Origin of the sequence: Pseudoalteromonas sp. NEC-BIFX-2020_015 (assembly GCF_012952265.1) — a bacterium.
Lineage (GTDB): Bacteria > Pseudomonadota > Gammaproteobacteria > Enterobacterales > Alteromonadaceae > Pseudoalteromonas > Pseudoalteromonas neustonica.
In genome coordinates this window covers 1-55,300 of the sequence record NZ_JABCJL010000032.1, presented here as the reverse complement: position 1 = coordinate 55,300, position 55,300 = coordinate 1, and the positions used below count along the sequence as shown (strand labels likewise).

Annotated in this window: 51 protein-coding genes and 1 tRNA gene; 19 read left to right on the top strand and 33 right to left on the bottom strand. The window is 40.4% G+C overall.

The genetic code is table 11. The features are described 5' to 3' along the window. Positions 1 to 269: 269 nt before the first annotated feature. Together pyrE and rph are read right to left on the bottom strand one after the other, a co-directional pair. Entirely contained in the window at positions 270 to 914 is a 645-nt protein-coding gene (gene pyrE, locus HH219_RS18995) for an orotate phosphoribosyltransferase (protein ID WP_054206701.1), read from the bottom strand. A 20-nt stretch (positions 915 to 934) separates the two neighbouring features. Continuing rightward, positions 935 to 1,648, bottom strand: a complete 714-nt coding sequence (gene rph / locus HH219_RS18990; RefSeq protein ID WP_054206700.1) for a ribonuclease PH — start codon at positions 1,646 to 1,648, stop codon at positions 935 to 937. A 178-nt stretch (positions 1,649 to 1,826) separates the two neighbouring features. Here rph and HH219_RS18985 point away from each other — a divergent pair, with 178 nt between their 5' ends. The 7 genes from HH219_RS18985 (at position 1,827) to HH219_RS18955 (ending at position 10,439) form a co-directional block, all read left to right on the top strand. Beyond that, entirely contained in the window at positions 1,827 to 2,687 is an 861-nt protein-coding gene (locus tag HH219_RS18985) for a YicC/YloC family endoribonuclease (protein WP_054206699.1), read from the top strand. Positions 2,688 to 2,935: 248 nt separating this feature from the next. Further along, positions 2,936 to 4,945 (top strand): HAMP domain-containing methyl-accepting chemotaxis protein, encoded by a 2,010-nt coding sequence (locus HH219_RS18980; protein ID WP_169328338.1) that lies wholly within the window; start codon positions 2,936 to 2,938, stop codon positions 4,943 to 4,945. Between the two features lie 102 nt (positions 4,946 to 5,047). Then, the gene (gene gmk, locus HH219_RS18975; protein ID WP_169328337.1) at positions 5,048 to 5,668 is read left to right on the top strand and encodes a guanylate kinase; all 621 of its coding nucleotides are present in this window, start codon (positions 5,048 to 5,050) and stop codon (positions 5,666 to 5,668) included. Between the two features lie 118 nt (positions 5,669 to 5,786). After that, a complete protein-coding gene (rpoZ, locus tag HH219_RS18970) occupies positions 5,787 to 6,062 on the top strand; it encodes a DNA-directed RNA polymerase subunit omega (protein ID WP_054206696.1) in 276 nt (91 codons plus the stop codon). Between the two features lie 128 nt (positions 6,063 to 6,190). Next, positions 6,191 to 8,290, top strand: a complete 2,100-nt coding sequence (gene spoT / locus HH219_RS18965) for a bifunctional GTP diphosphokinase/guanosine-3',5'-bis pyrophosphate 3'-pyrophosphohydrolase (protein ID WP_169328336.1) — start codon at positions 6,191 to 6,193, stop codon at positions 8,288 to 8,290. Positions 8,291 to 8,302: 12 nt separating this feature from the next. Then, positions 8,303 to 8,695 carry a RidA family protein gene (locus tag HH219_RS18960; protein WP_054206694.1) on the top strand — a complete coding sequence of 131 codons (393 nt, stop codon included), beginning with the start codon at positions 8,303 to 8,305 and terminating at the stop codon, positions 8,693 to 8,695. 139 nt (positions 8,696 to 8,834) lie between these two features. Further along, positions 8,835 to 10,439, top strand: coding sequence for a FapA family protein (locus HH219_RS18955; protein WP_169328335.1), 1,605 nt, complete (start codon positions 8,835 to 8,837; stop codon positions 10,437 to 10,439). 58 nt (positions 10,440 to 10,497) lie between these two features. Here the strand turns inward: HH219_RS18955 and asnA are convergent, their stop codons facing one another. Beyond that, positions 10,498 to 11,493 carry an aspartate--ammonia ligase gene (gene asnA, locus HH219_RS18950; protein ID WP_169328334.1) on the bottom strand — a complete coding sequence of 332 codons (996 nt, stop codon included), beginning with the start codon at positions 11,491 to 11,493 and terminating at the stop codon, positions 10,498 to 10,500. Positions 11,494 to 11,683: 190 nt separating this feature from the next. On the opposite strand from asnA, the gene asnC reads away from it, so the two are divergent. The 3 genes from asnC to recG are packed head-to-tail and all read left to right on the top strand — an operon-like array spanning position 11,684 to position 15,012. Then, the gene (gene asnC, locus HH219_RS18945) at positions 11,684 to 12,142 is read left to right on the top strand and encodes a transcriptional regulator AsnC (protein ID WP_054206691.1); all 459 of its coding nucleotides are present in this window, start codon (positions 11,684 to 11,686) and stop codon (positions 12,140 to 12,142) included. 41 nt (positions 12,143 to 12,183) lie between these two features. Then, entirely contained in the window at positions 12,184 to 12,870 is a 687-nt protein-coding gene (gene trmH, locus HH219_RS18940; RefSeq protein ID WP_054206690.1) for a tRNA (guanosine(18)-2'-O)-methyltransferase TrmH, read from the top strand. Positions 12,871 to 12,930: 60 nt separating this feature from the next. After that, positions 12,931 to 15,012 carry an ATP-dependent DNA helicase RecG gene (gene recG, locus HH219_RS18935; protein ID WP_169328333.1) on the top strand — a complete coding sequence of 694 codons (2,082 nt, stop codon included), beginning with the start codon at positions 12,931 to 12,933 and terminating at the stop codon, positions 15,010 to 15,012. 218 nt (positions 15,013 to 15,230) lie between these two features. Here recG and HH219_RS18930 read toward each other — a convergent pair whose 3' ends face one another. Together HH219_RS18930 and HH219_RS18925 are read right to left on the bottom strand one after the other, a co-directional pair. Continuing rightward, positions 15,231 to 16,148 carry a porin gene (locus tag HH219_RS18930; protein ID WP_054206688.1) on the bottom strand — a complete coding sequence of 306 codons (918 nt, stop codon included), beginning with the start codon at positions 16,146 to 16,148 and terminating at the stop codon, positions 15,231 to 15,233. A gap of 190 nt (positions 16,149 to 16,338) precedes the next feature. Beyond that, on the bottom strand, positions 16,339 to 17,217 hold the full coding sequence (locus HH219_RS18925) for a LysR family transcriptional regulator (protein ID WP_054455954.1): 879 nt from the start codon (positions 17,215 to 17,217) through the stop codon (positions 16,339 to 16,341). Positions 17,218 to 17,308: 91 nt separating this feature from the next. On the opposite strand from HH219_RS18925, the gene HH219_RS18920 reads away from it, so the two are divergent. Then, the gene (locus tag HH219_RS18920) at positions 17,309 to 17,683 is read left to right on the top strand and encodes a DUF413 domain-containing protein (RefSeq protein WP_054206686.1); all 375 of its coding nucleotides are present in this window, start codon (positions 17,309 to 17,311) and stop codon (positions 17,681 to 17,683) included. Positions 17,684 to 17,814: 131 nt separating this feature from the next. Continuing rightward, a complete protein-coding gene (locus HH219_RS18915; RefSeq protein ID WP_169328332.1) occupies positions 17,815 to 19,050 on the top strand; it encodes a response regulator in 1,236 nt (411 codons plus the stop codon). On the opposite strand, the gene rarD is transcribed toward HH219_RS18915, so the two are convergent. Together rarD and HH219_RS18905 are read right to left on the bottom strand one after the other, a co-directional pair. Continuing rightward, on the bottom strand, positions 19,047 to 19,970 hold the full coding sequence (gene rarD / locus HH219_RS18910) for an EamA family transporter RarD (RefSeq protein WP_169328331.1): 924 nt from the start codon (positions 19,968 to 19,970) through the stop codon (positions 19,047 to 19,049). The two genes, HH219_RS18915 and rarD, sit on opposite strands and share 4 nt — an antisense overlap. A gap of 52 nt (positions 19,971 to 20,022) precedes the next feature. Next, a complete protein-coding gene (locus HH219_RS18905; RefSeq protein ID WP_170174082.1) occupies positions 20,023 to 20,478 on the bottom strand; it encodes a thioesterase family protein in 456 nt (151 codons plus the stop codon). A gap of 119 nt (positions 20,479 to 20,597) precedes the next feature. Between HH219_RS18905 and recQ the strand changes: the two genes are divergently transcribed. The 4 genes from recQ to HH219_RS18885 all read left to right on the top strand — a co-directional run bounded on the left by recQ (position 20,598) and on the right by HH219_RS18885 (position 25,321). After that, entirely contained in the window at positions 20,598 to 22,421 is a 1,824-nt protein-coding gene (recQ, locus tag HH219_RS18900) for a DNA helicase RecQ (protein WP_054206706.1), read from the top strand. Between the two features lie 15 nt (positions 22,422 to 22,436). Further along, positions 22,437 to 22,736: a DUF3630 family protein gene (locus HH219_RS18895; RefSeq protein WP_054206683.1), complete on the top strand. Its 300-nt coding sequence runs from the start codon at positions 22,437 to 22,439 to the stop codon at positions 22,734 to 22,736. Between the two features lie 297 nt (positions 22,737 to 23,033). After that, a complete protein-coding gene (locus HH219_RS18890; protein WP_099459003.1) occupies positions 23,034 to 24,692 on the top strand; it encodes a POTRA domain-containing protein in 1,659 nt (552 codons plus the stop codon). Positions 24,693 to 24,745: 53 nt separating this feature from the next. Next, positions 24,746 to 25,321, top strand: coding sequence for a mechanosensitive ion channel domain-containing protein (locus HH219_RS18885; RefSeq protein ID WP_169328330.1), 576 nt, complete (start codon positions 24,746 to 24,748; stop codon positions 25,319 to 25,321). A gap of 56 nt (positions 25,322 to 25,377) precedes the next feature. Here the strand turns inward: HH219_RS18885 and HH219_RS18880 are convergent, their stop codons facing one another. The 3 genes from HH219_RS18880 to HH219_RS18870 all read right to left on the bottom strand — a co-directional run bounded on the left by HH219_RS18880 (position 25,378) and on the right by HH219_RS18870 (position 27,817). Beyond that, positions 25,378 to 26,436 carry a succinylglutamate desuccinylase/aspartoacylase family protein gene (locus HH219_RS18880; protein ID WP_169328329.1) on the bottom strand — a complete coding sequence of 353 codons (1,059 nt, stop codon included), beginning with the start codon at positions 26,434 to 26,436 and terminating at the stop codon, positions 25,378 to 25,380. Further along, complete coding sequence (rimK, locus tag HH219_RS18875; RefSeq protein WP_054455946.1) at positions 26,423 to 27,328, bottom strand: 30S ribosomal protein S6--L-glutamate ligase; 906 nt, start codon at positions 27,326 to 27,328, stop codon at positions 26,423 to 26,425. Before rimK ends, HH219_RS18880 begins: the two co-directional genes overlap by 14 nt. 66 nt (positions 27,329 to 27,394) lie before the next feature. After that, positions 27,395 to 27,817, bottom strand: a complete 423-nt coding sequence (locus tag HH219_RS18870; RefSeq protein ID WP_054206678.1) for an ATP-dependent zinc protease — start codon at positions 27,815 to 27,817, stop codon at positions 27,395 to 27,397. Positions 27,818 to 27,967: 150 nt separating this feature from the next. On the opposite strand from HH219_RS18870, the gene HH219_RS18865 reads away from it, so the two are divergent. Further along, a complete protein-coding gene (locus HH219_RS18865; protein ID WP_054455944.1) occupies positions 27,968 to 28,939 on the top strand; it encodes a zinc transporter ZntB in 972 nt (323 codons plus the stop codon). Here HH219_RS18865 and HH219_RS18860 read toward each other — a convergent pair. Beyond that, positions 28,917 to 29,141: a Rho-binding antiterminator gene (locus HH219_RS18860; protein ID WP_169328328.1), complete on the bottom strand. Its 225-nt coding sequence runs from the start codon at positions 29,139 to 29,141 to the stop codon at positions 28,917 to 28,919. The genes HH219_RS18865 and HH219_RS18860 overlap by 23 nt on opposite strands. A gap of 65 nt (positions 29,142 to 29,206) precedes the next feature. Then, positions 29,207 to 29,281 (bottom strand) — tRNA-Arg (locus tag HH219_RS18855). Between the two features lie 255 nt (positions 29,282 to 29,536). Between HH219_RS18855 and HH219_RS18850 the strand changes: the two genes are divergently transcribed. Then, positions 29,537 to 29,719 (top strand): hypothetical protein, encoded by a 183-nt coding sequence (locus tag HH219_RS18850; RefSeq protein ID WP_054206675.1) that lies wholly within the window; start codon positions 29,537 to 29,539, stop codon positions 29,717 to 29,719. Here the strand turns inward: HH219_RS18850 and HH219_RS18845 are convergent. Genes HH219_RS18845 through HH219_RS18835 form a run of 3 tightly spaced genes read right to left on the bottom strand, consistent with a single transcriptional unit; the run spans position 29,716 to position 31,430 of the window. Beyond that, positions 29,716 to 30,525 (bottom strand): phosphotransferase, encoded by an 810-nt coding sequence (locus tag HH219_RS18845; RefSeq protein WP_169328327.1) that lies wholly within the window; start codon positions 30,523 to 30,525, stop codon positions 29,716 to 29,718. The two genes, HH219_RS18850 and HH219_RS18845, sit on opposite strands and share 4 nt — an antisense overlap. Before the next feature lie 8 nt (positions 30,526 to 30,533). Beyond that, complete coding sequence (gene pnuC / locus HH219_RS18840) at positions 30,534 to 31,157, bottom strand: nicotinamide riboside transporter PnuC (RefSeq protein WP_054206673.1); 624 nt, start codon at positions 31,155 to 31,157, stop codon at positions 30,534 to 30,536. An 18-nt stretch (positions 31,158 to 31,175) separates the two neighbouring features. Next, positions 31,176 to 31,430, bottom strand: a complete 255-nt coding sequence (locus HH219_RS18835) for a YkoF family thiamine/hydroxymethylpyrimidine-binding protein (protein WP_054206672.1) — start codon at positions 31,428 to 31,430, stop codon at positions 31,176 to 31,178. 132 nt (positions 31,431 to 31,562) lie between these two features. On the opposite strand from HH219_RS18835, the gene HH219_RS18830 reads away from it, so the two are divergent. Further along, positions 31,563 to 31,802, top strand: a complete 240-nt coding sequence (locus tag HH219_RS18830; RefSeq protein WP_054206671.1) for a DUF2960 domain-containing protein — start codon at positions 31,563 to 31,565, stop codon at positions 31,800 to 31,802. Between the two features lie 12 nt (positions 31,803 to 31,814). On the opposite strand, the gene alr is transcribed toward HH219_RS18830, so the two are convergent. From alr to HH219_RS18740, 18 genes are all read right to left on the bottom strand, one after another. Continuing rightward, on the bottom strand, positions 31,815 to 32,894 hold the full coding sequence (alr, locus tag HH219_RS18825; protein ID WP_169328326.1) for an alanine racemase: 1,080 nt from the start codon (positions 32,892 to 32,894) through the stop codon (positions 31,815 to 31,817). A gap of 1 nt (position 32,895) precedes the next feature. Then, complete coding sequence (gene dnaB / locus HH219_RS18820) at positions 32,896 to 34,275, bottom strand: replicative DNA helicase (protein ID WP_054206669.1); 1,380 nt, start codon at positions 34,273 to 34,275, stop codon at positions 32,896 to 32,898. A gap of 113 nt (positions 34,276 to 34,388) precedes the next feature. Continuing rightward, positions 34,389 to 35,330: a DUF4097 family beta strand repeat-containing protein gene (locus HH219_RS18815; protein ID WP_169328325.1), complete on the bottom strand. Its 942-nt coding sequence runs from the start codon at positions 35,328 to 35,330 to the stop codon at positions 34,389 to 34,391. 11 nt (positions 35,331 to 35,341) lie between these two features. Beyond that, entirely contained in the window at positions 35,342 to 35,824 is a 483-nt protein-coding gene (locus HH219_RS18810; RefSeq protein WP_170174080.1) for a hypothetical protein, read from the bottom strand. Continuing rightward, positions 35,805 to 36,362: an RNA polymerase sigma factor gene (locus HH219_RS18805; protein ID WP_054206668.1), complete on the bottom strand. Its 558-nt coding sequence runs from the start codon at positions 36,360 to 36,362 to the stop codon at positions 35,805 to 35,807. The genes HH219_RS18810 and HH219_RS18805 overlap by 20 nt, the downstream gene beginning before the upstream one ends. Before the next feature lie 278 nt (positions 36,363 to 36,640). Further along, the gene (locus HH219_RS18800; protein ID WP_169328323.1) at positions 36,641 to 38,413 is read right to left on the bottom strand and encodes a pilus assembly PilX N-terminal domain-containing protein; all 1,773 of its coding nucleotides are present in this window, start codon (positions 38,411 to 38,413) and stop codon (positions 36,641 to 36,643) included. Then, the gene (locus HH219_RS18795; RefSeq protein ID WP_169328322.1) at positions 38,413 to 38,934 is read right to left on the bottom strand and encodes a prepilin-type N-terminal cleavage/methylation domain-containing protein; all 522 of its coding nucleotides are present in this window, start codon (positions 38,932 to 38,934) and stop codon (positions 38,413 to 38,415) included. The genes HH219_RS18800 and HH219_RS18795 overlap by 1 nt, the downstream gene beginning before the upstream one ends. Before the next feature lie 2 nt (positions 38,935 to 38,936). Beyond that, positions 38,937 to 39,338 (bottom strand): prepilin-type N-terminal cleavage/methylation domain-containing protein, encoded by a 402-nt coding sequence (locus HH219_RS18790; protein WP_054206665.1) that lies wholly within the window; start codon positions 39,336 to 39,338, stop codon positions 38,937 to 38,939. Then, positions 39,338 to 39,787 carry a GspH/FimT family pseudopilin gene (locus HH219_RS18785; protein WP_054206664.1) on the bottom strand — a complete coding sequence of 150 codons (450 nt, stop codon included), beginning with the start codon at positions 39,785 to 39,787 and terminating at the stop codon, positions 39,338 to 39,340. Before HH219_RS18785 ends, HH219_RS18790 begins: the two co-directional genes overlap by 1 nt. 2 nt (positions 39,788 to 39,789) lie before the next feature. Continuing rightward, positions 39,790 to 40,242, bottom strand: coding sequence for a type IV pilin protein (locus HH219_RS18780; protein WP_316244668.1), 453 nt, complete (start codon positions 40,240 to 40,242; stop codon positions 39,790 to 39,792). 307 nt (positions 40,243 to 40,549) lie between these two features. Continuing rightward, positions 40,550 to 41,002, bottom strand: a complete 453-nt coding sequence (gene rplI / locus HH219_RS18775; RefSeq protein WP_054206663.1) for a 50S ribosomal protein L9 — start codon at positions 41,000 to 41,002, stop codon at positions 40,550 to 40,552. Between the two features lie 36 nt (positions 41,003 to 41,038). Continuing rightward, positions 41,039 to 41,266: a 30S ribosomal protein S18 gene (rpsR, locus tag HH219_RS18770; protein ID WP_002962753.1), complete on the bottom strand. Its 228-nt coding sequence runs from the start codon at positions 41,264 to 41,266 to the stop codon at positions 41,039 to 41,041. Between the two features lie 12 nt (positions 41,267 to 41,278). After that, positions 41,279 to 41,581: a primosomal replication protein N gene (gene priB, locus HH219_RS18765; RefSeq protein ID WP_054206702.1), complete on the bottom strand. Its 303-nt coding sequence runs from the start codon at positions 41,579 to 41,581 to the stop codon at positions 41,279 to 41,281. Positions 41,582 to 41,650: 69 nt separating this feature from the next. Further along, a complete protein-coding gene (gene rpsF / locus HH219_RS18760) occupies positions 41,651 to 41,992 on the bottom strand; it encodes a 30S ribosomal protein S6 (RefSeq protein WP_145236974.1) in 342 nt (113 codons plus the stop codon). A gap of 219 nt (positions 41,993 to 42,211) precedes the next feature. Further along, a complete protein-coding gene (gene rlmB / locus HH219_RS18755) occupies positions 42,212 to 42,958 on the bottom strand; it encodes a 23S rRNA (guanosine(2251)-2'-O)-methyltransferase RlmB (protein WP_169328321.1) in 747 nt (248 codons plus the stop codon). After that, positions 42,955 to 45,447, bottom strand: coding sequence for a ribonuclease R (gene rnr, locus HH219_RS18750; protein ID WP_064436040.1), 2,493 nt, complete (start codon positions 45,445 to 45,447; stop codon positions 42,955 to 42,957). Before rnr ends, rlmB begins: the two co-directional genes overlap by 4 nt. Positions 45,448 to 45,928: 481 nt before the next feature. Beyond that, positions 45,929 to 50,026 (bottom strand): OmpA family protein, encoded by a 4,098-nt coding sequence (locus tag HH219_RS18745; RefSeq protein WP_169328320.1) that lies wholly within the window; start codon positions 50,024 to 50,026, stop codon positions 45,929 to 45,931. Next, positions 50,019 to 55,300, bottom strand: a 5,282-nt coding sequence (locus HH219_RS18740) for an SdrD B-like domain-containing protein (protein ID WP_211842192.1), incomplete at its 5' end; no start/stop codon positions are given. The genes HH219_RS18745 and HH219_RS18740, both read right to left, overlap by 8 nt.

Sequence of the window (55,300 nt, the reverse complement as noted above, 5' to 3'; positions counted from 1 at the left end):
AATTCAAACTCAAGTTTTACTCGACTCACTGATTAACTCTTGCCCCGCTAAGCGTTGCTGTCTGCCGTCTCAGTGGGGTCGCATTATAGGGCGCGGCTGATTTTACGCAAGCGTTTTTTAAAGAAAACTTGAAATAAAGTACTGTTCGTTCATTATTTAAACCAAACACTGCAAAACCAAAGCTTTTAACGTTTAAATAACCCTAATAACGGGTTTTAAATGTAAAAAGCCCAGTGATATATCACTGGGCTTTATTTAAATAACTCTAGTTAAGCAATACCATATTGCTCACGGTATGCTTTTACTGATTCTAGATGCTCATCCATAGTACCTTTACTCTCAAGGTAACTGATTAAATCAGCAAGCTTAACGATTGAAACTACTTTAGTCCCAAAGTCACGCTCAACTTCTTGAATTGCAGAAAGCTCTGCTTTTCCTTTTTCTTGGCGGTCTAGTGCTATTAACACACCGCTTAGGTCTGCACCGTTTTGCGCGATGATCTCCATAGACTCACGAATTGCTGTTCCAGCAGTGATCACGTCATCAACTAACATGATTTTACCTTTAAGCTCAGAGCCGACTAATGTGCCACCTTCGCCGTGTGCTTTTTTCTCTTTACGGTTAAAACAATAAGGCACATCTTTATCATGATGATCAGCAAGTGCGACTGCGGTAGTCGTTGCAATTGGAATACCTTTATAAGCAGGGCCAAATAATACATCATATTCAATTGCAGCATCTTCTAATGCTGCGGCATAAAAACGACCAAGGCGTGCAAGGTCACGACCAGTATTAAATAAGCCCGCATTAAAGAAGTAAGGACTAGTACGGCCAGACTTTAAAGTAAACTCACCAAACTTTAGTACCTGCTTTTCAAGGGCAAATTCAATAAACTCTATTTGATAATCTTTCATTGCTATAAACCTATCATTTATTAAGCTAATGCTTGTTTTTGAATATCGATAATTTCGCGAATTGAATGTTTTGCAAGTGTTAGCAGCTCATCAAGCTCGTCAAACGAAAATGGTTCGCCTTCCGCAGTACCTTGAATTTCGATCACTTTGCCTGTTTCAGTAAGAATTACATTCATATCTGTTTCAGCGGCTGAATCTTCTAGATACTCTAAATCACTAATAGCCTGGCCTTTATAGATGCCAACAGATATAGCAGCGATCATATATTTAAGAGGATTCGAATTGATCATACCTTTACTACGCATATGTGTAAGTGCATCGACTAACGCAACACATGCGCCGCTGATAGATGCAGTACGTGTTCCGCCATCAGCTTGAATAACATCACAATCAATAGTAATAGTATTTTCACCTAACGCTTTTAAATCTACAGCAGCACGAAGTGCTCGTGCGATTAGGCGTTGAATTTCCATAGTTCGACCGCTTTGTTTGCCGCGCGCCGCTTCACGACCATTTCGAGTATGGGTAGAGCGCGGTAACATACCGTACTCAGCTGTGATCCATCCTTTGCCTTGGCCTTTCATAAAGCGTGGTACACCTGATTCAACAGTTGCTGTACAAAGTACTTTAGTGTTACCAAATTCAACCAACACAGAGCCTTCAGCATGCAAGGTGTAATTACGTGTAAATGTAACCGGTCTAATTTGGTTAGGTGTTCTTTCGCTTGGACGCATTCACGATCCCCTTAATTCAGAATTTTACGTATTATAAGTCGATGTGTGCTTAGATGCCATGCTGATTTAAACAAAAACCAACTGTAAAATTCTCATCAACAAAAATTTCCGCTAGAGCTTATACAGTGTTACGGTATAATCACTTTAATATTGTCTAAATAAAACTAGGAAACCATCCATGATCCACAGTATGACTGCTTACGCGCGTCGCGAAATTAAAGGCGATTGGGGCACTGGCACCTGGGAAGTTCGTTCAGTAAACCAACGTTACCTTGAAACCTTTATCCGCGCACCTGAGCAATTTCGTGGCATGGAGCCGGTTATTCGTGAGCGCTTACGTAAACATTTGCAACGCGGTAAAGTTGAAGTGTTCTTAAAGTTTGTAGCAAACCCAGCTCATGTTGGTGAGCTGTCGATCAATGAAGCATTGGCAGCGCAGCTTATTAATAGTGCTAAATGGGTGCAACAACAAAGTAATGGTGACATTAATCCTGTTGATATCTTACGCTGGCCTGGTGTTATGGAAGCAGAAGAACTTGATATGGACAGCGTTAACACAGCACTTATATCGGGTTTTGATCAAGTGATCGAAGACTTTAAATCTGCCCGTGGTGATGAAGGTGCTAATCTCGAAGAAATGATAGCGACCCGTCTTGATGCTATTTTAGAACAAGTGAATATAGTAGAAACTCACATGCCGGAAATAGCAAAATGGCAACGTGAAAAACTCGCTCAAAAACTAGAGGATTTAACCGCTAATATTGACGAATCACGCCTTGAGCAAGAACTTATTTACCTAGCACAAAAACAAGATGTAGCTGAAGAGCTTGACCGTTTAAAATCTCACGTAAAAGAAACAAAAAAGATTCTTAAAAAAGGCGGAGCGTGTGGTCGTCGTTTAGATTTTATGATGCAAGAGTTTAACCGCGAAGCAAATACTCTAGCGTCTAAATCTATTAATAGTGATATCACTAGCGCAGCTGTTGAACTTAAAGTATTGATTGAACAAATGCGCGAGCAGATCCAGAACATAGAGTAACGCAATAAAAAGACCCAAATAAATATTTTGCTCTTTCAGTCTATCTATAGGTACTTAAGCTAGCATTTAAGTGCCTTTAAATAGGCTCTGGTTTTGCAAGAAAAGTATTTAAACCCCTCCCCTCCCTCAACTTTTTTATTTTATAAATTCACATTATTTATCATAAATAATTCGCTGCCAATAGAATATAATGGGCTATACTTACGTCTAAATAAGCAACAGTGTTGAATTTAGATAAGGTTATACCTATGAAGTTAAATGTTAAATTATACTCTGCATTTTCGAGCATCATCATTTTGATGTTAGTCTCGAGTACTATTGTTTGGTTTAAAGTATCTACTGAAACTCAACGAGCTTTAGAAATTAAAGGCGATGACTTACCTGGGCTTATTTTATACATGGCGCAGCTTGATGAAATGTATCAAATGCAAAATGAAGCTTTAGAGTACTTATCTGGTGATGTGAATAAAGTTAAAGATTTTAATGAGCTATTTACTCAATTCAAGAAAACTAATTCAGAGTTAAGGAAATACGAATCAGCAAAAGCTTCTGATCGTATAAAGATGGATAAAATCTCAAGTCTAATGGAACAGTATCATCAAAGCGTTAATAATAATATTTTTGAAAAATACAATCCTGCAACGCACCAACAAGCTATTGCTCAAGCAAAAAGCCTGAAAAATACATCTGGTGAGCAGTTAGAGACTCTTTTAGATAAATTAAAAGACGAAGAGTTTGCCGACGCCTTTAACACAACTGAAATAAACGAAGCCCTAAACGATGATTTACCCGGGGTGCGTTATTATTTAGAAATGGTTGATGAAGCCGGTGATATGCTGTCGTCGATTAATTCACATCTAGCAGGTGATTTGTCTGCGCAAAATGATTTTAAAAAGGATGCAGCAAGCTTTGCTGAATACCTAACATTAATAAAACCGCTAGAACAAAAGCCCAATGAAATTCAAAATATCAAACAAATTGAAAGCTACTTTGAAACGATAAAGCGTGAAGCTACTATTGTTTTTAATGCTTATAATCCACAAAACCATACAGCTGCAAAAATCGCAATTAATACTCTAGAAGAAAGTATTATTAATGAATTAGTTACAATTTTACAATCATCCGCTGATGAAGAAAGAGATGATGCTACTTCTGCTCTAGATCACTTAGATACCGGATTAAATTTTACTTTAACTATTATTATTATAATAACCTTAATAGCAACCATCATTGGATTTAGTGTAGCTTACCTAATTAGTAAATCTATTTTATCAAGACTCTCTTTGGTACTAGATACCGCTCATAGCATTGGTAATGGAGATATATCAAAACCAGCAATCGAACATCGTAATGAAGATGAAATTGACGCACTTGCTGATGCAACCAACAAAATGTCGCTATCATTAAATAACTTACTTGAAGCCATCAGTGGAGTTGTTTCTGATGTGAAGCTTTCAAGTGGTGATATTGCAAATACAAACACCCAAATAGCAACCCGCAGCCAAGAGTCTGCCGATCAATCAACACAGGTCGCGACAGCTATTGAAGAAATGAGTTCAACGGTCTCCGAAGTTGCGCGTCAGAGTCAGCAAGCCTCCAGCCAAGCTGAAAATGCAAAAGATCTCGCAAGCAATGGGGGTATATCAGTAAAAAGTACAGTTGATGAAATTAAAAGTGCCTCAGCGCGCGTACAAACTACTGCAGATACGGTGACTGAACTTGGTGATTTAAGTGCGCAAATAGGCAATGTGATAGGGGTTATTGGCAGCATCGCAGAGCAAACTAATCTGCTAGCATTAAACGCTGCAATTGAAGCTGCTCGAGCCGGTGAACAAGGTCGTGGGTTTGCCGTTGTAGCCGATGAAGTTCGTACTTTAGCTGAGCGAACAACTAAAGCAACTGAAGAAGTAGTTAATACTGTGCAATCCATTCAAAATCAAACGCAAGTTGCAGTGAACTCAATGCAAAGTAGTGTTGAACAAGTAAATATGAGTGTAACTTTAGCTGAAGAGGCTGGGAATCAGCTAGAAAACATTGTAATTGGCGCAACTGAAATCGCAGCAATGATCCAATCTATCGCAACAGCTACAGAAGAGCAGTCCGTTGTTGCAAGTGAAATGGCTAAAGATGTGTCACTCATTGAGCAATCAAGCCAAAGCTCACTCCGTGACACTCAAGTTGCTGCGCACTCCGCAAACTCATTAAATAGCCAAGCAGAGCAACTTGCGCAATTAGTTGCTAAATTTAAACTAAGGTAATGTGTAGTTGAGCTAGTTTAGTCATTTACAGTACAATGATCCTATCAAAGGCTTGGGTAATAGTTAACCCAAGCCTGTTTACTTTATGTAGAGAATTAAATAATGGCGCAAACTCGCGGTAACCTGTTTATTTTATCAGCCCCATCTGGCGCAGGTAAATCAAGCTTAATCAATGCATTGTTAGCTAAGTATAGTGATATGAAAGTGTCTGTATCACACACTACCCGCTCACCTCGCCCTGGTGAAGAAAACGGCGCACATTACCATTTTGTGAATGTTGATGAATTCAAATCATTGATCGAAAAAAATGATTTTTTTGAATGGGCCCAAGTCTTTGATAATTACTACGGCACATCAAAGCAAGCAATTGAGGAGCAACTCGCTGCCGGTATTGATGTGTTTTTAGATATTGACTGGCAAGGCGCGCAACAATTACGCAAACTTGTTGATGATATAGAGACCATTTTTATCCTACCGCCATCAAAAGCAGAGCTTGAATCTCGCTTAAATAACCGCGGACAAGATTCACAAGAAGTGATTGCAAGTAGAATGGCTAAAGCACAATCAGAAACCTCTCACTACGATGAATATGATTATGTCGTCGTTAACGATGATTTTGCCAGTGCATTGAATGAAATTGAAACAATTGTGCAAGCAAAACGCCTATCACTACAAAGCCAAGCTATTCGTCATCAAGATTTACTCGCTGACCTACTGAGTTAAATCTTAATTTAAGCTCGGTAAGTATTTTATTTGTTTAAATTAACCACAAGCTATTGGCGAATCTGGCTCGGTGCAGTAAACTACGTCTTTGCTTAAAAATTTATTTGGAGTGCTGAAGATGGCTCGCGTAACTGTTGAAGATGCAGTAGATGCAATTGGTAATCGTTTTGACTTAATTTTAGTTGCGGCTCGTCGTGCCCGCCAAATTGCAGTTGGTGGAAAAAACCCACTAGTTGACCCTGAAAACGATAAGCCAACAGTTGTTGCTTTACGTGAAATTGAACTTGGTTTAGTTGATAGCTCATCGATGGATCTTATTGATCGTGAAGAGCAACAACACCAAGAAGCAGCTGAAATGGCTGCCGTTGCTGCTATTGTAGGTGGCAACCAATAATCTGACTTCCCGGTCCGATTTAGCCAACGACGTAGTATTTCTACTCTAGTCGTTGGCAATCCCTCCTTTTCATCGTATATTCTTAACTTACCGTTACCTATTTGCTTCACTCGAACATTGGAGTGTGAATGTATCTTTTTGAAGGTCTAAAAAAGAAAATATCAGAATACTTACCTGCTGCTGATGTAGAGCTGGTACAAAAAGCCTACGTGGTAGCCCGAGAGGCCCATGAGGGTCAAACTCGCTCAAGCGGCGAACCTTACATAACCCACCCTGTTGAAGTAACCCAGATTTTGGCCGGCATGCACTTAGATCACGAAACATTAATGGCAGCATTGATGCATGACGTGATTGAAGATACCGACTTTAGCCAACAAGATTTAGCCGAAATATTTGGCGAAACAGTTGCTGAATTGGTGGAGGGCGTCAGCAAGCTTGATAAACTAAGCTTTAAAGATAAAAAAGAATTTCAAGCTGAAAACTATCGAAAGATGATTATGGCAATGACCCAAGATATTCGGGTTATTTTAATCAAACTTGCAGATCGTACTCATAATATGCGAACTTTAGGGGCACTTCGTCCTGATAAACGTCGTCGCATTGCACGTGAAACGTTAGAGATTTATGCACCGATTGCCAATCGTTTAGGTATTCATGATATTAAGAATGAATTAGAGGATTTAGGATTTCAAGCCCTCTACCCAATGCGCCACCGCGCACTTAAATCAGAAGTTGCTAAAGCGCGCGGAAACCGTAAAGAAGTCATTTCAAATATCCAAACAGAAATCACAGCACGTTTAGAAGAAGCCGGCATTAAAGCAACCGTCTCAGGTCGTGAAAAACATTTATACAGTATCTATAAAAAAATGCTGAATAAAGAACTACTGTTTAATGAAGTAATGGATATTTACGCATTTAGAATTGCGGTTGATTCAATGGATATCTGCTACCGTGTATTAGGGGTGGCTCATAACCTCTATAAACCAATTGAAACTCGCTTTAAAGACTACATCGCAGTACCTAAAACCAACGGTTATCAATCACTACACACTTCATTAGTCGGTCCTCATGGTATACCTGTTGAAATCCAAATTCGTACTCATGATATGGATCATATGGCAGATAAAGGTGTAGCGGCGCATTGGATGTATAAAAAATCAGGTGACAGTGCCGGTCACACTGCACAGCAACGTGCTCGCCAGTGGATGCAAAGCTTACTCGAATTGCAGCAGAGCGCAGGTTCATCGTTTGAATTTGTTGAAAATGTTAAAACAGAGTTATTCCCTGAAGAAATTTATGTCTTTACCCCTGATGGTCGTATTGTCGAGCTACCTATGGGTGCAACTGCTGTAGATTTTGCTTATGCCGTACACACTGACGTAGGGAATACCTGTGTTGGTGCACGTGTTAATCGTAAACCGTACCCACTAAGTAAAGCACTGGATACAGGCCAAACAATTGAAGTTATTACTAGCTCAGGCGCGCATCCAAATGCCACTTGGCTAAACTTTATTGTTACTGGTAAAGCACGCTTAGGCATTCGTAATTACCTCAAAAGCCAGCATCATGAAGAAGCATTATTACTAGGCCGAAGATTGCTCGATTCAGCTTTAGGTGAAACTAAATTTGATGATATTCCGGTTGAAAATATTAATCGTGTACTAGAAGAACATGAACTTAATAGTGTATTAGAGCTACTTGTTGAAATTGGTTCTGGTAATTTAATGAATATGCTTATTGCACGACGTTTATTGCAAAATGATGATTTAGGCGATATTGCCAAAAATGCCAAAGCGACCATTATTGGCACTGAAGGTATGCTAGTTAATTATTCTAAATGCTGTAGACCAGTACCAGGGGACGCTATCACTGCGCATATAAGCCAAGGTAAAGGGGTAACCGTTCATCGTCAAGAATGTAAAAACATTCGAGGCTGGGAGTCAGAGCGATCAAAATACCTCGTTGTAAAATGGGATGATAATCCAGAGAAAGAATACATTGCAGCACTGCGTGTTGAAATTATCAATCACCAAGGTGCATTGGCAAAATTAACCAATGTTATTGCAACAACCCAAGCAAATATTGTCGAAATCGCTACCGATGAAAAAGAAAGTAATTTATACGTGATAGATTTAGGGGTTACGGTTAAAAATCGTGTCCATGTTGCCAACATTATGCGTAGAATTCGTGTGATGCCTGACGTGCAAAAAGTCTATCGTAAAAAATAAAATAGGAAAATCATGAACAAAGCATTTATTTCTACTGATCAAGCACCAGCGGCAATCGGTACTTATAGTCAAGCAGTTAAAGTTGGCACCGCAGTTTACCTTTCAGGGCAAATCCCATTAGTGCCAGATACTATGGAAGTGATTTCTGAAGACTTTGCGGAACAAACACATCAAGTTTTTAAAAATATTCGTGCTGTGTGTGAAGAAGCCGGTGGTGAAATTCAAGACCTAGTAAAAGTTAATATTTACCTAACCGATCTTTCTAACTTTGCGACAGTAAATGAAGTAATGAGTCAGTATTTCAAAGCGCCTTATCCTGCGCGAGCAGCAATTGGAGTTAGAGCTTTACCAAAAGGCGTACAAGTTGAAATTGATGGCATTATGGAGCTACCATCAACTAACTAACCCACTGTTGATAGCGGCCAAAATTAACTTTTGTCCGCTATCAACATTAAAGCCTCAGCGATTTTCTTGACAGTTATACAATTCTCTAGCACTCTTAAATTCATAAACCTTTAATTCTAGCGTTGCAAAAGGATAGTGTGTGTTTAAGCTTGCTCATAATGGTAATGTACTACTCGATGTTATTGAACATTCGCCCCCGAGTGCGGCTTTTGTTATCGAAGCCCTTGAAAAATCAAAATTCTGCGATTGCAAAATTGAGCTGAACACAATCAATGCTTACTTCAAGAAACCGAATAAAGAACGCACATTAGTCGTAGCAGTTAAATATGATGCCTCGTTTAATGTCGTTATTAGCGACGATAAAATGCTTGCTACAGGGGAATTAACACTCGCACAAGGTGGTAGCATTATTGATCTTGATACTGCAAAGCAGCACCTAATCAAAGCTGGTGTTGCAAGAGGGTACAAACAAGTATTTTTAGAACAGTTGCTACAACAACAATTTGAAATACCTGCAGGTCAAATAGCAAAAGGCACTTTAGCCAAAGGTCGCCTGCCAACCGATGGTCAACCATCAAGATTAATACCTCTCGTGAAAACCTTAAAAGAGCGCCTCAATGCACCGACACTACGTGAAGACGGTACCGTTGATATGCGAGACTTTGGCAAACTAGCGAGCGTCGAGCCAGGTGTATTATTGATCCGCCAACAACCTGCAACCCCAGGTAAAGAGGGCTTTACTGTTTTAGGGGATGTGTTACCCGCAAAACCAGGGGAGAGCTCTCCTTTAGTCGCGGGTGAAGGTGCTGAAATATCAAAGAACAATCCATTAGAGCTCGTTTCAACTATTCCAGGGGTTCCTGTTGATATTCGTAATGGCATGCGAGTTGATGATATTTATACCATTGGAGATGTAAATGTTAAAAGTGGCCACGTTTACTTTGATGGCAGTGTAATTGTTACTCACAACATAGAACCTGGTATGAAGGTAACAGCCAAAGGTGACATTACTGTATTAGGTACTGTTGAATCTGGTGAGCTCATAGCCCAAGGAAATGTAACAATAAAGCAAGGTGTTATTGGCCACCAGCTCGATGATAAATCTTTGTCTTGTAAAATAACCTGCCAAGGAGACATCCACCTTCTTCATGCACAATATAGCCATCTTGCTGGCAGCAATATTTTTATTGAACGCCAAGCAAGTCATTGTGAAATGAAAGCAACACAACTTTTGCAAGTAGGCCAAAGCGATCACCCTAAGGGTAAATTATTTGGCGGTGAAATTTTAGACGCAGGAATGATTATCGCCGGAGAGATCGGCAATGAATCCGGCGCTAAAATGATGATAAATATGGCTGTTTCGGGACAAAACATTATCAAAGAAACAGATGACTGTTTTAAAGAACTCGCTCGTACTGACGAACAGCTCGACACTCTTCAAGCAGCCCTTGAAAAAGCTGACTTAGTGAAAGATAAAGAAAAGAAAAAATTATTGATGACTAAGATTGGAGCCACTCAACAACATTATTGCCAACAAGCGGAACAGCTTGAGCAGCGCTTATCTAGCCTTGATCATCATTTAAATAAGCTGCTTAGCGAAGCTAACTTGGCTGTGAACCAAAAGCTTCATTCCGGAGTAGAAATTCACATTTTTGATAAAGTCTTAAAAACTAATCGTACCTACCCCCCTTGCAATGTAAAACTGCAAGAAGGGAAAATAGAAATTGAATTTAAAACCAGTTGATCATTAATTTCTTAATAGAGGCTAAATCAGATTTAGCCTCTATTCATTTCAATATATTTTATAAAATACCCGTTACTTGCAGTCTTAACTCTTCAGGCCATACACTCGCTTGTACTTGGCCAATATGTGGTTTTTGCAATAACAGCATTGCTAACCGAGATTGACCAATGCCACCGCCTATTGTTTGCGGTAACTCCTTAGCTAGTAGCTGCTTATGCCAGTCAAGCTCTAGCCGCCCTTCATCACCTGTAATTGCCAATTGTGCGACTAGCGCTTCTGGCGATACACGAATACCCATTGACGATATTTCAAATGCGTCTTCAAGCACTGGGTTCCACACTAAAATATCCCCATTCAAGCCCGCGTATTGATCACATGTTTGAGTGGACCAATCGTCATAGTCAGGGGCACGTACATCATGAATTTTACCATCAGCAAGTGCGCCGCCAATGCCGATTAAGAATACCGCGCCATATTCTTGAGTAATCGCTTTTTCACGTTGTTTAGCTGTAAAGCCAGGATACATTTGGCGTAATTGCTCGCTGTGTACAAACGTAATCTCGACAGGTAAAAATGGGGTGATCCCAAATTCATCAGATACAAATTGCTCAGTGGCCTTTAAACCTTTATATAAAGTATCCACCGTTTCTTTTAATTTATCCAAAGAGCGCTCACTGCTTGCACAAATCACTTTTTCCCAATCCCACTGATCTACATACACTGAATGTATTGGACTTAATGAATCCTCATCTGGGCGTAGAGCTTTCATGTGGGTATATAACCCTTCGCCTAAAGCAAAATCATGATCGGCTAATGTTTTACGCTTCCACTTTGCAAGTGAGTGAACAACTTCAAACTGACTGTCGGGGATAGTTTTAACATTTACAGCAACGGCATTCTCAGTACCACTAAGGTTATCCTGAATACCATCACCAACTTTCGCAAGTATAGGCGCCTGCACTTCAATCAACCCTAGTTGCAGTTCTAATTGCTGTGAAAAAAATTGTTTAACTTTACTAATTTGTTGCTGTTGCTGCACAAAGTGTGAACTCATAATAATTGGCCTCATTCCCAGTTATTGTTACTTGCATGATTGCGTTCAAAGCAACCATGTCGTTAAAGCAATCCTCAAGCATTTCGTGCTTTAATTCAATAACCAACAACAAAAACACCTTTAACATGTAAATTCAATCAATTTAATGGTATAAAAAACAAAGATTCAATAATTTAAAGCGGGTATTTATATGGAAAATTATCAAATCGATAATCTCGATAAACAGATCCTCCACGCATTAATGGATAATGCTCGTATAGCCTATGCTGAATTAGCTAAACGTTTTACCGTTAGTGCAGGTACAATTCATGTACGGATTGAAAAAATGAAGCAGGCAGGGATCATCACTGGTACCCAAGTAAGCGTAAATGCCAAGCAATTAGGCTACGATGTATGCTGTTTTATAGGTATTAACCTCAATAATGCCCGTGACTACCCGCAAACCTTATTGTACTTAAAAGAGCTTGAAGAAGTCGTTGAAGCTTATTACACCACAGGTAATTACAGTATTTTTATTAAAGTAATGACTCGTTCGATTGATCACTTACAAGATGTACTAATTAACAAAATTCAGGCCATCGAAGCAATCCAGTCAACTGAAACCTTAATTTCATTACAAAACCCAATTAGCCGCAGCGTAATGCCTTAAGGTATAATGGTGTTAATTTATGAGTTCAGACAAGGCTAAAAATGGAAAACACTCGCTATCACCGCATTAAAAGTGTACTAGATCGTCGTCAAACTGATTTAACAGTGTGCTTAGAAGATGTGCACAAACACCATAACTTGTCTGCTATTGTACGCAGCGCTGATGCTGTAGGGTGTCATAATGTTCACGCAGTATGGCCAGAAAACCAAAAATGGCTGACTAATAACACGTCCGGTGGCAGTAAAAATTGGATCGCCACACACTTGCATAAAGATATCGACGATGCCGTCACTCTCATGCGTCAGCACAACCCTCAGGTGCAAATATTAGCGACCAACTTATGCCCTGATGCAGTTGATTATCGCGAGATTGATTACACGCTTCCCACAGCGATTATCGTAGGCCAAGAAAAAACGGGGATCTCCCCACGAGCCCTTGCCCATGCAGATAAAAATATCATCATCCCGATGCAAGGTATGGCGCAATCATTAAATGTATCTGTTGCGGCTGCATTAATTTTATTTGAAGCTCAAAATCAACGCCTTAAAGCGGGTTTATATGAGTCAGGTAGGCTTGATGAAACCATAAAGCATAAAATGTTGTTTGAAGGCTGCCATCCTATCATCGCCCAAAAATGCAAAGAGAAGTCACTTCCTTATCCTGGTCTTGACGAAAATGGTGAAATTATTGCCGATGACGCGTTTTGGCTACGATTAAAACATGCTTGATGCCCTCAGCAATCGCACGTAAACTAAAAACTATCTAAAAATGAAAGATTTGAGCGTACAGTGTCCAAGCTAACGTTAAGCCGCTACCCCATTACCGATCTAAAAGGCGTTGGCCCTAAAATGGCCGAGCGGCTAAAGAAATTAGGCATTAGCACAGCGCAAGATATGCTCTTTCATTTACCCCTGAGGTACGAAGATCGTACTCGCATTTATGCCATCAGCGATTTAGCAGTCCATAGCCATGTAAGCATTGAAGCTACCATTGAAACGAGCCAAATTACTTTTGGTAAACGTAAGATGCTTGTTTGCCAAGTTAATGATGGCACTGGCCGTTTAACACTGCGGTTTTTTAATTTCACTGCAGCACAAAAGAATGCCTTCAGCAATGGGAAAGTGATCCGCTGCTTTGGTGAGGTACGCCGTGGTCGTGTTGGGTTCGAAATGACACACCCAGAATACAGTTTAAGTGAAACACTATTAGAGCAACCTACTGCGACCACACTCACTCCCGTCTATCCGACAACAGAGGGGTTAAAACAACTCTCTATACGTGCATTGAGCGATCAGGTCATTTCCTTGCTTGAAAAATATCAAATAGAAGAGTTATTGCCTGTGCAATTTCAACATGCAGGCATGGGTTTAAGTCACGCTTTATTATTGTTACATCGTCCAAGTAATGATGTTGATTTAGCGGCGCTAGAGCTAGGGCTTCATCCAGCTCAACAACGTTTGGTATTTGAAGAATTACTTGCGCAAAACTTAAGCCTATTAAAGTTACGTCAACAAGGGCAACAAGTAAAAGCCGTAGCCCTTGCGCCAATTAACCACTTAGAACCAGACTTTTTAGCACAACTTCCGTTTGCCCCCACCAATGCGCAAAGCAGAGTCGTTGCCGAAATAAAAAGTGATTTGCAACACCCCTACCCTATGATGCGTTTAGTCCAAGGGGATGTAGGGTCGGGTAAAACTTTGGTCGCTGCACTAAGTGCTTTAACTGCAATAGCACAGGGCTACCAAGTCGCACTTATGGCTCCTACAGAGATACTTTCTGAGCAGCATGGCATAACCTTCAAAAATTGGTTTGAGCCGCTTGGGATCACTACAGCATGGCTTGGCGGTAAAACAAAAGGCAAAGAGCGTACAGCGACACTTGAAAAAATAGCCTCAGGTGACGCGCAAATGATAGTAGGCACCCATGCGTTATTTCAAGAACAAGTCGTTTTTAATAATCTAGTATTAATCATCATTGATGAACAACACCGCTTTGGTGTTCACCAGCGATTATCGCTGCGAGAAAAAGGCCGCTTTGGCGACTGCTTTCCTCATCAACTGGTGATGACTGCCACGCCGATCCCTCGCACGCTCGCTATGACTGCTTATGCTGACTTAGAGACATCGGTGATTGACGAACTTCCCCCTGGGCGAACCCCAATCACAACCGTTGCACTGCCCGATACTCGTCGGGATGAAATTATTGCACGAGTAAAAACAGCCTGCACAGAACAGGGACGCCAAGTTTATTGGGTATGCACCTTAATCGATGAATCTGAAGTACTGCAGTGTCAAGCAGCTGAAGATAGTGCAGAGCAATTAACTCGTGCTTTGCCCGACTTAACCGTAGGGTTAGTTCATGGCCGAATGAAAGCAGCTGAAAAACAAGCCATTATGAGCGAATTTAAAGCGGGTAACATACATATATTGGTTGCAACCACGGTGATTGAAGTAGGTGTAGATGTGCCAAACGCCAGTTTGATCATTATTGAAAACCCAGAACGACTTGGCCTTGCCCAACTACACCAATTACGGGGCCGAGTTGGTCGTGGAGCAACCGCATCTCACTGCGTTCTTTTATACCATGCACCACTGTCATTTACCGCGAAAAAACGCTTAGCCGTATTAAGAGACAGTAATGACGGGTTTATTATTGCTGAGAAAGACTTAGAGATCCGTGGCCCAGGTGAAGTGCTTGGCACCAAACAAACAGGGTTAGCCGAATTTAAAATAGCGGACTTAACTCGCGATAAACACACGCTCAATCAAGTAAGACCAATAGCACTGCAAATGCTTAATCAATATCCTGAGCAAGTTGATAAATTAATCAACCGATGGCTAGCAGGAAAATCTGATTACGCCTTAGCCTAAAACCAAAGAGAATATATACCCAAGCGATCTCAAAATTCGAGCGTCGTTGAAATTAAAAGCGATTTAAACAAATGCAAAGTAACGCCTTGATATTAAAGACCAATGAAACGCTGAAGTGTGCATCTTAAGGTGGCTTGGGTATATTGGGGTTGCTTAGATATAAAAGCCTTATTCAAGTATGAATAAGGCCATAAAAGAGGGGAAGCTATATCGACTAATTAAAACTTGTATTCAATACCTAAACCTAAATAATCTTGATCAACATTACTATCCATATCAAAGTTAGAATAGAAGGCAAATAGTTTAGTATTTTTACTTAATTTATGATCAACACCAGCTGATATCGCCGTCTTCTTATCCGCGTCATCAAAATCCATTACCTGATACTGCACTTTAAACGTATTGCTATCTAACGTATAAGCGGCATTAACCAAGTAACCATCAGCATCACCGCTGCCATCTACTTTTTCTTGGGTTTGATACATTGCGCCTAATTTAATATCAGCCACTTTACCCTGTACGGTAGCACGCACTACATCATAGCCATTCACTTCACTGTCAGCTGCAATAGATGCGTACACCTTGCTTTTCTTTAAACCTGAATCGCCATAAGTAAGCGCCAATGAGTAACCATTTTCGCCTTCACTGTCTTTTTCAGCGACGTAAGTGGCAAGTACTTTAAAACCGCTTAGGTCATTTGATGAATACGTTACTGTATCGCTTAAGCGATTTTCACCTTTGAATAAATTTTTAATATCGCCTTCAAGGTCATTAAATAAATCAAGCTTACCTTGCGATTGCTTTAGCGCAGTATCATTACGACCAAGCACAACTTGACCAAAACCACCTTTCAAACCAACATATTGGTTGCGTGAAGTTAACGTATCTTTTGAATCATCTGAAACATTTACTTGGAATTCGAATTTATAGACCGCTTCAAGGCCTTCACTGAGTGTTTCAGAACCCTTGAAACCAATGCGTGATGCATTACTCTTAATTTCAGTGAATGACCCTTCACCATCATCAGATGATTGTACAGAGACATTTGCTTTACCATAAACATCAACATCAGCTAATGCAGAAAAAGATACACCACTCAATACAGCTAATAACAGGCTCGACTTTGCAAAATTCATATTATTTCCTCAATAAACGCAACAGGCTAATTTTTAAAACAGCTGCAGTTTGCCAGCGATAAATTACAGTAATATTACAACAGAAATATTTATGACTTATTTAATTCATAAAAAAGAATAAAAACTGCAATTCATTTAACACTAAAATTTTGTACACCGTTTATTAGTCTATGCGATCTTGAGTATATCGCTATTTTTTCTCGCTAAAATCACTGCTAATGTTTGGGGTTAGCTCAACCAGTAAGTTAACAAGGGTTTCAAGCAATGGTTTTTGCTCATTATCCCTATGATAAGCAACAAAAATATCGCGAGATGTGTGCTCTACATCCGACACTTCAAATAACTCTCCATTCTCAATATGGCTTTTTGCTAACACTTCAGGAATAAATGCACTACCACCACATTGCAATATTAAATCTAATGCAATACGCCCTGTACTTGTACGAAAATACGGAGGCGTACGTCCGGTAAATTGACGTGCGTGCCACAGCGAAAAAGTAGTGCCCCAGTCAACATAAACATATTGGTTATCAAAAAAATTATCATTGGCTGCAGATTCAAAAGCACTCACAGGAATGATGGGTAATGCGCAAATACGCTCTACAACTAATTCATCCACTTTAGGCGGATCAAATAATATAGCCAAATCCAGTGTACGTTCTAACAATAAACGCGTACTTTCTTGCTGTGCTTTAACTTCAGCAACGAGTGACACACCGGGCATAGCAGATACAATATTTGAAATACCAAATTGTAAAAAAGCATCCCATATATTAGGTGTCCCCGCTAAACACACTTGCTTATGCATGTTGTCAGCAAGTGCCACATCAACTTTTGCACGTTGCATACCTGTAATAATCATTTGTGCGTGCGGTAATAGACGCTCGCCAGGTGCTGTAAGCTGAATATTGTTACGTTGTCGAATAAACAGGTTAACGCCTAAACCTTGCTCTAATTGACGAATTCTAAAACTTACCGCCGATTGCGTGATATAAAGGTTTTCAGCCGCCTTACCAAAGTGGCGAGTTCGCACCACCTCAACAAACGTTTTTAATAAATCGATATCCAATATTTTATCCTCACGATAAAAATTTTTTGTTTAATAAATTACGTAACTTGATCCATACTCCAGCTTAAGATCCGGGTATGAGGAAACAGCAATGAACATTAATATTTCACTACTTCGTCAAGCATTTGTAAGCCAACGTCAGTTCTATGATGATTACAATTTTCCACGCGGATTTTCGCGCAGCGGCAACTTTACGTTACTTGAAGCCAGTATCCTTGAGCAACACGGTGTTGTTCTACAGGGGTTATACAACAAAACCCTTGAACCACAAAATGAAATTCAAGAACAATTTATATCTGTTACTGCAGGTAGCCAAGAGCCGACGAATCCAATCGAGCGAGCTTGGATCAAATACTTAAAATTAACGACTTCAAAAACAAAATTTCACACTTTATTTGGTCGTTCAAAAATGTCAGCACCTACGCTGCCAAGTAGCGACTATTATTCAGAATCTGATAGCATCTAAAATTTCTTTTTAGGCCACTTTCGCTTTAATTTATAAGTGGCCAAAAGACATTGTTATTTGCTTTTTCTTGTTTTAGCGGTTACAACTTGTATAAGCAATTATATTCGGCAAAGCCGAAAACAAGGTGTTACGTGACACGAAAAATACTTATCATTGAAGATACACCTACAATAGCGCGAGTACAAAAGCATATAGCGATGAAAATCGGTTATGATGCGGATATTGCAGGTTCGTTAGCTGAAGCTAAAGAGCTGATCAGTAAAAACTCATATTTTTGCGCTGTAGTAGATTTCATATTACCCGATGCCCCTAGGGGAGAAGCGGTGCCTTGCACTATAGAAGCTGAAATTCCAACTATCGTCATGACCGGAAGTTTAGATTCAACAACGCGTGACACTGTTGAAAAGTATCCAATTATTGATTACATCACTAAAGAAAATAAACAAGCCTATCAATACTTAGAAAAACAATTGCAGCGCCTACCTCGTAACGAAAATGTTAAAGTACTCGTTGTAGATGACTCAGCTGCTACACGTCGCCATATTTGCAGCTTACTTAGCCGCCATAAATACCAAATACTCCAAGCAAGTGATGGTATTGAAGCCTTAGCAATGCTAGAAAAAACACCCGATATAGCTGTCATTATCACTGATAATGAAATGCCCAATATGAATGGTGATGAACTGTGCGGCGAAATTCGCCGGCTTTACAGTAATGATGAAAAAGCAATTATTGGTATTTCTGGCTCTGATGCTTCTCATCTTTCAACACGTTTTCTTAAAAATGGTGCTAATGACTACTTGCGAAAACCATTCAACAATGAAGAATTTTATTGTCGTTTAAGCCAAAACGTCGACATGCTAGAGCAAATAGCCACAATCCGACTGCAAGCAAATACTGATTTTTTAACTAAGCTACCTAACCGACGCTACTTTTTTGAAGAAACAACAAAGTCACTGAAAAAAATAAAAAAAAGCAGTCAAGCCTCCTCTTTAGCTATGCTTGATATTGACCACTTTAAATCAATCAATGACACGCATGGACATGATGTGGGCGATGAAGTACTTAAAGGACTGTCTATTTGCTTTGCTAAATATTTTGAAAAGCAGCTCGTTGCTCGTTTAGGTGGTGAAGAGTTTGCTGTTTATTTTGGCGAAACAAGCAAAGAAGAAGCACTGAAACGCCTTGAAGGGTTTAGGCACTTTATTGAACTAAGCAGCTCAGAATTTAGTAATTTAAAAATTAAATTCACAATCTCCATTGGGTATGTATACGGACCTGTTTATCAAATTGATGAATTATTAAAACAGGCCGATATAAAACTTTACGAAGCAAAAGAGTCTGGTCGTAATATAGTTATTTCTTAAACTGATTCTGCTCGCGCAAGGAGCGCTGCTTTCTTGCGCTTTTGTGCTTGTCGGTACGAGTCCCAGCTAAATATTGCCAGCGCACTCCAAATACATGCAAAAGTAACAACGCGCTCCGCGCTAAACACTTCACCGTAAAATACCACCGCGAGTACAAACATCAGACTTGGACCAATATACTGAAAAAAACCTAATGTTGTATATTGCAACCTTTTTGCAGCTCCCGTGAAACACAGTAAAGGTAATGTTGTTATAACACCCGCACTTATCAACAGTAGATTTGTATGCCAATCATTAACAATGAGATCTGAACTTGCTGTAGGAAGCATAAACCACCAATAAATAGCTGCGAATGGTAATAGTATAAGCGCTTCCAATAATAGACCTGGTAGCGATTCGATAGGTAACTTTTTGCGTAATAATCCATAAATAGCAAATGAGCTAGCGAGTGAAAATGCCACTACCGGAAATGAACCAAAGCTAATTAATTGAATAACGACCCCGCCAAGCGCCAGAGCGACAGCAAAACCCTGCCATTTTCGTAGCTTTTCGCCTAAAAACAACATACCTAGCAACACGTTTAAAAGTGGATTAATATAATACCCAAGACTGGCATCAAGCATATGGTTATTATTAACTGCCCATATAAATAATCCCCAGTTAAACCCCAGCAATGTAGCTGTTAGGGTAAGCATTAAAATTAACTTTGGTTGCTTAATGACATGCTGGATTTTATGCCACTGCTTTAAAACAGCGACAATAATCACAATAAATAACACCGACCACACAACTCGGTGCATTAATATTTCAAAAGCCGATATGTGCTGTAATAACTTAAAGTAAATGGGCGCAAGACCCCACATAAAAAAAGCCATGCAGGCTAAAATAACACCCTTGCGTTGTTCTTGATTAGTAGGCATAAATAGAATCTAGATGCTGAAAAAGGCCGCTAGTTTACCCCCTGAACACATTTTATCCAACTAAATACGTTGCTGTACCAAACGCTATTTGAGTTCTTTTTTCATTATGCAATTCCATCCGACAAACACACACTTTATTGCCTGAACGAATCAGCTTTGCACTCGCGGTAAACTCTACTCCCTTACCTGGACGTAAATAATCGGTACGTAAATCAATAGTACCTAAAGTCGCTAATTTCTGCTGAATGCTCACTATATCGAATTCAGTAAGCTTATCAATCATCGCAGCGGCAGCAAGCATACCACCTACATTATCAAGTACCGCTGAAATCACACCACCATGAAGAATTTTTTGTGCTGGGTTACCAATAAATACATCTTGCCAAGGAAAACTAATTTGCGCTTGCTCAGCATCAAGCGATACAACCTTAATTTGTAAGAATTGATTAAACGGCATTTGCTCTACGAATACCTTAGCGACTTGCTCAATTAACATAGTTTTATTCATTATTATTATCTATTATTTGAATCTGGTAGGATGAGTAAAGCATAGCATTGTATAAAGTGCGATATAAAAAGCGTATAGGTAGCTATGCAAGGTCACTTAAAAGCTCTAAAATAAGCGCAATGAATACACAAACCCCCACATCAAGCACCATAGTGCGCACTCCCGCAGCCATACTTAAGCAAGTGTTTGGCTATAGTGAATTTCGTGATGGCCAAGAAACGGTTATCAATGCAGCATTAAGCGGGCAAGACTCATTGGTGTTACTGCCCACTGGTGGCGGTAAGTCAGTATGTTACCAAGTCCCAGCTTTAGCTTTTGAAGGGTTAACGGTGGTTATTTCTCCGTTAATCTCTCTGATGCAAGATCAAGTAACACAATTACAGGCATTAGGTGTGAAAGCAGCTTACATCAATAACAGCCTTAATCGGGATGAGCAGCAGCAAATTTACCAACAGTTACACAGTGGTTTAATTAAATTACTTTATGTTGCACCTGAAAAAATTTTACAACACGAATTTTTAGAGAGGCTGCGTCATTTAAATATCAGTTTATTTGCGATTGATGAAGCTCACTGCGTTTCTCATTGGGGTCATGATTTTCGTCCACATTACTGCCGTTTAAGCGAACTTAAGCATCATTTCCCTCATGTCCCCATGATGGCTCTAACTGCCACAGCAGACACCGCTACTCGCTTTGATATTGTGCAGCAACTTGGCTTAAACGCCCCCTATATACACACGGGCAGTTTTGATAGACCAAACATTCGCTATACCATTGAAGAAAAATTCAAGCCTTTAGCACAATTGTTACGCTACTTAAAAGAACAACAAAATCAAAGTGGTATAATTTATTGCACCAGTCGTAAACGCGTCGATGAAATAGCCGAAAAGATTGCCGATGCAGGAATGAATGCAGCGGCCTATCATGCAGGGATGAGCAACGAACAGCGTCAATTTGTACAAACCGGTTTTGCCCGTGACGATATTCAAATCGTTGTCGCAACGGTTGCTTTTGGAATGGGTATAAATAAACCGAATGTGCGCTTTGTGTTGCACTATGACATTCCTAAAAGTATTGAATCTTACTACCAAGAAACCGGCCGAGCGGGACGTGATGGCTTAGCCGCTGAAGCAATTATGTACTTTGACCCTGCTGATATCGGCCGCGTAAGACGGTTCTTTGAAGATATAGAAGATGAGCAACGCCGTCGCGTTGAAGAACAACGTTTCAATGCCATGGCTAGTTTTGCAGAGGCACAAACTTGTCGCCGACAAATACTGCTTAACTATTTTAGTGAATATCAGCGAGAGCCATGTGGCAACTGCGACATATGCCTTAACCCGCCAAAAAGTTTTGATGGCACTTTAGTCGCACAGCAAGCACTATCCTGCGTATATCGAGCCGAGCAACGTTTTGGTTTAGGTTACATTGTTGAGTTATTGCGTGGCGCGAACACCAGTAGAATTCGAGATAACAACCATCATCAGCTCAGCACTTATGGTATTGGTAAAGATCATAGCAGTGAGTTTTGGCTCAGTATTTTACGCCAACTTATTCATCAAGGCTTATTGAGTCAAGATATAACCCAAGGCTCATCTCTTCGATTAACTGAAGGTGCGCGAGCAATTTTAAAAGGCGAATTCGCCTTACAGATGGCCGAACCTCGCCTGCAAGCAAAGCACGTATACCAAGATAAATTGGCACAGTTTAATTACGATAAAAAGTTATTTGCGAAACTCAGAGCCTTACGTAAAGAACTTGCCGATGCAGATGATGTGCCACCCTATGTTGTCTTTAATGATAAAACACTTGCTGAAATGGCACAATTAATGCCCACTAACGACAGTGAATTTCTTAAAGTGTCGGGTGTAGGCTTTACTAAGCTCAATAAATACGGCGGCCCATTTTTGCACGCAATTCGTAACTATTTAGCACAATCCTAAGTACAGAGTAATGTCATGACTCAATACCAATTTGATAACCGCCATAATGTGATTATAATCACTCCAAGTGAAATGCCCAATGACGACGACTTTGAGCTATGGGCACATTTATTTTTACACAGCTCTGAGATTAAAATAGGTGAGTTTGAAGCTGGAGCCGACCGCCATCAAATGCGCTTTAATTATGAACAGCAAGGTTTTAACTTAAACTTCGAGCATTATAGTAACAGTGTCTGGATCAATGGCGAAGGCCAAGAAGCCAATCACTTATTAGCCGCATTAACGCATTATTTCCTAACACAAATGCAACAATGAACTAGACTTATACTATGAGTTAACCTGTATACCCAAGCCACCTCAAGACGCAAAATTCAGCGTTTCAAAGGGCTTAATATCAAGGCGCGACTTTGTAACAATGTATTGATTTTAATAATAGAACGACTATTACTTGCAATCAATACCTTGTTGCCTAAATCGCTTTTAAATCCAACTGAAACTAGCATCTTGAGGTGGTTTGGGTATAGTAAGATAATACTAACTACGCATACCTAAGGTGTTTGAATGGTCGCAAACAGTTTCACTACATTTATTTTTCTCTCCTGTGCCAGCACTATGCTCTATAGTCAAAGTGGGCAAGCACAATCAATTGATCTAGGGAAAAGCAGTTGTAGTAATCAGCGCACCATTTCACCCAGCGAAAATAACCTTCGTCGTCAGCTTGATGGCGATGAATTATTACCTGAAAAAACCGCAAATGCTCGTATTGGGAATATCAACCTAGAACAGCTCAATGTATTTAACACGGCGCTTGAAGAAGAAGATAATTTCCTGTTCCGTTTTGCCAATCGTGTTCACATGACTACAGAACCAGATGTAATAAACAATCTTTTGCTATTTCGTTCTGGTGAAGAATATGAACCTAAAAAACTCTCCGAATCTGAACGCCTCCTAAGACGTCAAGGCTATCTATATGATGCAAAAATTGATGCTGAGATTAACTGTAATGGCGAAGTTGACGTAAACGTAGTTACCCGAGACCTATGGACCTTGCTCCCTGAAATTAGCTTTAGCCGCAGTGGCGGAGAGAATAAATCAAGCATTGGTTTTCGTGAATCAAATTTACTTGGTTGGGGGAAACGCCTTTCATTTTCACGCACTACAGACGCTGACCGCAGTGGTTATTTATTTGTCTATGACGATCCAAATATACTATCAACTCGTTATCGAGGGCGCATTGAGTATTCCGATAACAGTGATGGAAAACGCCACCTACTAGAGCTTACATATCCTTTTTATTCAATTAATACACCATACAGTTATGGCCTTGTCAGCTACTCGGATCAACGCACAGAATCGCTCTACCAACGTGGCGAAGTGTACAGCGAATTTGAACAAAAAACTGATTATAACCGTATTCATTTTGGTCACTCAAAACAACTAGGAAATAGCTGGACCCAGCGCTTAAGCGTTGGCTATGTGCACGAACAACACTCGTTTAATAAAACTGTGAATACATTTTCACCATTGGCAGATGAACGCCAACTTAGTTACCCATACGTAAGCGGGCATTGGTTTGAAGACCACTTCATTAAAGTACGAAACTTTGACAGTATTTACCGCACCGAAGATTTAAATCTAGGCTGGAATATTCAAAGCTTGCTCGGGTATTCAAATAAGCAAATTAGTGATGACGATAGCCGTGCTATTTATTCATTTAATGCGAGAAAAGCCCACTTTAGCGGTGATAACACGCTATGGCGTTTTCAAGCTAGTCTTGATGGCAACTGGAATGAAAAGCAAAGTAAAGTTGAAAACCTATTCGCCAGTAGCCAAATACAATATTATTTAAATACCACAACTAAGCAGTCATGGTATGCAAAAATACGTTTAGACTATGCCAAAAACCTTACTCACGATAAACAACTAAGCTTAGGCGGAGAAAACGGCTTGCGTGGCTACCCGCTTGACTATCAACAAGGTGATCGTAGCTTTTTAATAAATTTGGAAAAACGCTATTACTGGGAATATGATTTACTGCAACTATTTAAAGTCGGTGGAGCTGCCTTTGTTGATATTGGTCGCGCTTGGTTTAACGACCAAGCCAATACTAATCACGGTAAAGTATTAAAAAATGCAGGTATCGGATTAAGGCTGGCCCCTAGTCGCGCTAATGCAGGAACAGTCATTCATTTAGATATTGCAGCACCACTGGACAAGAGCAATGACGTTGACTCAATTCAATGGTTAGTCACTGTAAAAAATACCTTTTAAAGTACACCAAAAACGCTAAACTACGGAGCTATTAACACCTTTTTGGATTCATTGTGGAACTGCTCGAACTCATCGAACTTTTTAGTACGCAATATAAACTTATTGTTACAGTCGTGGCGCTTTTAGTTTTCCCTGTACTTTTAAAGCTGACTAAAAAGCTGCTTGAGAAAACAATTAAAGGTAAAATCGACATTCATCGTAAATACCGCGCTGAGTTACTTTTAAAAATTATACTCGCCATAGTAATGATTTGTTTAGTGCTGGTGTTTTGGGGTATAGAGCTGCGCGGTTTGCTTGTACTTGGTTCATCATTATTTGCCATGTTAGGTGTCGCACTATTTGCTGCTTGGTCACTCTTAAGCAACCTCACCTCATTTTTACTGATGTTTATTCAAAATGATTGCCGTGTTGGCTATTGGGTACGCATTATTGACGGTGCTAACTTTATCGAAGGCCGCATTGTCGAAATGGGTTTAATGAATGTCGTGCTTGAACATATTGATGGTCACCGCGTTATTTACCCTAATAACCTCTTTGTTACGCGTCCTGTGATGGTGTTAAATAAAGAACCTAAACCTACAAAGCCCGTCGTTATAAAACGTGTAATTGGCCCGAAAAAAACGCTATAAGATGAAAAGCCATTTAAGGATATCCTCAAATGGCTTTTAAAATAACGTTTAGCTCACTAATTATTTAGTTCAGCTACTTTTAACTCATCTTCAATATCGCTGATTTCATCGATAAAAGTTTCAAGCTGTTGCTCAACCAAGCTATTTGCGTGAGCAAAATAGGCTAGGTGAAACACCGCATCTCCCTCATTCACAAGTGGCATAGTTTGTTGACCAATAACAATACCACTGCGTGGTGCAAGTAGTTCTAACTCAGAGTCACCCAATGGGCTACTTATATACGCTAAAATCTGCCCTTTACTTACTTTTTCACCAAGTGTTACTTGTGCTCGCACAATACCGTCCACTTCTGCACGGACCCAACTTGTTGAGCTGGCAATAATTGGCTCTGGCAATTTTTTAGCACGTTTACCGCGGCTCATTTTTAAGTGGCGCATCACATAATCAACACCTTGTACACCTGCTGCTATCGCAATTGGATCAAAGCGAAGTGCTTCACCAGCTTCATAAGTGATCACAGGGATCCCTAAGTTAGCCGCTTCACTGCGTAGTGAACCATTTCGTAGTGATGCATCTATCACCGCTGGCGTGCCAAATGCTTTTGCCATTTGTGCGGTAGCATCATCACTTAAATCTGCGCGAATTTGCGGTAGATTCGTACGATGAATAGCCCCTGTATGTAAGTCAATAATATGAGTGCAATGCACTGCCACTTGACTGAAAAACATGTGCGCCATGCGACCCGCAAGCGAGCCACGGGTAGAGCCAGGAAAACTGCGATTCATATCACGGCGATCTGGTAAATAACGCGACTTATGGATAAAACCAAATACATTTACGATCGGTACCGCTATAAGCGTACCACGTAGCTGCGTAGGATCGATTTTAGCCAATAACTGACGAACAACTTCAACACCATTGAGCTCATCACCATGAATGGCTGCACACACCATCAGTACAGGCCCTGAATGAACACCATTTACCACTTCAATAGGAATATTTAGCGGCGAGTGTGTATAAAGCTTTGCAGCCTCTAATGCGAGCGTTTTACGCTCACCCACACCAACAGTTTCACCTAATAAAGTAAAAGAGCTATTGATTTTAACCTTTGCCACGTGTTGCCGTTCCTTTAGTTGCAGCGGCTTTTTCGATAAAGTCAATCACCATGCCTGCAATATCTTTTCCTGTTGCTACTTCAATTCCTTCAAGACCTGGTGATGAGTTTACTTCCATCACTAATGGACCACGTGATGAACGAAGTAAGTCAACCCCAGCTACATTCAAGCCCATTGCTTTAGCTGCAGCCACCGCTGTTTTGCGTTCTTCTGGTGTAATACGCACTAATGTTGCACTGCCACCGCGGTGTAAATTAGAGCGGAACTCACCTTCTTGTGCTTGGCGCTTCATTGCGGCAATCACTTTATCACCTAGTACGAAGCAGCGAATATCGGCACCACCAGCTTCTTTAATGTATTCTTGTACCATGATATTAGCTTTTAAGCCCATGAATGCCTCAATAACACTCTCAGCCGCTTTACGTGTTTCAGCTAATACAACACCAATGCCTTGCGTACCTTCTAGTAACTTAATAACAACTGGTGCACCGCCTACCATTTCCAATAAGTCTTTCACGTCATCAGGCTTGCTTGCAAACCCTGTTACTGGCATGCCTACACCTTTGCGTGATAATAACTGTAATGAACGCAATTTATCGCGAGAGCGTGAAATTGCAACTGACTCATTAACAGGAAATACATTCATCATTTCAAACTGACGTAATACAGAGCAGCCATAAAATGTTACTGACGCACCAATACGTGGCACGATCGCATCGAAATCTTTTAAGTTTTCACCACGATAGTGGATCTCTGGTTGTTCAGAGTTAATGTTCATATAACAACGTAGTGCGTCAATCACTTTAACTTCGTGCCCACGTGCTTGAGCGGCCTCAATTAAGCGACGCGTTGAGTACAAGTTTTTGTTGCGAGATAAAATACCGATTTTCATAATCAAATCCTTTACTAGTGCATATTCTGTTTTAAGTTATTATGTGGTTAAAACTTTGGCACATTTTTATAATAAGTGAGATAAAGCCGGGTCTACGACTATACGATTTTCCATGGCTGTCCGCCCTAATAACATTCTAAACTTCATACTTGCACGACTTGTTAAAGTCACCTCAATTGGCCAACTTTTATCTCCGGCATGAAGCATTGTTTCAATAAAATAGCGTAACTCTCGCTGCCCACTTGAGCTTGTTACATACTTCATTTTTTTTACTTTAACGTCACACTGTATTTTAGTGTGTTCGTCGTCCTGCAATGGCTGAGCAATAAACTTTACCCACTTTTCCCCATCGCGTTCATATTCTTCAATATTAAGAGCATGAATACATGAAGTACGGGCGCCCGTATCAATCTTAGCTTTAATTTTATTTATGCCAAGTTCAGGTAAACTTAACCACTCACGCCAACCAACAATTATCTTTGCCGTCATAAATGTGCCCTTTAATAAAAAAGTGTCTTATACGCTACATACACAAAAAGACCAATGAAATAATTTTATCTAATCAATCAATCGATTTGATTGACCTAATCAGCTCAATAGTCAACCATATAAACAATACACTAATAATGAGAATTTACTATGTTCGACGGTTTATTACATGCACTCATACTTGATGAGCAAGGCGGTTCACGTGCAATCGAAAGCAGTGCCGAACTTCACAATTGGCAGCCATCTCATGGGAAATTATGGGTGCATATGGATTATAGCCAAAGCGACGCTGTTGAATGGCTAAAAAGCTGTGATTTTTTAACTGATTACGAGCTAGAATCATTGACTGCAGAAGAAACTCGTCCTCGTATAGCGAGAGCGACAAATGGCTGTATGCTGTTTTTACGTGGTGTAAATTTAAATCCGGCACAAAGCCCTGAGGACATGGTGTCTATTCGTTTGTTTATTAATGAAAATGTAGTAATAACAACACGCAAACGTAGATTGCTATCGGTGCAGGATATTCTTGCTTCATTACATGAAAATACTGGGCCAAGCAGTATTTCTGAATTAGTGTGTCAATTAGCGCAAAACCTTACGTCTCGTATGCAAGGCGTTATTGATGGTTTAGACGATACGTTAGATATATTTGAAGATGAAATTGATGAACCTACCAAGCGTTTTGATAATCAAGGTTTGTCACAATTACGCCGCCAATCAATTGGCCTAAAACGCTATATTAGACCGCAAAAAGAAGCACTGAGTACATTGATGGCAAATAAATATAGCTGGCTTAATGAAAACGATAAAGCGAAACTAAACGAAACAACGAACATGCTTATTCGTTTTATTGAAGAGTTAGACAGCTCTATCGAGCGCGCGCAGATAATTCAACAAACAATTACCAACCAAATATCAGAGCAATTAAATCAACGTATGTATGTGATGTCGGTTGTCGCGGCTTTATTTTTACCTCTGGGGTTTTTAACTGGTTTGCTCGGCGTTAATGTTGGTGGTATTCCAGGCACTGATAGCCCTTATGCCTTTAGCTTATTTGTGCTTTTTTTAGTTGTACTTACGAGCAGTATTGGTATTTACTTTAAAAATAAGAAATGGCTTTAATATGATCTAGGCGAACTCTTTGTTCGCCTTTTTCTTGATGTTCAATAAGTAAAAATTCACCTTCCCCTTTAAGGTTTAGTAAATTTTTAGCATTACCTACTACCAGTGTATTATCCGTGGTAATTATTTTAACCATTGCAAAGTGCATACAAAACAATTCATATTGATCGTAATCACTGCATTTTATTGGTTGATAAGTCATTGGCGTTAATCATTGATAAAACTAAAGTGTAGCAGGAAGAAAAAGAGAAGAAAAATAATAGCAAATGGCGCTCTCGGTAGGGATCGAACCTACAACTCAGCCTCCGGAGGGCCACGTGATATCCATTTCACCACGAGAGCACATTTGTGCCGCCACACCAACTCGCGATATCAGTGCTTAGGCATCAGCAATAATAAAGGCATCTGCAACTAAATGCTAGCTTCTATCGCCTATATGCCTATTAATTCAGCAAATTATAATAAATTGCTTCACAAGCAAGCAAAAAACAGCTATTAAATTATACTTAGTAAAAATTAATAACCATTTTGCAACATATCTATACTAGAGACGTACTTATCAAGCACGTGTAAAAGGTTTAACAAGAGGAAGTATTTATGAGTTTAATGTCAACCGAGCAAGTCGCTGAATTTTTAGGTGTAAAAACAGAACGTGTTAAGCGCCTTGCGCGAGAAAGTTTGTTAATTTCAAAATCAGTCGATGAGAACGGTGAGCCTTTATTTGATTCTGATGAAGTCACTAAATATAAAGAACTTGCAGCACGCTTTGGTGGCCTTTAGGGCTTACTAAAGCGTAAATTAATTAAACGGTCTAGTTGCGTACGTAAAACGGTTACCTTATCACCCACCGAACGTGCGCTATACCAAAGAATACATAACAGCAAAAATATTAATTGGTAGCACTCAAGCTTTCTAACCGATACTGTAAATCGGTGTTGTATAGGCAACGATCGCTGATACGTCTTGAGTAAACCTACCTTCTCAACTGAATCAAGCTCACAACTGACTACAATCGCGGCTAAATCAAAGTATACGTCATTGGTCTTCGCGTATTCAAAATCAATTAAAAACATTCCATAGGGGTTTTCTATAATGTTTTCTTTAACTAAATCATTATGACAAAAACCACTATCACGTGGAAATAGTTCAACCTGTGATAACGTTTGCTCAATGATAATTTTATAATGTTGATAAAGTGAGGTATCACGATAGTGATCAAGCTCTTGTTTGATGTCCATAGGTAACGTAACGACTTGATGGTGATGTAAAGCGACCAATTTATTTATTAACTCAGGGGTATAATTATTATTGGTGATAGCGCCTTCAATATACTCAAAAATAGCAAATTGGTTAATTTCATCTACCCATAAAAGCTCAGGGCACACCTGCTTTTTGGCAAATAAAGCTTGCGCCGACAAGCCGACGGTAGGCCAATGTTCACGGTAAAACTTTAGCAAATAAGCATGTTGCTTGGTACGTACTAGAAAGTTGTCGTTACTTAAGCCGTTATGAAGACGCTCAATACTGAATATTTTTAATCGAGAATTAAAAGCGGCAAAAATACCGCTAATTTCATTATCAGTCATACAGCTCCTTATAATTGCGCTAAGGGTTTAGCTTGATTTTGTTCATATTCTTCGTACCAGGTTTTAAACCCCCACACAGCCATAATGGTATAAAATACAAATAATGCTAATGTTGGGTAGTAGCCTTTCTCGTAATATAAATACATCGAAGCTGTATCAATAACTATCCAATACAACCAATTTTCGAGTACTTTTTTAGCAACTAAGTAAGTTGTTACCACAGCAAAACAGGTAGTAAAGCTATCTAAATAAGCAAAATCTGCATGGGTGTAATTAGTCATAACATAGCCCAGTATTACTGCAACGATTGAAGTCGCTACAATAATCACTAAGTGCTGATTTAGCGTCCATGAAGTAATCACTAACTCACGTAAATTGTCCCCCCCTCTACGCCAGGCTATCCAGCCATATACTGCCATATACATATAATAAAAATGTAGCAGTGACTCCATTAACAAGGCACCATTCCAATACATTATTGTATAAATAAATGTGCTTAAGAATGCAGCAGGCCAACACCAAAGGTTCTCTTTTATTGCTAACAATAAATACGCCATTGAGAGTGCTACAGCTATATATTCCCAATACGACATCGCGGTAAACCCTGCGAGCGTTTGTGTTATAAATTCCATAATTGATCCGTTTAGACTTTAAAGTTCAGGAGAGAGATCACCATTTAGAAATTTACAAACAAAAATAGCCTTACCAAACTCTTCGTATGAACGTTTTATCTCTGTATTTAACACTGACATTACCAAATCGTAATCACCAAAAATCTGTGTTGATAGCGTATTTGTTATTACTTTTAAATCATCATATTCATTTAAACGATCAATAAAACCTTTAATAAATGGAATATAATCTTGATGAAGTGGGTATTTACTGATCTCTACTGATAATTTCATGATAATCCTTGATATTAACGACGAAAATTATAACTATTGTAACGTGACCCCAGACACAAGTCATTCAAAGGTAGAGTGGATGTAAAAGAAGGTGTAAAATCACTGTAATTTAATTCCGTTTACGAGTTTCTCATGGCACGACGCATTACTTACAAATTTAAAGATCAACCTCGCGAAATTAATTTTGCAAAAGATAAATACCACGATATGTATCAAGCGATTGCAGCTGCTGAAGGTATTGATTTAACTAACTACCTCAGCATGGTTCAGCAAATTGAAATGACATCGAAAGGCTCAGCGTCTGTCCGTAACTTTCGTGATCAAGAGTTTGCACGTATGGGATTTAGCGATGTGTACTTTATTAAAGAGTAGCTATAAATTTAGCTACTCTAGGTATTCATAGCTGACACGAGGGGTAATATTACAGAGTAACTCGTAAGGAATTGTCGTAGCACATTGGGCGACTTCTTCAACGGGTAACTCTGGGCCCCACATCTCGACTTCATCGCCTACTTTAATGCCAGCGGTGTTTTCACCAATGTCCACACTGATCATATCCATTGAGACACTTCCTGCGATAGGGTAACGTTTAGAGCCTATTACCACAGGCGTCCCTTGCTTTGCATGGCGCGGATATCCATCACCATATCCCATTGCAACCACAGCAAGCTTAGTGGCCTTAGTGCTTTGCCAGCGCCCGCCATATCCTACACATTGCTGCGCATCCACATCACGAATTGCTATTACTTTAGTGGTTAAACGCATCACAGGCTTTAATCCATGTTCTTTACCTGTCGCATTAAGCATTGGCGATACGCCATACATCATCAAACCTGGACGTACCCATTCACCATGACCGGCAGGCCACGCAATAATACCCGCTGAATTTGATAAACAATGCGCTTGTTGTTTACCTTGTACTAAAGAGTCAAATAAGGCAATTTGCGCAGCTGTTTTTGGATCTTGTAGATCATCAGCGCAAGAAAAGTGCGTCATCAAATTGATTGTATCTTTGGCATTACTCGTTACTTGCAAGCGTTGGTAAAAATCATTGAGTTGCGCAGGCGCAATGCCAAGACGGTGCATACCGGTATTAATTTTTAACCAGCAATTAATTGGCTCATCAAGATTTGCCTCTTCAAGTGCTTTAAGCTGATTTTCATCATGAATAATAGTTTGAAAGTTATTAGCCAATAAAATAGGTAAGTCATCTTGATGAAAAAAACCTTCGAGCAATACAATTGGCTTAGTTAACCCACCAGCTCTAAGTGCTAAAGCTTCATCAATGCGCGCAACAGCAAACGCATCAGCATCATTAAGATGTTGCGCTATTTTTACTAAACCATGTCCATAAGCATTGGCTTTTAATACCGCCATGACCTTACTTTTCGGCGCAAACTTGCGTACTTGCGCTAAGTTATCTGCAAGTGCTGTTAAGTTGATTTGAGCAATAGCTAAACGCATATTAATATTCGTCGTCTACCGCAGGCCCAGCGTAATTATCAAAACGCGAGAACTGACCTTGGAAGGTTAGCCGCACCTTACCAATTGGGCCGTTACGTTGTTTACCTATGATGATTTCAGCAATACCTTTGTCTGTACTGTCTTCGTTATAGACTTCATCACGGTAAATAAACATGATTAAATCGGCATCCTGCTCGATAGAGCCTGATTCACGTAAGTCAGAGTTAATTGGACGTTTATCAGCACGTTGCTCTAGGGTACGGTTAAGCTGAGACAGTGCTACCACAGGGCATTTCAATTCTTTTGCTAATGACTTGAGTGAACGTGAAATTTCAGCAATCTCTAAGGTACGATTGTCCGACAAACTTGGTACACGCATAAGTTGTAAGTAATCCACCATGATCATACTGATACCGCCATGATCACGCGCAATACGACGTGCACGTGAACGTACATCAGTTGGTGTTAAGCCTGATGCATCATCGACAAACATTTTACCTTTTTCCATGAGCAGTCCCATGGTTGAAGATAACCGTGCCCAATCATCATCATCTAGTTGACCAGTACGTACTTTGGTTTGGTTAATACGACCAAGCGATGCCAGCATCCTCATCATGATTTGCTCAGATGGCATTTCTAATGAGTAAATAAGTACGGGTTTATCTTGAGTCATCGCTGCATGTTCAGCTAAGTTCATCGCAAAGGTGGTTTTACCCATTGATGGACGCGCTGCAACAATAATTAAATCTGATGGCTGTAAACCAGTCGTCATTTTATCTAGATCAGCGTAACCGGTGCTTACCCCTGTCACACCATCTTGTGGTGACTGGTATAGCTCTTCGATTTTATCGACAGTTTTTTCTAATATGCTGTGGATACTTTGCGGGCCATCGTTGCTTTTTGTGCGTTGCTCAGCAATTTTAAAAACTTTACTCTCTGCAAAATCAAGTAAGTCATGACTGGTGCGCCCTTCAGGGTTAAAACCAGCTTCGGCGATTTCATTGGCAACACCTATCATTTCACGTACTACAGCACGTTCGCGTACGATATTCGCATAAGCATCGATATTCGCCGCACTAGGAGTGTTTTTAGCAATCTCAGCTAAATAAGCAAAGCCGCCTATACCGCTGAGTAAATTCTTTTTCTCTAAGCTCTCTGAGATGGTGATCAAATCGATTGGATCACCAATCTCGGCAAGCTCAACCATCGCTTCAAAAATAAGCTTGTGAGTACGTGTATAGAAATCTTGCGAAACGACTAATTCAGCAACACGGTCAAAGGCTTGATTATCAAGCATTAAGCCACCTAAAACAGATTGCTCTGCTTCAATGGAATGAGGAGGAACTTTAAGGGTGTCGACTTGTTTATCTGGTTTAGCCATAACTTCGCAATACTAAAATACAATTGCGCCTATTCTATCGACTTGGTAACGCTGTGCAAATAGCAAAGCGGGAATTCTTTTCCCGCTTGCTACTTTTTAATTAAGTAGAATTGTTATTTTTTACGTAATTCAATTCGCCCACTGATAGTGTCTATTTCAATATCTCCATCACCACCATTAATTGAAAACTCCAATTCACTTGATGGGCCGTATTTTGCTTTTTTAACTTTATCATTACTCAATTCATTGACGATTTTACCATTAGCATGTGCTTCAATTTCAAATCGTGCTGAGACATTCGCAGGAAAGAAAAACTCGGCATCACCACTAACAGACTCATAGGTTATTTGTGCACCTTTGATTAACTCATTAATCCGCACTTCGCTTTCACCATTTACGGTATTAATACGCAAACTTTCTAGTTTATCAAACGTAAAATCTATATCACCGTTTACATTCTCTAAACGCACATCTTGCGCGCGGGTTGTTGATTTTATATCGCCATTGACCGCTGTAAACCTTAATGTGCCTTGAGAGTTTTTATCGTTAATTTTACCGTTTACAGTTTCAAAGCGAATATCGCCATTAAGATCTTGCGCACTAACGTCGCCATTAACCGTGTCAAAGCTCAAGTCACCACTGAGACTTTGCACATTGATATCGCCATTGACCGTATCTATCTCAGCGCCCGCGTGTAAATCTTTGGCGCTAATAGTGACATTAACACCTGCGAACTCAAGTTCACTTGTTTTCGGCATATAGATAGTCAGTTTAGAGCCATCACCACTGTTCCAGCCATTGTTGACGTTCCGTGGCATTTTTACAATAAACTCAATCCGCCCATTACTACTTTCTAACCTGTACCCATTGGCCTTATCATCCAGCTCACCTTCTATTTTAAGTTGCGCTTTATCCCACCCTTCGATGCGAATGTCACCTCGTTGATTTTCAATAAATACACGCTTGTTTACAGGGACATCAACTATTTCATTGATCTTTTGACCTGCTAATGCTGATAAGGGTAATACACTTAATAATAAACATAATACTTTCATAATAGGGACTCCTAAATTTGTTGCCATTTGGGTGCGTGCACCTTATTGATTAAATCCAATTGCTGTTGATATATCTGAGCAAGCATTTTCAATAGCGCTGGGTTTTCAGGCTCATTCTCAAGCGCTTGCTTTATCGCGCTTTCAGCCTCTTCCAATTCATTTAATTGCTGCTGCCAATTATTCGTTAATGCCGGTTGATTTTGATATTGCACTAACAAGCTTTGCTTTTGCTCTGTAAAATAATCACTCATAGCAACACCCGTTTTTTGCTGCGGCGTATTAAAAAGTAACTGAGCAGTCAATAACGCTCCGACCGTGCATGCAGCAACACCAGCTAGTTTAGGCCACACAGCCACTTTAGTTTGTTGCGGTAGTCTGTGTGATAGTGCTTTTTCAATACCTGGCCACAAATCTTTTTGCGGCGGGAGTTCAGTTTGCGAGCGATTTAATGACTCAACTAAAAATTCTTCAAAATCAAGCTTGCTCATTTTCATACCACTCTTTTAATAACTGTCGTGCGCGATGAAACTGCGACTTACTAGAACCAACTGCCATACCTAGCATGGTTGCAATTTCCTCATGGCGATAACCTTCAATAGCGTGTAATACAAATACCATTCGGGCTCGCTCTGGGAGCCTTAAAACCAATTTATCGAGTCCATTTAAACCTTGGCAATCATCAGCGCTTTGCTCATCCATACCACTTTGTTCAAAACTCACTACTTTTTGCAGCCAGTTTTTATGTTTGCGTAAGTAACTAATGGCAATATTGCTGGTAACGCTGTGCAGCCAAGTCGAAAATTGTGACTGCCCTTCAAAGCTAGCAATTTTATGCCATAACTGTACAAACACTTCTTGCGTGGCATCTTCAGCGTGCTCTCTATCAGCGAGTAATCGTAGGCATAATGCGTATACTCGCTTAACATGCAGTGTATACAAAGCTGCATAGGCTTGTTGATCGCCACTTTTTACTTTCTCAATCAACACAGTTTCACTGTGCTGATTAAAAGCATGTTTTGCATTTATCAACATCGCAGATGTTGTCCCTTTATGATTATTATTCTGAATGTAGTTTATACTTAAGCCATGTAGAAATACGATATTTCAGGTTTTTAAGTTTCTTACATAGTTAGACGTGAAAAGAGGTGAAAAAGGTTTAAAGGACGTTTAATTATTTTTAATTTAACCTGTTCTATAGATAATAAGTCTATATTTGATTTATGCACTATTAATGTGTTGGTCAATATATCCAACAAAGATGAGGTTATATAAAATAAAACGGCTAAACACAGTTAGCCGAAAAATATGGATTAGATTGTTGGTTCTGCTGGCTCTTCAGCAGTATTTTCAGGTACTTTGTAAGACCACCCCAAAAAAGCAATCTTACCCCCACTGTTCGAGCCACCACCAGATGTTAAGTTTTTTAATGCTACATCATAGCGTGTTTCACCATTACCACAATTTGAAACACTCCCCCCACGAATCGAACCTGAGTATCGCGACCCAGCATCAACACGAACATCTGTCAATGGGGCATATATCGTAGCATTCATATCAGTGTTTGAAGCAATATAAACACCAAACTTATCACTGATCCCATCCTTATTCTCACATGATAAGGAACCATCACCTGATTTATATCCAGAGAAAATATTGAATGCATAAGCATCCGATGGAGTAAGTTTCACAATAGTTTCTTCAACAATTGGACTAGTACGAATATGAATTTTCCCCATAACATATAGACTTAAACTAATTCCTTTATGTATTTTAAAATGTGACTCACCACTGGCGGTAATTGTAAAATCTCCAGCCACATAAATACCAATTTTTTTATTGTCAGTACCTGTTAAAAGCGCATCCAAACTGCCACCATTAATAGTTAAATCATTAAAAAAGTACATGTTTTCCTGGATTCGCCCTAATACGTTTGTGCTTTTAGGTAAATACTCAGTTACGTTACTAGCACTTGTAAAAACAGCTTTGTCTTCTTTAATTTGAATTTTTTTAGTGTTATTAGTTAATAAAAGATCAGGAAATGGACCTAAAGCGTTTAAATCACTCATAGTAGCTGCATCTAAAGGATCACATTTATCTTTTGCATAAGTTGGTAAACTTGTAGGGTCATCAGGGTCTAGCCCTGCCACATTAGGAACAGATAAGCCCTCAACGTATGCATTGCTTGATAATGCCTTTATTACTGAGTTATTAGTATAGCTACTAGAGCTTAACAAACTGCCACCATAGAGAATGTCCTCTACGTCAACAGCACTTTGATTTACATGCACGCCATTATTTAAAGTTAGGTTTTGCTCAGACCGAACATAGCCGTTTACCATCATATCTTTAAGTTGAATACTTCCATTTGCTAAAATATTACCATTTATCTTCGTACTCCAAGCACTGGTACCTGATGGAAACTTAATATCCTTGTTTGCCCATAAGTTACCTTCTACTGATTGCGAGGAACTCACTATAATAGAACCCGTCGAAGCCACACTTCCTTTTATTGTACCTGTTCCATTTAAAGTTACATTTGCATTATGTACTGTTGTTCTTACATCGGCATCGTTACCATTATATGATGCATCGGTTGAATCATAACTCGTTATTTTCCCAGAACCGCCAAGAGACACACCACGACAGCCTATAATTGCGTCTGAATAAGGTTTTAAGTTATTACCTGGTTTAAATCCAAATCGTGCAACTAAATTGCTTTGCGCGTCACCGCTATAGCGCTGACCAAGACTAGCTATTTCTAATTCCCCAGCAAGGTTTTTACTTATGCTTGCATCATATGTTGCGTCGATTCCAATCAAACCTCTGCCACTGGCATTACCCGCTGCGGCAATTAATCCATCAATGTCTAGTGCTCCATTATTATCCAACGCTTGCTGCATTAGTCTCGCTTCTTCGAACACACCTTTTTCTGCAAGCAAACGACTATTCATTTTCTTTTGAAAATTACCACTCATGCGCTCTTGTACAATATTTTCGCGTAATGAATTAAGTACTACAATACTTGCCATACTGGTCAATATAAGCACCGTAATGAGTGTAAAACCTTGCTGTTTATTATTCACTACACACCACCAAAAGCATTCGTTAAAATAACATTAGAAACCGCAACATCAATACTTATTGCGTTACCAAACTGACTCGGTAAATTTTCAGGCGCCACATTGATTTTTACTATGTTGTTATTAATAGAAAAATTTAACCTTTCAACACCTGTTAGTAACCGCTCTGGAGCAGCAGCTCCTAACGTGCACATTAAGTTATTGCCCGTTAATGTGTATATTTCCGTCGTAGGTGCCACAGCGACACTTCCATTACAGGTAATTACGCCTGCAGGTTGCCCAATACTAATAGATAACCCGTCAGCGGCGACAATCGGTAGAGTCGGTGTTTGCTTTATGCTCCGAGTAAATACTTTGCTTGTATAGCGTATAACTTCTTGTGCATTTTCAAGCTCCTTACTGACCATAATGGTACCTTTAATCGCAGAATACGACAGGCTCACCCCAGCCAATAAAAATGATCCAGCGGCCAAAGCAACCATTAATTCCACTAATGTATAGCCACGCATTGAAGAAGAGCTCATAACTAAATGCACCCAGCAGGTAAAGTAGGATAACTTGCATTAAGCGATATTTGATTTACAGCTGCATCCGTCATCCGCTCATCAGCCCATGAAACTGTAATTTGCATGTCATCAGCATAAGCCGCAGGCAATGTGAGCTGAAAGTCTGTTGTTTGAGGCCCCAGAAAGGTCCGAAAGTTTACATCAGTAAATAGTGCTGGGTTTGTCGTTTGCAACTCACATAAGCGTGGCCAAATACGTTCGAGAGTATTTTGGCCTTGCACCAAAGAAACCGTATAATTGAAACTGTTATTTGCGAACTGCAACGACTTTAATTGCGCGGCAGCTAAGCCCAACAATGCTATGCCAGCAATGACAACTGACAGCATAACTTCTAACAATGAAAATCCATTTTGCTTTATCATTATGCACAACCTACCGATTTTTCAATCAGCCAATTTTGGCCGCTTTTTAAAATACACAAATAATAATCAACGGTATCAGTTGACGTATCTTCAACTAAAATTGTACTTGCAGCAGATATTTCACCAGTTGATAACACTGTACGATTAACGAGGGATACAGTAACCCCCTGATGTTGAATAACAAATTCTTTTAAAACAGTTTCGACACCATCAACAGGAGCCCTCACTTGCCACTTAGTACCGCTAACTGCTAATGTTACATCCTTATCGCGTTTCACAGCTTCACTGCGCGCATATTTATATACGCTATTAAGTTGGTTTGCAGTAGTGACTACGCGATCTTGCATAATCTGCTGGCTAAATGAAGGGAAAGCCAAGACAGCCATAATACCTATAATGCTAACTACAACCATTAATTCAACTAAAGTAAAACCAGCCGTCTTGTTCATTATTATTCCCAACAATTCGTCACGGCAAAACCACCTTTAGTAGCGGATTGTGTTCCATCTTGCTTTATAGCGAGTGCACCACAACGATCGCCTTTTTGTGCCGATGTTGATTTTGGAGTTGCTGTTAATGTAAATTGGCGATTTTTAAAATCAACATTAGCGGCGGCTCCTGGTACGCGATCTGAGGCTACATAACTAAAGCTGTAAAAGTCGGTATTGACAGCCCCATTAAAAGCATCTGGATACCCTCCATTACGAGAATAAATACGCTCTAATACTGCGCCATGTTGGAGTATTACTTGCTGAATATCAGCGCGTCGGCTACGTTCCATTTGCTCGGTATAGGCAGGCATAGCCACGGTGTATAAAATACCTATAATGGCTACAACTATTAGTAACTCAACTAATGTAAAACCATTCTTTTGGCGTACATTTTCTCTCATCTTATCTTTCACTCTCTAGTTCCTTTACACTATGCCCAGTGCACAAACAATATACAGTGACAACGCTGTCAATGTCAATTAACTACGATTTATTTACAAAAAAATATCATTTAATAGTGATAAATAATTAGTTTTTATTATTGAAATATTAAATCAAGAGTGGAATACACACTTAGCCAAAATGGGTACTCTAATCCATTTTTTCTAAAAATGATACAAAATGACGTCTATTTGCGGGGATTAAACTATTTTATTACATAAGCTGTACACAACAAAAAAGCCGTGCGCAATGCACGGCTTTTATACTTAATTATAAAAATTAAGCTTCAGCGATTACGATTACTTTAATAGTAGCCGTTACGTCTGAATGTACTGCGATTGATACGTCAAATTCGCCAGTCTCACGGATAGTTCCTAGAGGTAAACGAACTTCTGACTTAGCAACTTCAACACCAACAGCTGAGATAGCGTCAGCGATGTCGCGAGTACCAATAGAACCGAATAACTTACCTTCGTCACCAGCTTTAGATACTAATGTAACTTCAGCTAATGCTTCAAGTTTCTCAGCGCGTGCTTGTGCAGCAACAAGCTGTTCAGCGATTTTCGCTTCAAGCTCTGCACGACGTGCGTCAAAAGTTTCAACGTTAGCTTTAGTTGCAGGAACTGCCTTACCTTGCGGGAAAAGGAAGTTACGTGCGAAGCCAGATTTAACTACAACCTGGTCACCTAGGCCACCTAGGTTAGCGATCTTATCTAGTAGAATAACTTGCATGTTTCTACACCTTTTAAAAACGTGTTAATCCGCTGCTTACTTATGTAAGTCAGTGTATGGAAGAAGGGCTAAGTAGCGAGCACGCTTAATAGCTGTTGCTAGCTGGCGCTGGTATTTAGCGCTAGTACCTGTAATACGGCTAGGTACGATTTTGCCACTTTCTGTAACATAGTTTCTAAGAGTAGCTAGATCTTTATAATCGATTTGTTGTACGCCTTCCGCTTTAAAGCGGCAGAACTTACGACGTCTGAAATAACGTGCCATGAGATTAATTCCTCAAATAATTCTTTCGATATGCTGAGCATGCAAAACCAATTGGCTAAGGCCGTTACGACCTTCATGGCGGTTTAAAAAACCGCTCACTTGCAATGCCTGCCCAACGTGCAAATGTTGAGTCTGTTGTTGCATTTGCTTACCACTAGCAACCACTTGAAGCTTTACATAACTATTACGGTTAAGGTCTGCTTCAACTTGCATTGATTTATGTTCTACAACAAAAATACAATGCGGTATACCAGCAGGGCTTTGACTATATTTGGGCGTTTTACAAACGACTCCAGATAGTGTTAGTTGATTCATATAAGGACTAAGCGTTTGGCTCATCTTAATTACTCAACTGAACAAGCGCCATGCTTGGACTCAAAACAATTAAGCAGCTGGTGCTTCTTTCTTCTCTTCTCTTACAAGAGGAGACGCTTCAGTTACAGCGTCTTTAGTACGCATAACTAAGTTACGAAGCACTGCATCGTTGTAGCGGAAAGTAGTTTCTAGCTCGCTGATTACTTCAGTAGGTGCTTCAACGTTCATAAGAACATAGTGAGCTTTATGAAGCTTGTTGATTGGGTATGCTAATTGACGGCGACCCCAATCTTCAAGACGGTGGATAACACCACCAGCTTCAGTGATTGAACCAGTATAACGTTCGATCATACCAGATACTTGCTCACTCTGATCAGGGTGAACCATGAATACGATTTCGTAATGACGCATGGATATTCCTTACGGTTAATAGAGCCTTCTACCGTTTCGGCCGGTCGGTTTAAGGCAAGGAATTAATAGTTTAAAAGCCGAAATGAGCGCGCATTTTACGCTTAGTTGGAAAATTAAGCAAGCAGGTTTTTTAGCTTTAAGTGGTAAGCTTTACGTTATAAGTGCTTTGGAGTTAATAAAGGAAAGCTGATGCTATGATTAACATCAGCTTAAAGCTTTTTAAGCTTGTGTTGCATTTCTCTGGCGTAGTACTTCAAACAAACAAATGCCTGTTGCTACAGAAACATTTAAGCTTGAAACGGTGCCGGCCATTGGGATTTTAACGAGTACATCACAGTGTTCGCGGGTTAAACGACGCATACCTTCACCTTCTGCCCCCATAACAATCGCCATTGGGCCTGTTAAGTTAGCATCAAATACATGAGTGTCTGTTTCGCCAGCCGTGCCAACGACCCACACACCCGCATCTTTAATCTCACGTAAAGTACGCGCAAGATTGGTTACTTGAATAAGCGGTACTGTTTCTGCTGCGCCGCAGGCAACTTTACGGGCGGTGCCATTTAGTTTTGCTGATTTATCTTTTGGTACAATAATCGCGTGAACACCCGCCGCGTCAGCACTGCGTATACACGCACCTAAATTATGCGGATCAGTGATGCCATCTAGCACCAGTAAAAAAGGAGTTTCTTCACGCGCAATGATCTCATCAAGATCTTTTTCATTAAAAGTAGGTGCGGCTATAACGTTTGCAATAATACCTTGGTGCTGCTCACCCTTTGATTTGTTATCAAGTGCTTTACGTTGCATGAATTGTACTGAGATACCAAATTTACGCGCTTCTTCAATAATTGGAGATAAGCGTTTATCATCACGACCTTTAAGAGCATATATTTCAATAAAACGCTCAGGCTCACTTTCAAAAATTGCTTCAACAGAATGAAAGCCAAAAATTAATTCATTACTCACGTATTACTTGCTCCTGAACTCGTACTTTTACGGGCGTTTTTGCCGGGTCTTTTTGGCTTTTTCACAGCCCTTTTCTTCGGTTTTTTAGCGGTTGTAGCAGCTACCGCACCTGACTTTGTAGTCGGTTTCTTTTTTCCTCTACTCGCACTGCTTTTTTTTGGCTTTGGTTTACCTTGGTCAGTGCGATTTTTTTGCTCAGGGCTAACTTGCTCGGTTTCTTTTTTAGCTGGTATTTTACCGCGCTTTAATTGCGAACGAACACTTGCAGGTTGATGCCCTTTAGGCTCACTACGACGACGGGCGTATCTATCCTGTGCAACATCGCCACTGAGCGTTAAGTTAATTCGGCGCTCATCTAAGCTGACAGATGCCACTTGAACCGTCACTTTATCACCTAGACGAAACACTTTATGAGTGTGCTCACCTATTAAGCAGTGCTTAGAAGCATCATGTTGAAAATATTCATCACCTAAGTTGGTGACATGAATAAGGCCATCAATTTGTAAATCAGCTAAACGAATGAATAAGCCAAAATTAGTAACCGAGGAGATAACCCCTTCAAATTCATCGCCAACATGATCTTGCATGTATTCACATTTAAGCCAATCAGCTACTTCACGGGTTGCATCGTCAGCACGGCGTTCGGTAGTTGAGCATTGCTCACCCAATTGCGCAACTTCTTCCTCACTATAGGCATAAGCGCCAGAAGTAACCATCCCTTGTGCTTTTAAAATACCTTTAATAGCACGATGTACAACTAAATCTGGGTAACGACGGATTGGCGAAGTGAAATGCGCATATTCATCTAATGACAAACCAAAGTGACCAATGTTTTCAGCCTGATATACGGCTTGCTTCATTGAGCGTAACAGCATTGTCTGAATGAGTTCCGCGTCAGGGCGATCACCAAGCTTTGCTAATACATGGGTAATTTCTTTTGGTGTAGGTTCATCACTAAGCGTTGATTCAATACCCAGCTCAGATAAAAACTGCCTAAAGTTACTTAATTTTTCACCATCAGGTTCAGCATGAACACGGTAAAGCGCACTGGCTTCGTGTTTTTCAAGCATTTTAGCAGCTGATACATTGGCTAAAATCATACATTCTTCAATCAACTTATGCGCATCGTTACGTACAACAGGCACGATTGATTCAATTTTGCGTTGAGCGTTAAATACAAAACGCGTTTCAAGCGTTTCAAACTCAATAGCACCACGATCTTGTCGTGCTGCTTTTAGCGCCATATACATTTGCTGTAAATCAGTCAAATGTGGCACAACTGACGCATATTCTGTACGCAGTTTCTCGTCACCGAGCAAAATATTATTTACTTTTGTGTACGTTAAACGAGCGTGCGAGTTCATCACTGCTTCATAAAAACGGTAGCCTGATAGTTTACCAGCCGCCGATACCATCATTTCTGCGACCATACATAAACGGTCAACTTTAGGGTTCAGTGAACATAAGCCGTTTGACAGCACTTTAGGCAACATAGGGATTACTTGTTCAGGGAAATACACTGAATTACCCCGCTCTATCGCTTCTTTATTGAGCGGTGTGTTCATTCCTACGTAGTGTGATACATCCGCAATAGCAACCCATAGGCGCCAACCACCTGATTGCTCTGGTTCACAATAAACGGCATCATCAAAATCACGGGCATCTTCACCATCAATCGTTACTAATGGTAAATCACGTAAATCAACACGATTTTGTTTGTCAGCTTCTTCAACAAACTCACCTAAATGCTCAACTTGCTTTTCAACCTCATCAGGCCATACATGAGGAATATCGTGGTTACGCAGTGCAACTTCTATTTCCATACCTGGCGCTAAATGCTCACCCAATACATCAATAATTTTGCCTACCGCATTCATATTACGATTAGGGTTTTGTGTAATTTGCACTTGCACCATTTGATTATGACGCGCGCCGTTATCACTGCCTGGTAAAATAATGATATCTTGCGTAATGCGTGGATCTTCGGCCACCACAACAGCAACGCCATGCTCTACAAAATAGCGACCGACAATAGGTGCTCGTTCATTAGGTAGTACGCGAATAATACGCGCATCGCATTTACCACCTGAGCCTCGCTTAGTGCCTTTAGCCAGCACAATGTCACCATGGAGCACCATATTCATTTGATGCTTGGCAATAAACCAGTCTTTACTTTCGCCTTCGACTTCTAAAAAGCCAAACCCATCACGGTGACCTATGACTTTTCCTTTTACAAGCCCTGCTTCGTCAATTAAGGCGTAGCATTTAAATTTGTTAAAGAAGAGTTGGCCATCACGTTCCATAGCACGTAAACGGCGCTTGAAAGCAATTTGACGCTCATCATCGTTTACCGCTAACTCTTCACATAATTGATGGAAATTAGCTGGCTTGGCACGGTCTTTTATGTGAGTAAGTATAAACTCACGACTTGGGACAGGGTTTTCGTACTTTTCTTGTTCTCGACTGAGATTAGGATCTTGGTTTGACATTCACTATCTTGTTAATTGGTTATGACGTTATTTTAACCCAAAATAGCGCAATGAGACAGTGCAGCAGCATTAAAGTTTTATGTTACGAGAAATTGATTAAACGCTCCCTCTAATTAATTGAATTATATTAACAATTAAATATAACGGCGCGAAGAAGGTTTTTTAGCGTTATAAAAAAACCCAAACAAAGTGACCTTGTTTGGGGGGGGGATACACCCAAACCTCCTCAAGATGTGAGTTCCAGTTGGAATTAAAAGCGATTTAGGCAAGGCATTGATTGCAAGTAATAGTGAGTCTATTGTTAAAATCAATCCCTTATAAAAGTAACGCAGTATAAATCGCTTTTAAACCAACCCCATAGACGCTTCACAGGCACTTACTCTTTGCGTTGTTACTTCTTGCCATTGTTGCAAAGTAACGCCTTGATATTAAGTCCCTGTGAAACGCTGAATTCTGCATCTTGAGGTAGTTTGGGTATAGGCTAAAACTTACCAACCATATTGATAAACCAACCTTTTGAATCATAATCTAAGTCGGTCAAATCATCTGAGAAATTAGTGAAGTTATAGCCTATACCTATCTTCATATTCTCACCAATATGACGATGAATAGCGCCGAGCGCCCCACTTCGTCTATCTTGCGATTCGCTGACTTTGAGCATGCGCCATTCTAGTGTTGCGTCCCAATTATGCTGTAAATGATAATCAGCGCGCAGTACACTTAAGGTTGCTGTTGAATCAAACCAAGGGCCTTCATCTCGCACTAAGCGTATTTCGCCTGTACGCTGCGCAAGCTTAGTTCCAAACCGCCATCGTGGTGAAAATTGATAATTTACATCAACCGCCCACACGGTGCTACGCTGCTGTGGAGTGTTATCTCGACCAATGCCACTAAGCTGCTGCGCTGGGGCTAAATCTTCAAGATAGGTTAAGCTTGCTAGGCCTGACCAAGGGCTGGCATCAATAGGGCGATATGCGAAACCAAGCTGTGCTTCGGTAAAATCGCTATTAAATGCGCCACTTTGCGCTTCTTGATCGCTATCACTGATCGCGGTGTCAACACGTAATTGTCCGCGCCAGTCTTCATTTAATTTAACGCTGAAATTATTACGCATTAACCAATTAGTGCGTTTTTCCTGCTCAGTTTCGTCTGTGCGATATTCTAATGCGCCTGCCCAACGAATATTTTCAAACTGATAGCCTAATCCGAGGTTAACTCCCGATCTTTCTAATCGACCATTTTCAAACATGTCAATATTGCCGTTTTCAAGGCCTAACTGTACCTGCCAACGTGAATTTATGCTGTGATCGACACCATAGGCATGTGTAAGACCTTGCTGCCTATCGTCATGCTGCCATTGTTGCTCGGCATAAACGCTGGTTGAGTCATTAAAACGATGCCTTGCCCCGCTTACCCACTGCTTTTGCTCAGCATTATTAAACAAATCGCTACCATCAGGATCTAGGCGGTAATTAAGATACACATTACCTTTATCACTGTAGGCATAATCAATACCTGCTGTGCCTGCAAACCCTAAATTACCTTCTGAAACTTCACCATTTAGGCTAACACTTTCGGTAATTTGAACTTCTGTACCCAAACCAATGCGATTATTTCGTAAGCGAGTAGCGTCATTGGCAAGTGTGCCTTGTACAAAGCCGTAAGCTGACCAGTTTGCATCTGATTGATATGATAACTGAACAACGGTATCTGTTCGCTTACCTTCATCATTTTGGGCTTTACTTGACGCGGTATTTTGCGATTGATTTTGCACCTGAGTAAGGTTTCGACGCTCATCTTGTCTGATCCCCGCACTGGCTTGCCAATGTTTATCGATTGTTTCAGTGACGTTTATTTCTGCAGCTTGACGCTTGTAGCGATTACTTACTTTATTGTCATCGGCTTTCACTTTAACTGCTGTAGTTTCTGTCGCTTGCCATTGCATCATTATACCAGCGGTGTTTGCTTCATCCGCATTCACTTGGCCAAGCCCCGCAAAACCTTGCTCTAAACGTTGCCAATAAAATTGCGCTTGCCCGTCGCTTTCTAAACCAAATTCTTTAAAGCTGGTTGCCGCTTCTAAGCGTATTCCGTTTGCTTTAACAGGTCCTTGTCCTGAGCGTATTTCATCAAAACTAAACCCACCGTTAAACGAATTAAGCTGACTTGCAATGCCATCTGTTTGAGCAACTTCAACTTTAACGTAGCTGCTGGCGCTGTGACGATAGGTCGCATCTAAGCCGATGAGTGTGTCGTCATACTCGTCAAGTTGTTGCTTATTGGCTGTGATCCCAAGTTGAACTTGATCAGTCAACCACTTGCTTACTCGCCCACCATAAGTCAAATTATCTAACTCTGAAAAGCCTGGTGTGTACTCATAGCTTGTAACTAGATACGCTGGGTTATCGTCAAAACTTGCTGCACGAACAAGTAAATCATCTGCTGCAAATGATGAGAGTGGTCGCGTCAGTAAGATGCGCCCTTGCAATGCATCCATGTCGTAGTCTTGACCTGGTGTTAAATTACGACGGATCAACACTAACCCTGATATTTTATCGCGGATCTCTATGGCAACTTGATCAGAGCCAAGCACTATATCTTGATGTTGTAAATAATAAAGCGACCCGCCAGTTGCTCTATGTGTTTCATATGCTGGGAGTGTTTCAGCTTCTGCTATGTAGATTTCGGCTTTGCTGTTATGTTCACCAAAAGAGGTGACATCATTACTGCGGTATTGGGTTTGCAAACCATATAATCCGCGCTCAACACGGCTGAGTTCAGTATCACTGACTTGTGTATTAAAGTTACCCCACATAACTTGTGAGTGATCTTTCGCTATTTTTAAATACACTTTACCGTTACTCGGTGCATCATCAATAACCGTTGAATCATCACCATACTCAGCTACATATTTTTGCTCTTCTAAGCGACGGAATAAGCTTTTTGGATCTTTTTCATGGAGATTAGAAAATAACTCGTTTAACGGCGCTTCGCGGGTGTCAATACGCGCTGTTACTTTGTATTCATCTTCCCATTTACCTGTTATGTAAGCGGCTAAACGCCCTTCGGCAAATAAGTTATTGTCTTTATTATGGGCGTCACTTAATAGCTCTACAGGGCCATTATGACTATTTTGACCCACGGTGAGATCGGCCATCGCAACATAGAACCAGTCACTCTTTGGTAGTGCTAAATCACGTTGAATTAATGCGCCATTGCCTTCTTCATTCAATACCGCAACTTCTGCTTTATGATAGCCAGTGCGCACAATTTGTTGATGTACAAATTTACGTTCTCGGGTAATAGCAACAACACGCCCTAAGAAATAAACGCTGTGACGATCTGGCACCTCTTCACCAAATAAGGTTAAGGTACCACCATCAACTTTAATATTTTGTTTAGCGAGTTGCGATTTACCATAGTTTGCCATTAAGTAGCCATTGACTTTTTCATTTGCTACGGCAAATTTCGGTCTAAAGTCCGCGCTACTGAAAGAGGTTTCGTCAAAGCGGCCACTTTTATCATATACCCTTAAGCGGTAATTTAGGCTCATACCTAACATATTGCCTGGTAAGCGCCATTTACCTTCTAGGTTTTCGCCCAATGGTACTTTTTTAAGTATGTCTGTGCCATTCGGTGACATGATGTGTACTTCGGCATATTCAAAAAAGTTTATGTAGTTACTGTAGCCTTTTAAATGCAGCATTAGCGTATCACCAGATTCAGTAATGGCGTGCGCCACACTGAGCTTTGGTAATGCATCCAATGGATTATATTTTAACTTAAGTTGCATTTTTTCTAACGCCACATCGGCACAACGCTGAGCATCGGCATTATTGGCACTGTCACTGCTAGCAAAAGGTTTACCATCTAGTGTGATAGCCATTGCAGCTTGTTGACGAAAATCACCATCACAAATTAATCGTCGATCTGGGCCTGCATTGACAATCGTTTTTACTGAGGTTTTTTCTTCTACATACACTGCAATTACTTCAACTCGGCGGTTACGCGCCATACCTTCAAGAGTGTCGTTGCTAGCAACGGGATCGTGATTTGAGCGCCCTTCCATTGTCGTAGCTGAGGGCAATATACCTAGCTGCTGACGAAAATATTCGGCCACAATATTGGCGCGATGCTCTGATAAACCTTGGTTAGTTTTATAAATACGTTTTGCGTTAGGACTTAACCTTTGGCTATCCGCATGGCCTATAAAATGGATTTTCAGCTGTTTTTTACCCTGCAAAAAATCAATAATTCGATCCATTTCTTGCTTGGTTGAGCCCGTTAAAAAGTGCTTACCAGAAACAAAGCGGATTGCTGAATCCTTAACGAATTCAGCACTTGCAGGAGTTTGCTTTACTTCACTAAGCTGTGTTGTAGTCGGCTTTATTTCAGGCAAAGCGTGAAGTACAAAGTGCCTCTGTACTATCACTTCTTCAGTATTACTGTGGTAGCTATTTTCGCGTACTTGATCATTGCTCAGGCCGTTTGTGATCCCAGCCGCTTTTGCTACAGGTGATAAACCAAATAACGTAACGAGTGTTAATGATATTGGCGTAAATTTATGTGACTTAGTCATTTTTACGCCCCTCTGTAACAACTTCTTGCGGTAAAACATATTCGACAACTTCCGCCTCTAGGGTAAGCTCATGCTCAGTATTTGCATTGTTCCACTGAGCAATAAACCATTGATTAAGTTCAGCAATACGTTGCTTTGCTTGACGTATATTTTCATTTTCGGCCAATTGATAAGCCACCCTGACTGTAATTGGCTGTTCCACAATAACAGTTAGTAATTGCTCCAATTGCTGTCTATGCGTGGCAATTAATCCCTGCTCATCAAACGCACTTTGACTTAGCTGTACACGTGCAACACGATGGATGCTCGCTGCAAAGTCAGCTGTTACATTTTTTCCTCGTGTTAAACGAACTACACGTGGGTTTTCAGATGTGATTCGATACCCTGATGGTAAACTGCGCACATCAACCTTGATGATAAAGTTACTTCCACGCGCTTGATGCGGTACATCTGCACACGCTAGATGATAGCGGCCATGCTGATCTGTGGTGATCCACAAACCTTGGGCTGTGGCTAGCTTCACGCCTGGTAAACCAGTTTCACCTTGCTCTTGTATGCCATTGCGGTTGTGATCATCAAACACCTGGCCAGTTAAGTCACTACAATCCATGATGGTGTCTGGAATAACGCGGATACTTGCAATCGCAATATTTGAAACGCGCTTTCCTTTAGGAATTTCATCACCTGGTTTACCGCCGCCACCTGGCGTGCCACCGTCATCTGGATTGTCCTGATCGCCAGAGCCTGTGTATTCAACCCATGCTTGGTTTATGTATTTGCCTTCGCTAACGCCTGCTCCTACAACAGTGAGTAACTGAATGCTTACTGTTTGTTGAGGCAATAATTCACGAACTGGCCAAATCAACTGTCTACCGAACACGCGAGGTTCAATGCTAATACCATCAATACGTGCACTACCAATGACATACTTTAGACCCGCTGGAAGCTGATCAATAAAGCTAACCGGCTGTAATACTTTGTCTGAGCGGTTAAAAATAACAATCTCATACGGCACCATTTCACCAACAACCACATCTTGTTTAAGGACTGTTTTAGTCACTTGCACTAAATCATCACCGTAACCATCTACTGGTATGTGGTTATTCACCACGTTTGCTGATGGTAATTGTGGATTGATATAAAAACGCGTGTAGTACTGTGTAGACGCATTACTTTGTGCCACATTGCTAGATTGGGTAGGACAACTTGCCGCATCATGAATTGCAGAAGAAGCCACTGGCGCTTTATTGGTTTGATGAACCAATACTGGTAACGATTGAGCACTAACTTCTAAGCGCGCTGTACATGCGGGGATCAATTTTGACTCGCCCTGCAAGAAACCAACCGGTGCTGTTACCGCGAGTTGATACTCTCCAACCGGCGCATTTGCAAATAATAAGAATTGATAAAAACCATCATCTGCTGTTGTTTGCTCAACATTATCAAGACCACCAACTAGGTGTAAATCAGGTTCAAACCCAGCAGGCCCTGTAATGCTAACCTTGGCGTTTTTGATTGGCTCTCTTGAACGTGAATCATAAACAATACCTGACGGATCAACTGGCAGAGATTGCTCAACCACTTGCTCTCCGGCACTGAGAATAATATTCAAAATGGTGCCTTTATCAGTTGATGTGTCAGCATCATTTGATACCGGTATACCGTAGATCACGCCACCTTGAGGGTGTCTAAAGCGCACTTCATATACCCCTACAGGTAAACCTGCGAAAGTATAATCACCTTGCTCATTCGAGCGAACCACAATTAATGGTTCAGCCTCAAGCGGATTAGCTTCGCCTGTTTGCGGATCTGCTAAGAGTTCAACTAACCATCCTGATTTACCGTTATTATCATCATCAGCTCGGTTATGGTTGTTATCTTGCCATACAGAACCACTGATAGATGCAGGGTTGGTTAATTGCTCACCAAAGTTATACTCTGTCGCGAGGGTGATATGCTCATTGATATTGATGTTTTTAATTTCATCAGCACCAATTTGCTGCGCAACAACCCCCCCTAATGAACCCGCTGAATCTTTACCATCTTGGGTTTGTTCTGGTTGCGTTTGCGTAATAGTGAAACCTGTAACATCTGATAATGGAAGGTGCTTAAATTGATAACGACCATAGGTATCAGTAGTTGCCATTCTTACTACTGCTTGCCCATCTAAATCAATACCTTCGATGTGCATTTGCACTTGTTCAATACCAATTTCGTTGTCTTCTTGCGTTGCATTATCATTTAAGTCAACGTAAACAGTTCCTGATAAATAGCTGCCTGTCTCAGCAAAGTTATAATCGTTACCTTGTTGTCCAAGTTCAAGTTGGATTTCACTAAAGTTGTCATTTGCAATTACACCTGATAGAGAACCTAACTGCTCTTTACCATCTAGCCAAGCGCTTGGTTGTGTTTGCGTAATTGCATAAGTTCCTGCCTTTAATGAATCAAAGGTGTATTGACCTTGCTCATTGGTTTTCGTCACGCGAGTGACATTTTCACCATCAAGTGCGACACCTGTTAGCGTGACGGTTACATCACGAATACGCAGTGTTTCTTGCTCATCTAAAGTGCCACTTTCATTCGCATCAACCCATACATTACCTGCCAACGAAGAAGCTGGTAATTCAGCAAAGTCAAAGTAGCCGACTTCACCCGTTCCTTGTAGTTGACCTACAACGATTATGTTTGACCCTCTAGAGTCCGCAATTACTTCACCTTGTGCTGCCTCTAACCCATCGAGGTAGTCTTTAGGTTGTTGTTGCTCAAGTGTGTAACCTTGCTCATTACTTGGAGACAATTCAGGGAATTCATAATACCCAAGTTCATTGGTCATGACCGTTTGCAGAATATCGTTTTGACGATAATCTTTACCCGATAGCGTGATCTCAACGTTTGCTAAAGCAATACTTTGTTGAGTTGAACTATCGGCTAAAACAGGGTAAAAACCGTCATCATCATGATCAATAAACACACGACCTTTAACTGATAAACCGTAGTTTTCTGCAAAGTTATACTCTTTGTTTTCTTGTGACGGCTTAACGCTGATAGCAGTAATTATGTCGCTCTGATCACTTCTTCCGATAACATCTTGGCCAATACTTTCAAAGCTATCAATATAGTTCTTCGGCTGTGTTTGTTGGATCTGATAACCTTGCTCATTACTTGGCGCTAAGTTTTTAAATGCATACAAACCTAAGCTATCGGTAGTCACTGACTTGATTACTGGGTTGTTATTATAATCACGCCCCGAAACCGTTAACTCAACACCCTCAATCGCTAAATCTTGGGCTGTTCTGATGTTATTTTTATCCGTATCAACAAAAACATAGCCCGATAAGCTTGCTGATGCTAATTCTGCAAATCCAAGCGCAATTAACTGCTCAGACGCACTTAGAGTCACAGTAAATTCATCGTTAATACTTTGCGAATTCACAACACGGCCTGCAAGTGATTCTAAACCGTCTAACCAGTTTTCTGGCTGAACTTGCTTAACCACATAACCTCGTACGTCACTCGCTGATAATCCAACAAAAGCAAACTCGCCTTGCGCATTTGTTAATACTGTTGCATTAATAGCATTACCATAAATGTTTTGCCCAGCAAGAGTAATAACAGTGTCTGAAATGCCTTGCTCGTTCGATTGACGTAGCCCATCCATATTTTCATCGCTAAATACAAAACCAGCTATGCGCGCATCATCTTTTGCCATTTCGGTAAAATCAATTAACTGATTTTCGTTAGCAATTAATTGCACCGTTACAGTATCGCTGGTGTCTGAGCCTGCAATAACACCTGAGCTATTACGCTCAACACCGTCTTTATAAAGTGCAGGTTGTGTTTGCGTCACGTTGTACCCATTAGCATCGGAAGCAAATAAATCAGCAAACGTGTATTCACCTTGCACATTCGTTTGCGTTGTCAGGTTAATGTCACTCCCGAAGATGTCTTGACCTGTTAAGGTAATGTCTACATTGGCTAGTAACTTGTCGTTATCTGTAATGGTGCCGTCTTGATTTTCATCAAAATACACACGCCCTGAAATAGTTGCTGTATCTGGATTTTGCTCTGTGAAGTCAACAAGTTGGTTGCTTGTCGTCAGCACAACGGTAACCGTATCTGTTAGATCAGAGCCTGCAATCACACCTGAGCTGTTACGCTCAACACCGTCTTTATAAAGCGCGGGTTGTGTTTGCGCCACGGTGTATCCATTGGCATCTGAGGCAAATAAATCAGCGAACGTGTATTCACCTTGCGCATTCGTTTGCGTTGTCAGATTAATGTCAGTTCCGAAGATGTCTTTACCTATTAAGGTAATATCGACATTCGCTAATAACTTGTCGTTATCTGTAATGGTGCCATCTTGGTTTGCATCGAAATACACACGCCCTGAAATAGTCGCTGTATCTGGATTTTTCTCTGTGAATTCAACAAGCTGGTTGCTTGTAGTCAAATTAACAATAACCGTATCTGTTAAATCAGAGCCTACAATAACACCCGAGCTATTACGCTCTACACCGTCTTTATAAAGCGCAGGTTGCGTTTGCGTTACGGTGTAACCATTAGTATCTGAGGCAAATAAATCAGCGAACGTGTATTCACCTTGCGCATTTGTTTGTGCGGTAAAGTTAATGTCAGTCCCGAAAATGTCTTTACCTATTAAGGTAATCGCTACGCCAGTAAGTAACTTATCGTTACCGGCAAGTGTACCGTCTTGGTTTTCATCGAAATACACACGCCCTGCAATAGTTGCTGTATCTGGGTTTTGCTCTGTGAAGTCAACAAGCTGATTGCTTGTAGAAAGCACAACAGTCACTTTATCCGTTAGATCGGAGCCTGCAATTACACCTGCATTGTTACGCTCAACACCGTCTTTATAAAGCGCAGGTTGCGTTTGCGTTACGGTGTAACCATTAGTATCTGAGGCAAATAAATCAGCGAACGTGTATTCACCTTGCGCATTCGTTTGTGCGGTAAAGTTAATGTCAGTCCCGAAAATGTCTTTACCTATTAAGGTAATCGCTACGCCAGTAAGTAACTTATCGTTACCGGCAAGTGTACCGTCTTGGTTTTCATCGAAATACACACGCCCTGCAATAGTTGCTGTATCTGGGTTTTGCTCTGTGAAGTCAACAAGCTGATTGCTTGTAGAAAGCACAACAGTCACTTTATCCGTTAGATCGGAGCCTGCAATTACACCTGCATTGTTACGCTCAACACCGTCTTTATAAAGCGCAGGTTGCGTTTGCGTTACGGTGTAACCATTAGTATCTGAGG

Excerpts from the sequence above, each read along its gene's own strand:
- asnC (WP_054206691.1), top strand. The coding sequence starts at position 11,684 with ATGGAAAATTATCAAATCGATAATCTCGATAAACAGATCCTCCACGCA.
- alr (WP_169328326.1), bottom strand. The coding sequence starts at position 32,894 with ATGCGTTTAGCTATTGCTCAAATCAACTTAACAGCACTTGCAGATAAC.
- rarD (WP_169328331.1), bottom strand. The coding sequence starts at position 19,970 with ATGCCTACTAATCAAGAACAACGCAAGGGTGTTATTTTAGCCTGCATG.
- spoT (WP_169328336.1), top strand. The coding sequence starts at position 6,191 with ATGTATCTTTTTGAAGGTCTAAAAAAGAAAATATCAGAATACTTACCT.
- pnuC (WP_054206673.1), bottom strand. The coding sequence starts at position 31,157 with ATGGAATTTATAACACAAACGCTCGCAGGGTTTACCGCGATGTCGTAT.
- dnaB (WP_054206669.1), bottom strand. The coding sequence starts at position 34,275 with ATGGCTAAACCAGATAAACAAGTCGACACCCTTAAAGTTCCTCCTCAT.
- HH219_RS18815 (WP_169328325.1), bottom strand. The coding sequence starts at position 35,330 with ATGAAAGTATTATGTTTATTATTAAGTGTATTACCCTTATCAGCATTA.
- HH219_RS18870 (WP_054206678.1), bottom strand. The coding sequence starts at position 27,817 with ATGACGGCAAAGATAATTGTTGGTTGGCGTGAGTGGTTAAGTTTACCT.
- HH219_RS18960 (WP_054206694.1), top strand. The coding sequence starts at position 8,303 with ATGAACAAAGCATTTATTTCTACTGATCAAGCACCAGCGGCAATCGGT.
- HH219_RS18835 (WP_054206672.1), bottom strand. The coding sequence starts at position 31,430 with ATGAAATTATCAGTAGAGATCAGTAAATACCCACTTCATCAAGATTAT.
- HH219_RS18890 (WP_099459003.1), top strand. The coding sequence starts at position 23,034 with ATGCTCTATAGTCAAAGTGGGCAAGCACAATCAATTGATCTAGGGAAA.
- HH219_RS18980 (WP_169328338.1), top strand. The coding sequence starts at position 2,936 with ATGAAGTTAAATGTTAAATTATACTCTGCATTTTCGAGCATCATCATT.
- trmH (WP_054206690.1), top strand. The coding sequence starts at position 12,184 with ATGGAAAACACTCGCTATCACCGCATTAAAAGTGTACTAGATCGTCGT.
- HH219_RS18985 (WP_054206699.1), top strand. The coding sequence starts at position 1,827 with ATGATCCACAGTATGACTGCTTACGCGCGTCGCGAAATTAAAGGCGAT.
- HH219_RS18830 (WP_054206671.1), top strand. The coding sequence starts at position 31,563 with ATGGCACGACGCATTACTTACAAATTTAAAGATCAACCTCGCGAAATT.
- HH219_RS18930 (WP_054206688.1), bottom strand. The coding sequence starts at position 16,148 with ATGAATTTTGCAAAGTCGAGCCTGTTATTAGCTGTATTGAGTGGTGTA.
- rpoZ (WP_054206696.1), top strand. The coding sequence starts at position 5,787 with ATGGCTCGCGTAACTGTTGAAGATGCAGTAGATGCAATTGGTAATCGT.
- asnA (WP_169328334.1), bottom strand. The coding sequence starts at position 11,493 with ATGAGTTCACACTTTGTGCAGCAACAGCAACAAATTAGTAAAGTTAAA.
- gmk (WP_169328337.1), top strand. The coding sequence starts at position 5,048 with ATGGCGCAAACTCGCGGTAACCTGTTTATTTTATCAGCCCCATCTGGC.
- HH219_RS18850 (WP_054206675.1), top strand. The coding sequence starts at position 29,537 with ATGAGTTTAATGTCAACCGAGCAAGTCGCTGAATTTTTAGGTGTAAAA.
- HH219_RS18805 (WP_054206668.1), bottom strand. The coding sequence starts at position 36,362 with ATGTTGATAAATGCAAAACATGCTTTTAATCAGCACAGTGAAACTGTG.
- HH219_RS18845 (WP_169328327.1), bottom strand. The coding sequence starts at position 30,525 with ATGACTGATAATGAAATTAGCGGTATTTTTGCCGCTTTTAATTCTCGA.
- HH219_RS18785 (WP_054206664.1), bottom strand. The coding sequence starts at position 39,787 with ATGAACAAGACGGCTGGTTTTACTTTAGTTGAATTAATGGTTGTAGTT.
- HH219_RS18905 (WP_170174082.1), bottom strand. The coding sequence starts at position 20,478 with ATGAATAAAACTATGTTAATTGAGCAAGTCGCTAAGGTATTCGTAGAG.
- rimK (WP_054455946.1), bottom strand. The coding sequence starts at position 27,328 with ATGAAAATCGGTATTTTATCTCGCAACAAAAACTTGTACTCAACGCGT.
- rnr (WP_064436040.1), bottom strand. The coding sequence starts at position 45,447 with ATGTCAAACCAAGATCCTAATCTCAGTCGAGAACAAGAAAAGTACGAA.
- HH219_RS18745 (WP_169328320.1), bottom strand. The coding sequence starts at position 50,026 with ATGACTAAGTCACATAAATTTACGCCAATATCATTAACACTCGTTACG.
- HH219_RS18865 (WP_054455944.1), top strand. The coding sequence starts at position 27,968 with ATGTTCGACGGTTTATTACATGCACTCATACTTGATGAGCAAGGCGGT.
- priB (WP_054206702.1), bottom strand. The coding sequence starts at position 41,581 with ATGAATCAACTAACACTATCTGGAGTCGTTTGTAAAACGCCCAAATAT.
- recQ (WP_054206706.1), top strand. The coding sequence starts at position 20,598 with ATGAATACACAAACCCCCACATCAAGCACCATAGTGCGCACTCCCGCA.
- rph (WP_054206700.1), bottom strand. The coding sequence starts at position 1,648 with ATGCGTCCAAGCGAAAGAACACCTAACCAAATTAGACCGGTTACATTT.
- HH219_RS18920 (WP_054206686.1), top strand. The coding sequence starts at position 17,309 with ATGAACATTAATATTTCACTACTTCGTCAAGCATTTGTAAGCCAACGT.
- rpsF (WP_145236974.1), bottom strand. The coding sequence starts at position 41,992 with ATGCGTCATTACGAAATCGTATTCATGGTTCACCCTGATCAGAGTGAG.
- rpsR (WP_002962753.1), bottom strand. The coding sequence starts at position 41,266 with ATGGCACGTTATTTCAGACGTCGTAAGTTCTGCCGCTTTAAAGCGGAA.
- HH219_RS18860 (WP_169328328.1), bottom strand. The coding sequence starts at position 29,141 with ATGACTTATCAACCAATAAAATGCAGTGATTACGATCAATATGAATTG.
- HH219_RS18810 (WP_170174080.1), bottom strand. The coding sequence starts at position 35,824 with ATGAAAATGAGCAAGCTTGATTTTGAAGAATTTTTAGTTGAGTCATTA.
- HH219_RS18895 (WP_054206683.1), top strand. The coding sequence starts at position 22,437 with ATGACTCAATACCAATTTGATAACCGCCATAATGTGATTATAATCACT.
- HH219_RS18795 (WP_169328322.1), bottom strand. The coding sequence starts at position 38,934 with ATGAGCTCTTCTTCAATGCGTGGCTATACATTAGTGGAATTAATGGTT.
- rplI (WP_054206663.1), bottom strand. The coding sequence starts at position 41,002 with ATGCAAGTTATTCTACTAGATAAGATCGCTAACCTAGGTGGCCTAGGT.
- pyrE (WP_054206701.1), bottom strand. The coding sequence starts at position 914 with ATGAAAGATTATCAAATAGAGTTTATTGAATTTGCCCTTGAAAAGCAG.
- HH219_RS18790 (WP_054206665.1), bottom strand. The coding sequence starts at position 39,338 with ATGATAAAGCAAAATGGATTTTCATTGTTAGAAGTTATGCTGTCAGTT.